This window comes from Nonomuraea insulae (genome assembly GCF_042656245.1).
Map to the genome: position 1 here is coordinate 1 of NZ_JBHSPA010000005.1, position 53,981 is coordinate 53,981.

The window sequence follows — 53,981 nt, forward strand, 5'->3', positions numbered from 1 at the left end:
GGCGGGCAGCCCCCGCGCGGCGGGCCGCGGCACCCCGAGCGCGGGCCAGGGCACCAGCCGCGCGGTGGCCGGGGCCGCGCCGGTGGGCGGCGGATCGCCCAGGTAGCCGGTCTGGAAGAGCTGAGGGGTACGCTGCTCCCCGCCCACCCGCATGATCATGCCCCGCCCGCGCAGCCGCGACGGGATCGTGGCCGCGTCGGGCACGCCGAGCACCTCGGTGCTGTCGGAGGGCTCGTTCTGCCGCAGCGTGATGCGCAGGGAGATGTTGTTCTTCAGCTCGGGGGAGAGCTTGCCCTGCAACGACTGGGTGGCCAGCACCAGGTGCATGCCCAGCGAGCGTCCCTTGGCCGCCACGTTGACCAGTTCGCGCAGGAAGTCGGGCGAGGTCTCCAGCACCCTGGCGAACTCGTCGAACACCATGACCAGCCGGGGCAGCCGGCCTCCGGCGTGCCAGTAGACGTCGATCTCGCCCCCGTACCTGGCCAGGATCGCCTCCCTGCGCCGCACCTCGGCCCGTACGGAGGCCAGGACCCGCCGCGCCGCGCTCTCGTCGAACACGTCCGCCGCCGTGTCACCGGTCGAGCGGATCAGTCCCACCACGTGTGGGCAGTGCTCGAACGGCAGGAACGCGCTGCCGCCCTTGAAGTCGACGAGCACCAGGTTCAGCTCGTCGGGCCGGTTGGCCAGTAACAACGAGGTCACCAGGGTCTGCAGCAGGATGCTCTTGCCCGCTCCCGTCGCCCCGCCGAGCATCGTGTGCGGCCCGTCCGCCGCGAGGTCCACGGCGACCGGGCCCGTGCCGTCGGCCCCGACGCACACCTTGGTGGTCGGCCCGGGATCGGCGGCCCAGCGCGTCAGCACGGCCTCCGCGGTGGGCGCGGTCAGGTCCAGGACGTCCAGCAGGCGTACGGCGGAGGGGATCACGCTCTCGGCCCTGGCCAGCGTGAGCCGATCGCGCATCGGCGCCAGCGCGCGGGCGATGCGCTCGGCGGCCTGCGCCCCGAGGCTCTCCGGCTGCACGGCCACCGGCAGTCCCTGGCGGCCCCGGGTGAGCTGCATGCCGGCGCCGTCGAGTTCGCAGACGCCGCGGCACTCGTTCAGGCTGCGCTGGTCGGCGCAGATGACGTACACGCCGACCGAGGGCCCCTCTCTGAGCACCTCCTTCATGCCCGGGATGTCGCGTAACGCCCGCGCCCCGTCCAGGATCACGACCACGTCCTCGCCGAAGCGGCGGTCCCTGACCTTGAGCCGCTCGGTGACCAGGTCCTTGAGCTCCTCGATCCGCTCCGTCCTGGTCTGCGGCGTGTTCCCGACCAGGCACGGTACGGGCGCCTCCACGTTCAGGTGCGGCAACCAGCGCGTCCAGGCCAGGTGCTCGCCCGTGGACGCGGTGATCACGATCAGCCGCAGCTCGTCGGGCGCCCGCAACGTGCCGAGCTGGACCAGCAGCCAGCGCAGCAGCCCGTCCACCGGGTCAGGCGGCCCGATCACGCCCAGCACGCCGATCTCGCGCAGGTCCACCGTGACCGGCACCCCGCGCAGCAGCGGCGGGACGAAGTCCGGCCACGGCTCACCGTCGAACGTGATCGTGGCGGGTTCGTCGGCCACCCCGACCCGCAACGTCAGCCCGTCGGGGGAGTCGGCGTTGCGCGGCCACAACCCGGGCCCCTCGTGGGTGGCGGCGAAGGTCAGGTCCACCTCGTCGGGGGCGACGACGTGCCGGAGCCACTGCTCGTGGACGACGTGCTGCCGTATTCGCTCGGACGTCTCCCCCTTACGCTGGTCGAACTCCCGTTCTTTCTTCTTGCGCTGCCGTCCTTCCACCCATTGAGTGCCGAAGAACGTGATCGGCGTCAAAATTCCGAAAAGCAGAAAATACGGACTTTTCAACAAGATCGCCATAGCGATGGAAATAGGCAGCGGCAGCAGCGACGAAAGCAGCGCCACCGCGATATTGCGCTGCGGCACCTCGTTCCTGGGCATGGTGATCCGCGCGGCCGGGGCGGCGGGCGCGGGGGAGAAGGCCCGGTCGAAGTCCACGCGCCCGTCCCTGCTGCGCGTGGTCCTCAGCCTGGCGGACGGCAGCGGCGCCCACCGCAGCCGGTCGTCGCCCACCTGCAGCACGCCGTCGGGCCGCAGCACGGCGGGACCGCGCACCGCCATCTCGTCCACGAGCGTGCCGTTGCGCGAGCCGAGATCGACGACGGTGGCCTCACCGGTCCACGACACGTCCACCCGGGCGTGCTGACGGGAGACCTTCTGGTCGCGCAGCAGGCTGATGTCGGTCCATTCGCGGCCGATCACGTGGCTGCCGGGGCTCAGCCAGACCACCCGGCCCGCGTCGGGGCCCGCGAACACGCGGATCGCTCCGGCCGCCGCCATCGGCCGCCAGGACTGCGTACGCTCGGGCTCGCCCACGTTGATCGTCGTCCCCGGCACCAGGGGGCTGTCGGCGACGGCGGCCTCGGGGTCGAGCTTGCCGCTCCCGACGTAACACGGCCGGCCCTTGACGGGGAAGGGCAGGGCTCGCAGCAGCGAGCCGATCGAGGTCTCCGGCTCCGCCGTCACCTCGACGTCGACGGCGTGGGAGGCTGCCGGGTCGCGGATCGTCAACCGAATGATCATCCAGTCTCCAGGGGACTGAAGCACGATTTAACGGATAAATCTAGTCATGCGGCTAGACGGGCAAACTACCTGCCTCCGGGCCGCGCCTCTGGCTAGAGTGATAAATCAATATCAGAGCATCGAGCGCGATATTTCATGATATCCGCAGCGCGAGGAGCCCGCCCGCTAGTGAATCACCGTGTAACGGACGAGGCCATGGTCCGAGCCCTCTACCGCGAATATGGCGGTCAACTCATGGCCTTCGCCGTCCGGCTGACGGGCGGCGATCGCCGCTGGGCCGAGGACGTCGTGCAGGAGACCCTCGTACGAGCCTGGCGCAACATCCACGATCTCCGTACGGAGTCCGGCTCCCTGATGCCCTGGCTGGCCACCGTCGCGCGCCGCGTCGTCATCGACAACCGGCGCGGCACGGGCTCGCGCCCCCTCGACACCGTCGAGAACATCCACGACCGTGTCCAGCCCGTGGCGGCCGAAGACGAGCGATTACTCAGGGAGATCGTCGTGACCGACGCGATGTTGTCGTTGTCTCCGGCACACCGCCAGGTCCTCACAGAGACGTTCCTGCTCGACCGGACGGTCCAGCAGGCGGCGGAGACGATCGGCGTGCCGGTGGGCACGGTGAAGTCCCGCGTGTACTACGCCATGCGCGCGCTGCGCATAGCGCTCGAAGAAAGGGGGGTGACGCTGCCGTGAGCATGGTGCGTCACGATGACAGGGGGGTGACGCCATGACCGAGATACAGCACGAGGACGTGGCCGCGTACGCGCTGGGCCTGCTCAACCAGGAGGAGCGGGCCGATTTCGAGCGCCATCTGGACGGCTGCGGCATCTGCGCGAGCGAGGTGGGGGCCTTCGCCGCGATGGGTGAGCTGATCAAGGGAGTGCACCCCGACGATCTCCTGCCCAGCCCGCCGGACCCGCAGGTCGAGTCCCTTCTGGTACGCCGGGCCGCCACCGAGCGCCGCCGCCGCACCTTCCACAGGGGGTTCATGTCCGCCGCCGCGTGCCTCGTGGTCGCGGCCGGGATCTTCCTCGGCGTCAGCTCCATGACCAGCACCCCCAACCCCGACAGCATCCACAGCCCGGCCCGCGACCTGCTCATGACCGGCCGCACCTACCCCGTCAGCGACGCCACCACCGGCGTGTCCGGAGTCGTCGGCCTGGAGGACAAGGGCTGGGGCACCCATGTCGCGCTGGAGCTCAAGGGCGTCAAGGGCCCGCTGCAGTGCCAGCTCATGGCCGTGGGGGACGACGGGCGTTCCGAGGTCGTGGCGAGCTGGGGCGTGCCCGAGAAGGGGTACGGCGTGCCCGGTTCACCCGACCCCCTGGTGCTGCACGGCGGTACCAGTCTTCCCCAGTCCGACCTCAACCACTTCACGATCCAGACCCTCGACGGCAAGACTTTGGCCACAGTGGCGGTGTAATAGGACTCGATGCGTATAGACCTGCACAGCCACAGCAGTGCCTCCGACGGCACGCAACCCCCGGCCGACGTGGTCCGCCGGGCCCGTGAGCGGGGGCTCGACGTGCTCGCGCTGACCGACCACGACACCGTCGCCGGACACCCCGCCGCCGTCGAGGCCCTCCCCGACGGACTGACCCTCGTGCCCGGCATGGAGCTGTCCTGCCGGCGCGGCGGCCAGAGCATTCACCTGCTGGCCTACCTCTTCGACCCGCACGAGCCCCGGCTGCTGGCCGAATGCGCCCGCATCAAACAGGCCCGCGAGGAACGCGCCCGGGTGACCGTCGAACGGCTGACGGAGCTGGGCGTGCCGGTCACCTGGGAACAGGTGTCGTCGCTGGCCGCCGGCGGCGCCGTCGGGCGGCCGCACATCGCCCGCGCCATGGTCGCCGCGGGCGCCATCGCCGAGCCGGCGCTGGCCTTCACCCCGCAGTGGATCGGCACGGGCGGCCGCGCGTACGTCACCCGCTACGCCCTGGCCCCCGACCGAGCCGTACGCCTGGTCCGCGCGGCCGGCGGCGTGCCCGTCCTGGCCCACCCGAAGGCGGCCAAGCGCGGCTACGTCGTCCCTGACGAGTGGATCGCCGAGCTCGCGGCGGTCGGGCTCTTCGGCGTGGAGGCCGACCACCTCGACCACGACGCCTACGCCCGCCAGCACATCCGCGCCCTGGCCCGCGACCTCGACCTGGCCGTGACGGGCTCCAGCGACGACCACGGCGAGCTGACGGGACACCGGCTCGGCTGCGAGACGACGGCACCCGAGGTCTACGACCGCATGACGGCCGAGGCCACAGGCGCCAAGCCCATAACCTCACAGCGCTAGCGACAACGCGCCAAGCCCGTCACCTCACAACGTGCGCCAAGCCCGTCATCTCACAGCGCCAGCAACAACGCGCGCAGCTCGCTGACCTGTTTGGGCTCGGCGATCCCGTCCCAGGGCGACAGCGCCGCCAGCCCCGCCTCCTGGTGTTCCGCGGCCAGCTCCCGCCGCAGCCTCCCCAGGTGCAGGTGGGCCAGCGCGGTGCTCACCCCGGCGGGCGGCAGCCGCGGCTCGGCCTCCTCCAGCAGCGCCACCACCTCCTCCTGCGGGTGCCCCGACCCCTCCAGCATGACCCCGGCCCGCTGCACCAGGCACCGCGCCCGCCCGATCTCGTCCGACGCCCCGGCGTACAGCCGCTCGGCCTGCGCCAGGTTGGCGCGAGCGTCGGCGTCCAGGCCCAGGAAATGGCAGGCCAGCGCCAGCAGCTCCCGGGCGTGCGCCTCCGCGCCCAGGTCATCGGCCCGGTCAGCCAGGTGGATGGCCTGGATGAGCACGGCGCGCGCGTTGGCGTACAGGCTGCGCGCCTCGGGACCGCGTCCGTCGTGATCGAGCGTCTGCCCCTTGCGCATGAGCAGCGCCGCCACGTTGGTCAGCCGCGACGCGTGCCCGGCGGCGTCGCCACCGGGCAACGCCTGCCCGTACCTGACGAGCGCGGACTCCACGGCGGTGAACTCATCGCCGCTGGCCAGCAGGATCGCCGCGTGCTCCAGGTGCAGCTCCGCGGGCCACGACTCCACCCTGACCCGCAGCTCGGCCGCCCGGTTGAAGTGCCGGCGCGCCGTGCGCGGATCTCCCGAGGTGAGCAGGATCGCGCACTGGCGCTGCTCGGCCGCGGCCTGCACGCGCTCGTCCCGGAGCGTCCTGGCGGCGCCGGCCAGCGCGGCGGCCGTACGCAGCCGGTCCTCGTGCCGCTGTTCGAGCCGGAACCAGGTCTCCAGCGCGTCCGCGATCAGCCCGAGCGCGCGCCCGGTCTTGGGCGCCGGCTCCTTGCTGGCCAGCACCTGCAGCAACACCCGGTCCTCCATCGCGAACCAGGTCCTGGCCTCCTCGGCGGGCAGCCGCTCCGCGTGGGCGCCGGCCTGCTCGGCGAAGTGCTCGACCAGCCGCCGCCAGGCCGCGACCTCCTGTGGCGTGCCGCTGTCACGGAAGGCGCTGGTGATCCGCACACGCGTCATCCGCACGTTCTCCACCAGGCCCAGCTCGGCCAGCTCCCCGATCGCGTCGGCGGCGGAGGGCACGCCGAGCAGCGCGGCGGCGGCCTGGTGGTCCACCTCGGCGATCGGCAGCCCGGCCAGCAGGATGAGCAGTTGTTTGGCGGTCGGCCGGAGCTGCTTGACGCTCAGGTTGAGCACGAAGTCGAGCGTCTGGTCGATGGGCAGGTTGCGCAGGTCGTCGACCAGGGACTGCAGACGCACGTTCGGGTTGCGGGCCAGCCAGCGGCCGACCCTGACGATCTCCAGGGGGCTGCCGAGGCAGACGTCCACCAGCAGCTCCAGCGCCTTCGGGTCGCGGGTGACGCGGTCGTCGCCGATGTGCCGGGCCAGCAGCGCCTGCCCGGCCTCCGGCCCGAGCGGGCCGAGCTGGATCGGGTCCGCGTGTTGCGGCAGCTCGTCCGAGAGTGTCCCGGCCACCACGATGTGCGCGCCGGGCACCCTGGGCGGCAGCCACTCGACCTGGCTCCACGTGCTGACGTTGTCCAGCAGGAGCACGCAGCCCGTGCCGGTGAGGGTCTCGATCACCTGCGCGGTCGCGTCCTGGGGCTCCTTGATGCCGCCGGGCGGGAGGTTGAGCGTGCGCAACACCCGCTGGGCCACGCTCAGCGGCGTCTCCGGGTGCTCGCGGTCGGGGCCGCGCAGGTCGGCGTACCGCTGCCTTCTGGCCTCGCCCGCCAGGTCCCACATGGCCCTGATCGCCACGGCGGAGGTGCCCATGCCCATCGCGCCCTGCACCACGACCACCCCGCGCTCCAGCGCACGGTCCTTGACCCGCTGGAGCTCGGCGTCCCGGCCGGCCAGCCCGTCGATCCTGTCGGGGAAGGGCACCGTGGCCAGCAGGGGCCTGGGAGCGGGGTCGCGGCGGCGGCGTACGCGGTGGGTGAGCCAGACGGCCGCGACCGGCACCGGGATGGCGAAGACGGCAAGCAGCCAGGTCGGGAGGCCGCCGGCGAGCTGCTTGATCAGCTCCTCCTGCACCAGCAGGACCGTTCCGCCCGCCGTGACCAGCCCGCCGAGCCCCAGCTCCGGCAGGTGCGCCGCGGCCCGGCGGTACCACCGCGACAACCCGAACCGCAGCCGGTCCCTGCGCGAGATGTCCGTCATCGCCGCACCCCCCGCGTCAGCCCCCGGTACAACCAGCGTCCCGTGACGGCCAGCACGAGCACGGGCACCGCGGTCGCGATCACCGCCTGCGCCGCCAGAGGGCTCGCGGCGCTCATGAAGTGCCGGGCCTGCTCCAGCAGGATCAGCGGCAGATGGTCGCCGGACGGCCAGTTGAGCAGCAGGCCGACGACCGCGTCGTTCCACACCAGGACGAACGCCAGCACCCCGGCCAGCACCACGGCGGGCCGCGCCTCGCGTACGACGTGGACCAGCTCCCAGCGGTCCCGCGCCAGCATGGGAGCCGGCACCCGCACGAACGCGTTGTGCAGCACCAGCACCGCCAGCGGGATCACCAGCGCCGCGTGCACGATGGCCAGCCCGGGGGCGGTGCCGATCGGGCTCAGCCAGCGTTGCAGCGGCACGGCGAACGCCTGCGGCGGCAGCGCGGCCAGGGCCACCGAGACCAGCAGGACCGGCCGCCAGGCGCGGCGCGGCAGCAGGTGCTCGTGGGCCAGCACGTACGCGGCGGGCACGGCGGCCAGCAACACCACGCAGACCACCGCGAACGCCCGCAGGAACGTGGTGCCCAGCGCGCCGGTGAAAGCGGGGTCGGCCAGCGCGTCCGCGTACGAGCCGAGCGTCCACGGCCCGCCGCTCCACCACCCCGACCTGGCCGCCTCGACCGGCTCCCGCAGAGAGGTGAGCACCAACGCCACGAACGGCAGCAACCACACCACCGACACCACCAGGCACAGCGGCCACAGACGCCGCACTTCACGGGGCCGCGGCACCGGCTCCGACCAGCCCATCCGGCCCCGCACCCCGAGCAGTGCCAGCGAGGCCAGCCCCGCCACCAGCAGCGACATCAGCACCGCGAGCGCGGCGGCCCCCGCGTCGCCCAGGTCGTCGTTGTGCCGCCACCAGTACAGCCCGCCGCCCTCGACCAGCGCCTGCGTCGACCCGGGCACGCCCATCAGCACCAGGTCGAACACGCGGGCCGCGGCCACCAGCGCGAACAGGTACGCCAGCGCCGCCGGCCCGGCCAGCGCGGGCAGCACCACGGACCAGAGCCGCCGCCACCGCCCCACGCCGAACGCCCTGGCCATCCGCAGCAGACCGCCCGGCAGCCGGGCCAGCGCCTCGTGGAAGACCAGGAACGCGATCCCGGCCCACTGCCAGACGAACGCCAGCCCGAGCACCATCCAGATCCAGCCGGGACCGAGGAAGGCCGTGTCCGCGCCCAGCAGGGCGGCGGCCAGGCCGCGATGGTGGCTGGTGTCGAACAGCAGCCGGAAGATCGCGCCCGTGGTGAGCGGGGAGACCACGGCCGGCAACACCAGGACGACGCGCAGGGCCCGGCCGACCAGCGGCCCGGCGTTCCTGGCCAGCCAGGCCAGGCCCAGCCCCACGGCGCACACGACCACGACCAGCACCCACCACAGGAGCGTGTTGCCGACCGCCTGCCAGGCCTGGGCGTCGCGCAGCACGTCGTACCAGGCGCCCGGCGTGGAGAAGCTGATCACCACGGTCACCAGGAGCGGGAACAGGATGACGCCCGCCGACAACAACACCGCGAGCAGCAGGTAGAGGGAGGCGCGCCAGCGGCTGAGCCCGTGGCCGGCGGCCGGCCCGCCGGCGTCGTGGTGCGGCGCGACCTCGAACAGGAAGGCGTTCTGCTCGCTCACCGGCCGCTCTCCCCGGCGTCGGCCACGATCTTGTCGCGGGCTGCCTGCGCCGCCGTGGCCGGGGCGGTCGTGCCCGCGGTGACGTCGGTGAACAACTCGGTCAGCACCCGCCAGAGCCCGCGCCCGTCGCCGCCCTCCAGCCGGCCGATGAGCCGGTCGGACAGGTCGTAGTGGCGGTTCGCGGCGCCGGTCAGGTCCGCCGAGGGGCCGCGCAGCAGCGGATGGGAGGGCACGCTGTACGGCGTCAGGAAGCCGCCCTCGCCGACCCATTCGGTCAGCGCGTCGTGCTCGCCCAGGGCGCGCGGCCTGGTCAGCCAGTTCACGAAGGTGAGGGCGTCCTGGCCGCCGCGCTTCATCGCCACGGCCACGTCGCCGCCGACCACCAGCGGGGCCGGATTGTCCCCGTGGGCGGGGAAGCGGAAGTGGGCGGCGATGCCCCTGCCGCCGTACAGCTCGATGACCGGCAGCGCGAAGTCCGGCGCGGCGAGCAGGTCGGCGGTGCGGTAGGTGAAGACGTCGAGCACGGAGTCGTGGAACTGCATGGTCAGCGCGCGCCTGCCCTGGTCGCGGGTGAACGCCTCACGCCAGAGGGTGGCCAGCAGGGTGAGCGCCTCGGTCACCTTGGCCACGCCCCACCAGGCCGGGTTGCCCTGCTCGGCGGGCGGGAAGAGCCCGCCGTAGACCTCGGGGGCGTAGGCGAGCAGCACGTTCTCGAACCAGTCGCTGAGCACCCACCCGTCGGCCGCGCCGATCGCGAGACCGCCGCGCGGGGGCTGCCAGGCGGCCAGGTCAGCGGGTGGTTCCTGCTCTCCCGCACGGTGCCACACGAGCGACTTGTGCGCGATCTTGAACCAGGCGCCGAGCTCCTCCCGGCTCCCGTACGGCGTCACGAGCCGCCGCCAGAACTCCGGCTGCGCGTGGCCGCCCGTCATGGGACGGACGCGGGGCCGTACCACCGGGTCGAAGAGCAGCCCCAGCCTGGGGATGACGGCCACGTCGGGGATGACGTCCTGGGCGGGGCCGCGCAGCAGGGCGCTGATGTTGTCGCCGGCCGAGTAGACGCTGACGGGCCGCTGGTAGCGCGCCATGTACGCGTCCACCACCCGCAGGAACCGCCGCAACTCCGCCCCGCTCCAGACCACCGCCACCCGCAGCGGCGACTGCGCGGCACAACCCGCCACCGCCACGGCCGGCACGGCGGCCAGCAACGCCCTACGACTCAGGGACATCGGCGATCTCCCAGAAGTGAGCGGGCGAGGCGAGACTGGCCACCCGGGTCCTGTCGTCGGTGACGACGAGCACGCCCAGGCCGGGATCGGCGCCCAGCGCCCCGCTCACGGCCGCGTGGCAGGGCCCGCAGCCCGTACGGTCCTCGATCACCATCACCTTCACCGGCTGCAACCGGCACAGGGCACGGGCCAGCGCGACGTTCAGCCGCTCGTCGTGGGCCAGTTCGTGCGGCCTTGAGCGAAGAAAGCCCTGGATGTTCATCCGCCTGGCCATGAACGTGATCCGGCCGCGCGCGAACGACGGCGCCAGGTCGTCACGCGTCGCGGCGAGCGCGAGGTTCCGCTCGACGGTCAGGTGCGGCAGCAGGCCCGCGTCGGCGGGGACCAGCCCGATCTCGCGCTCCGCGGGCCCCCACATGATGATCTGCCGGCCGTCGATGCTGATCCGGCCGTCGACAGGGGCCTCCAGGCCGAGCAGGAGGTCGGTGAACGCGTCGGCCTCCGCGGCGTCCCCCGCCACCACCACGGCGCTCTGCCCGGGGTCGAGGGTCAGCGGGTCGGGTGATAATCGGCGTGCGGTGCCATGTGTGTCCCAGGTGAGCCCGTTGATCTCCAGAAGAGGCACGTCCGCAACCGCCGTCATTTCGGAAGGTGATCCGCAGTTGACGTTCGCACAAACGGAGAATTACGGCAACGTGATTGAGCGATTCCGCTACGTGCTCACCCCGGGTCCGGCGAAGCAGGTCGTGAACCAGTCCCTGGCATGTCCGGCCACGGCCTCCAGCGCGCCGGGCTCCTCGAACAGGTGGGTGGCGCCGGGCACGACCGTGATCCGGCTCTCCGCGCGCAGGCGCCGCTGCGCCTCCTCGTTCAGCTCGATCACCAGGGGGTCGCGGCCGCCCACGATGAGCAGGGTCGGCGCCCTCACCGCCGCCAGCCGATCCCCCGCCAGGTCGGGCCGGCCGCCGCGCGAGACGATCGCGGCGATCGTGTTGTCCGGCTCGGCCGCCGCCCACAGGGCCGCCGCGGCGCCGGTGCTGGCGCCGAAGTAGCCGACCGGCAGTCCCGCCGCGTCCGGCTGCTCACGGACCCACGCGGTACGCTCCAGCAGCCGCTCGGCCAGCAGCCCGATGTCGAAGACGTTCGCCCTGTCGGCCTCCTCCTCCGGCGTGAGCAGGTCGAACAGCAGCGTGCCCAGCCCCGCCTCGTTGAGCGCGGCGGCCACGTAACGGTTGCGCGGGCTGTGCCGTCCGCTGCCGCTGCCGTGCACGAACACCACCAAGCCCCGCGCGGCATCAGGAACGATCAGATCGCCGGACATTCGCCACACTCCCCTCGCTGCAGCCTGCAGCTACCCGATTACGGACGGCTCTATCAGGGGCTCATCTGGGCAGATGGTGGGAAGTGGAGACCGAAAAGGGGCGCAGGCAGACGCTCACCGGCTCCCCGCTCGGACGCATCGTGTCGCGCGGGGCGTCGGCGCTCGCGCTGGTGCGGAGCATGGGGTTCGGGCGCTGGCTGCGCATGGAGCGGGAGGCGCTGGCCCAGACGGTCAAGGTGACGGCGGCGTGCGCGCTGGGGTGGTGGCTGGCCGCGTACGTGCTCAAGGTGGACCTGCCGGTGCTCGTGCCCGTCGGGGTGCTGCTGACGGTGTCGGCGACCGCGTACAGCACGCTGGTGCGGGGCGGGCAGCAGATCATGGCCGTGGTGGTGGGCGTGGGGGCGGCCACGGCGCTGGTCTGGCTGATCGGCGCCAACGCGGTGACGCTGGCCGTGCTGGTGGTGGCCGGCCTGGTCCTGACCCGGCTGCTCAACCTGCCCGCCCAGAACGTGCAGATCCCGATCACGGCGCTGCTGGTGTTCGCGCTCGGCAGCACGTACGGCTTCGCGCGCCTCGCGGACGTGCTCCTGGGCGCCGCCATCGGCATCGCCGCGAACCTCCTCGTCATGCCGCCCCGCTTCGTGGACAAGGCCCGCAAGGAGCTGAGCGGCCTGTCCGGCGAACTGGCCTCCCTGGCCGACGACATGTCCCGCGGCCTGCGTGAGGGCTGGGACGCCGACATGGCCCGCGACTGGCTCGACGAGGCCCGCAGCCTGTCGCAGCGCCTGGAGGACACGGAGGCGGCGGCGGACCAGGCGGCCGAGTCCGTACGCCTGTCGCCGCGCCGCCGCCGCTACGACCGCCGCCTGCGCCAGGTGGCCGAGGCCGCCACCTGCCTCGACCACGCCTGCCACCAGCTCAGGAGCGTCGCGAGGGGCCTGGCCGACCTCATCGAAGGCGTACGCGGCCTGCCCGGCGAGCGCGGCGCCGACCTGCCGGAGGCCCTGGCGGACGAGCTGGCCGCCCTGTCCCGCGTCTTCCGCGACTTCGGCATGCTCCAGGTCGGCCGGAGCCACCAGGAGGACATGGACGACCTGTGCGACGCCCTCGACGACGCCGAACGCCACCACCACCGCCTCGCCACGGAGTTCCACCAGACCCGCCACGCGGCGCTCCGGTCCCTCCAGGGGGCGCTGCTCGACGACTGCGCCAGGATCCGCCACGAGTTCGACCCCGACACCGGCCCTCACCGGGCCGCCTTCCCGAGGCACGATTGACCCCGTGCGAGAAACCCCTTTGGAAGCCCTGGAGCCGGACTGCTGGTTGCACCCACGTCTGGAGGTGCGCCCTTCGCCGGTCTCCGGCGTGGGCCTGTTCGCCACGGCCGCCATCCCGGCGGGCACCGTCGTCTCCCGCCTGGGCGGACGCCTGGTGACCTGGGACCAGCTGCGACCGCTGCTCACCGGCCCCTACGTCGACACCATCACCGTCTCAGAAGACCTGAACCTGGTCCTGCCCTCGGACACCCCCAACGGCAAGGGCAACCACAGTTGCGATCCGAACCTGTGGTGGACCGGCCCGTACACCCTGGCCACCCGACGGGACCTGACCCCCGGCGAGGAGGCCACGAACGACTACGCCACCAGCACTGCCGCACCCGACTTCACCATGGACTGCCGGTGCGGCGCCGCGCTCTGCCGGGGCCGGGTCACGGGCGCGGACTGGCGCCGCCCCGACCTTCAGGAGCATTACGGCGAGCACTGGGTGCCGGCGCTGCTCGCCCTCATCCGAGGTCAGGCGGTAGGGGCCTGACCACTCGTCCCCATGGCATACTTCGGCGGATGTCCGATTTCGCCGAGTTCCGCGCCGATGGCCGCGCGGCCCTGCTGTCCGGCCGGGCCACCCATGACGTTCCCATGGTGGAGGGCGCCAGCCGGTGGGGAGCCGCGGCCGTGCTGCGTCCTGAGGGCGAGGTGGTGGCCCGCATGACGGCGCTGGCCACCACCGCCCCCGCCCCCGGCCACTGGGTGCACGGCGGTCCGAACCTGCACCTCACCCTCAGGTCCCTGGAGCCGTACCGGGAGAGGATCCCCGAGGACGACCCGCTCCGCCGCGCGTACGGCGACGCGCTGGCCGAGGCCGCCGAGGGACTGCCGCCCGCCAGGGTGTACCTGGCGGGCGTGAGCCCGCACCCGGGCGGCGTCCTCGTGGGCGCGCATCCGCTGGACGAGAACCTCGACATCCTGCGGAAGCGCTTCGCCCACGCCCTGGAGTCGCGCGGCGTACGGGACCTGGAGCACGGCCGCGTCCGCGACCGCTGGTACGTCAGCCTCGTCCACTTCGTCGCCCCGCTCCAGAACCCGGAGGAGATCGTGCAGTGGTGCGACACCCACGCGGACACCGACTTCGGCACGGCCGAACTGCCCACGGCGGAGATCGTCCAGTTCACGCTCACCGGCACGGGCATCCGCGTCGACTGCCTGGAACGAGCGGCGATCAGCCCAGCAGCAGGGCTGTGACGAACTGCAGCAGGTGCCAGGCCACATAGGCGCTCAGCGAGCAGAACGCCCACTCCTTCCCCCGCCCGATCCGCGAGATCCACCGCAGTTCCTCGACCGGCTCCCGCCGCACCCGCAGACTCCTGGTCACGAAGTACGCCGACAGCACCCAGGCGGCCCCCGACCCCATGACCAGGGCGATCGAGATGGCCACCAGAACGGGGGACATGACAGGCCCGTCGCCGGGCAGGAGCTGCCGCCCCCAAGCCCCCACCACGGCGGCGAGCAGCGCGACGGCGATCCGCCTGTCCCTGCGCGCCTGTCGCTTGAGCCATTGAAGGTCTCGACGCAGATGGTTTCTGAGCATCCGGATCACCTCCGATTGGAGTGGCTGGTGAGACCAGCTAACGAAAAGATCCGGAAAAGATCTGCGACCTCAAAACCGAGATTTCACGACTTTTGTCGGTGTTTCACGCAAAATTCCGCAATTCCTCCGACACAAGGTGCGCCTCGAATACGTCACCCACTTCTTCGAGCGTCCGCGCCGCCTCCCGGAGATACGAAACCGCCGCGCTCCGCCGCCCCAGCCGCACCGAGATCAGCCCGAGCGCCCGCAACGCGCACCCGAGGTCGCGCCGTGTCCCGCACTCCAGGTGCACCTGCCTGGCCTGCCGCGCGTACACCAGCGCCTCCTCCGCCCGATCCAGCTCCAGCAGCACCATGGCCAGCGTGGTCAGCGCGGCGGCCCACCGGTCGCGCGTGCCGGTCTCGTTCTGCAGCTCGACCGTCTCCCTGGCCGGGTCCAGCGCCTGACCCGGCCGCCCCGCCGTGTGCAGCGCCTGCGCCACCGACAACAACGCGCTGGCCCGGTTGTCGCGCAGCTCCTCCCTGAGCGCCAGCGACGCCTTGGCCGCCCGCAGCGCGTGCCCGTGCCGCCCCAGCGACAGGTACGTGTACGCCAGCGTCTCCTGCACGTCGGCCTCCGCCCGCCGGTTCCCCATGCCCTGCACGATGTCGAGGGCTTCGAGCGCGTACACGAAGGCCACCTGCGGCTGGCCCTGCCGCCGCCGCACCCGCGCCAGCCGGTTGAGCATGCGGGCCTCCACCGGCTCGTCGCGGATCACCCGGCTGATCGCCAGCGCCTGGTTGAGGTAGTCGTCGGCCCGCAGGTAGTCCGACAGCCGCCAGTGCACCAGCCCGATGTCCCCGAGCGTCTCGGCCTTGCCCTGCTCGTGGTGGAGCTCGACCTGTACGGCGAGGGCCTGCTCGTAGTGGGCCAGCGCCTCGTCGTACCGGGAGCCGTTGCGCGCGATGCGGCCGAGCGCGCACAGGGCCCGCCCGCAGCCGTACTGGTCGCCGGTCGCCGTGTACCCGGCCAGCGCCCGCTCCGCGTCCCGCCGCGCGTCGTGGTGTAGCCGCAGCAGATCGTAGATCTCGGCCAGGCACAGCAGCGTCTCGGCCTCGGCGTGCTCGTCGCCCAGCTCGTGGCAGATCGACAGCGCCTCCAGGCCCTCCGACAGGGCGGCGTTCGGCTCGCCCAGGTTGCGTTGCACGGTGGCCAGGATGATCAGGCTCTGGGCGGTGCCGCGCCGGTCGCCGAGCTCCTCGCGTACGTCGAGGGCCTGGCCGGCGTGCCGTAGCGCCGGCTCGTACCGCTCCTGGGAGAGGTGCAGCCGCGACAGCGTGTGCAGGCAGTTCGCCACCCCGGCCAGGTCGCCGATCTCCTGGTAGAGGTCGAGGGCCTCGCCGGCGTGGCGCAGCGCGTCCTCGCTGTTGCCCGCGATGCCGTGCACCTCGGCGAGGTCGTTGAGCGCCCGCGCCCGCCCGACGTTGTCGCCGAGCGAGGCGAAGTCGGCCAGCGCCTCCCCGATGAACCTGGCCGCCAGCGTCGAGGGCCCGATGTCGCGGTGGATCGAGCCGAGGTTGCTGCGCATGAGGGCGATGGCCCGCCGGTTGCTCACCTGCATCGCCGAGGTCAGCCCGCCCTGCTGGATCTCCAGGTTGTTCTCGTAGTACCGCAGCCGCCTGAACGGCTCGAACACCGCCTCCGCCAGCCGCCACGCCATCCCCTGCGCGCCGCTCTCCTCCGCCAGCCGCGCGATCGAGACCAGCGAACGCCGCTCCGCCTCGAACCACTCGCGCGGCGTGCCGGGATCGGTGGCCATCGCCAGGTAGTGGTCGAGCAGCCGTGTCCTGGCCTCCCGCACCCCCGCCTCGGCATGCCTGCCCAGCTCCCTGGCCAGCCGTTTGACCAGGTCGTGCACCCGGTAGCGAGGCCCGGGCAGCGGCTCCACCAGGTACGCCCGGTGCAGCCCCTCCACCGCGACCACCGCCTCGCCGACCGGCACGCCGAGCGCCGCCGCCAGTACCTGCGGCGTGAAGTCCCGCCCGGGCAGCAGCCCGACGTGCCGGAACGCCCGCCGCTGCGCCGGACTCAGCGACTCGTACGCCAGATCCAGCGCCGACCTGAACGCCTCCTCCGGATCGCCCACCAGCAGCCGATCGGGCCGCCGCAACTCCTGCACCCGCGACCGCACGCTCAGCCCCGGGTTCTCGGCCAGCTTGGCCGCCGAGATCCGCAGGGCGAACGGATGGTAGGAGCACACCCGCGCCAGCTCGGCCAGCGTGTCCCGGTCGGCGGCCCGCGCCGATCCCGCGCCGAGCACCGCGACCAGCAGCGCCACCGCGTTGCCCGGGTCGAGCACCGGCACGTCCATGAGGTCGGCGTGCCCGGTGGCGCGCAGCGGCGCCATCCGCGTCCTGCTGGTCACCAGCACCACGCAGTCCTTGCTGCCCGGCAGCAGCGCCCGCACCTGCGCGGGGTCGGCGGCGTTGTCGAGGATGAGCAGCAGCCGGCGCCCGGCGATCCTGCTGCGGTAGAGCAACATCAGCTCGGCCTCGTCGGCGGCCGGCATGTGCTCGCCGACGCCGAGTGAGCGCAGGATCTGCCCGAGCGCCTCGGCGGGGTTCATCGGCGGCTGGGTGGGCGACTGGCCGCGCAGGTCGATCACGATCTGACCGTCGGGGAACCGGTCGGCGTGCTGGTGCGCCCAGCGCGTCACCAGCGCGGTCTTGCCCACGCCCGGCAGGCCCTGCACGACCATGGTGTTCGTCCGCTGAGGGCGTTCCAGCCAGGCGGTGAGCAGGTCCAGGCTGTGCTGCCGCCCGGTGAAGTCGGGCACGTCGGCGGGGAGCTGGCGCGGCTTGGGCACCTCGCCCACGGGCAGCGGCTCGGCGGGCCCGCCCGGCCGGGTCAGGAACGGCGTCACCCGCCCCGCCCACGGCGCCGACAGGTGCTCCCAGCTTCCGGCCGCGCCACGCAGGGCGGACGGGTCGGCGATCCGCAGCCGCCGGTACCCGGGCCTGACCAGCCAGCCCCGCTGCGTCCACTGCGTGAGCTGGCGCTGCACCACGTCGGGCGAGCTGCCCACCAGGTCGGCCAGCGTCTCCATGGACAGCGGCGGCGCCGACTCCGAGGCCAGCCCGTAGCGCTCGTCCAGGTGCAGCAGCCACACGGCCAGCCGGGTGGCGACGGGGGCGCGGGCCAGCACCTCGTGCCTGCGCGCGGCCACGTTCCTGGCGAACAGCTCCTGGATCAGCGCGGTCGCCACGGCGGGGCTGGTCGAAGCGTGCTCGCGCAGCCGCCGCAGCCCGATGGGCCAGGCCTGCACCTCGGTCAGCGCGTCCACCTTGACGCGGTCGGCGGGGCTCCAGAAGGCCAGCTCGCCGACGAGGTCGCCGTCACTCCGAAGATCGTGTACGGCTTCGCGCTCCCCGGCCGGGCCGTACTCCCGCGCGTAGCCGTAATCGATCAGGTAAACGTTGCCGGCCGGCCGTAATGGCGAGCAGATCGTCTCGTTACGTCGGAAGACGCGCGGGCGGGCGCCCTCCTCCACCAGCGGTCTGAAGAGCCCCACCCCGACATCACCCCGCCAGGCTCGATTCCGCACGTGCGGCCAGCGGTGACGTGCGCGATTTGGGTCCAGGACGGCGGTGTCCTCGACATGACAGTCGCGAAACAGCCTGTGCGACGACCTGTCACATCAGTGGACTCCAGCGGGAACCCGCTGTCAATCAGACGTTGGCCGTGTCGGTCCGGTCGGGGACGAAGCGGTAGCCGACGTTGCGGACCGTTCCGATCAGCGATTCGTACTCGGTGCCCAGTTTGGCCCGCAGCCGTCGCACGTGGACGTCGACCGTCCTGGTGCCCCCGAAGTAGTCGTAACCCCAGACCTCCTGCAGCAACTGGGCGCGGGTGAAGACCCGGCCGGGGTGCTGGGCGAGGTACTTGAGCAGCTCGAACTCCTTGAAGGTCAGGTCGAGCACCCGCCCGCGCAGCCGGGCGGTGTAGGTGGCCTCGTCGATCGACAGGTCACCGCTGCGGATCTCGTCGGGCACGTCCTCGGACGCGGCCTGCGTGATGCGGCCCGTGGCCATGCGCAGCCGCGCCTCCACCTCGGCCGGCCCCGCGCTGTCGAGCAGTACGTCGTCCACGCCCCACTCGGCGGTCATCGCGGCCAGCCCGCCCTCGGTCACGATCACGAGCAGCGGGCAGTCGATGCCGGTGGTGCGGATCAGCCGGCACAGGCTCTTGGCCTGCACGAGCTCCTTTCGCGCGTCGACGACGACCGCGTCGGCGGGTGGGGCGTCGATGAGCGCGGACGCCTCCGCTGGAGCGACGCGGACCGAGTGGAGCAGCAAGCCCAGCGCCGGGAGCACCTCGGCGGACGGCTCGAGGGCGTTGGTCAGCAGGAGCAGGTTGCTCATTACGGCCTCCTCAAACACGCAAGGACCCGGGGGCTTCATCGCCCAGGTCCTGTAGGTGAGGATAGCCCACGTGTTAGTCGCGTCCATTGCGCGTCCAGCAGGTGAACAGCGCGTCTCCTGAAACAACCTTGTTAAGGGCGCCGCACAATAGAGCGGAAACAGATTGTGAGGCACGCATGGCCACGGGAAAGGTACGTTATTGGGCGGCTGCCAAGGAAGCCGCCGGTGTCGCCGAAGAGTCGTTCGACGCGGTCACTCTTGGTGAACTCATGACCAAAATCACACAAAATCGTGCAGATCTGGCACAAGTTGTACGTCGTTGCTCGTTCCTCGTGGACGGTTCGCCGGTCGGCAAACGGCCCCATGACGAGGTGCTTCTCGGTGACGGCGCGACCGTGGAGGTGCTGCCCCCCTTCGCAGGCGGGTGATGAGGCGGTTTGTCGGGGAATGAGGGAGGCCAGTCGGTAGGCTTGACCCCCGCCCCAGACAGGGAGCCTCATGCGGAAGCTGATCCTTTTCCTGATCGTGCTCGTCATTCTCCTCGTCGCCGTCGATCGCGTCGCCGTGGCGGGAGTCGAGCGCGACCTCGCCAACAGGATCGCCGCCGCCTCCGACCTCTCGGCACCACCCACAGTGACAATTGAGGGCATCCCATTTCTCACTCAGGCCATCTCGGGACGCTATCCAGAGGTACGGTTCAATCTCGGCACGTTCTCCTACGGTGGCGTGCCGATCAAGAACCTTCGGGGAGCCGCGTACAACGTGACGGCGCCCCTCGCCGACGTCCTCCAGAACAGAGCCAACATCCAGGCCGAACGCGTGGCCATCAGCGGCACCCTCACCAGGGCGACGATCGACAAGTACGCCCCCCAGGGCGTCAAGATCGGCGGCAACGGATCGCGGTTCACGGCGTCGGGCGAGGTGACGGTAGGGGTGAACAAGGTGAAGTTCAACGCCGAGATGCGGGTCGTCGTCGCCGACGGGGGCATCAGGCTGCAGGCCGAGAAGATCCAGGGCGTGCCCGACCAGTTCGCCCGGCTGGTCTCCTACCCCATCCCGTTCAAGGGGAAGCTGCCCTTCGACGTGCGGGTGACCCGGGTCAGGAATGTGGCAGAAGGGCTGGAGATCTCCGCCGAAGCGTCTGACGTGCCGATCCGTGGATGAGGCTGAACCGCTTCGCCCCTCCCTACGTGATGAGGGTGTGACAGCAGCGGACACCGCCGACGAGGAACTCGTGAGGACCCTCTTCGACGAGCACGCTGGCCCCCTTTACGGCTACGTACTGCGACTTACCGGTGACACCGGGCGAGCCGAGGACGTCGTCCAGGAGACCCTGTTGCGGGCCTGGCGACATCCCGAGGCATTGTCCGACCGGCCCATTCGCGCGTGGTTGTTCACGGTGGCCCGTAATCTCGTCGTGGACCAGCATCGCGCCAAGAAGGCCAGGCCGCCGGAGATCGGCGACGAGGCACTGGCGGTGTTGCCGGCCGACGACCAGCTGGAGCGGGCGGTCGAGTCGTGGGCGGTGGCCGAGGCGCTGGCCGCGCTGCGGCCCGAGCACCGCGACGTGCTGCTGGAGGTCTACTACCGGGGGCGATCGGTGAAGGAGGCGTCGGCGACGCTGGGCATTCCGCCGGGCACGGTCAAGTCCCGTACGTACTACGCGTTGCGCGCGCTGAAACTGGCGCTCGAAGAACGGGGGCTGGCACCGTGATGACGTGTGAGGAGGTTCGCATCTCGCTGGGAGTGCACGCCCTGGGCGCGCTCGAACCCGATGAGGCGCTGGAGATCGACCACCACCTGGCGACCTGTGACGACTGCGGCGCGGAGCTGGCCGAGCTCGCGGGCGTGACCTCGTTCCTGGGCAAGGTGTCGGAGCGTGACGTCGAGCTGGTGGCCAGCCCCCCGCGCCAGGTGCTCGACCGGCTGCTGAACGACCGCGTCAAGCGGGCCAGGCGGGGCCGCGTCCTGATGGCGGTGGCCGCGTCGGCGGCGGTGGTGGCGGTGGGCGGCACGGTGTGGACGTCCGTCCAGAGCAGACCGGCCTCCGAGTCGGCCGCCGCCGGGGCTCCCGCCTCGGCCCAGTCGCAGGAGCCCGCGCCCCGCGCGTTGAGTGAGGACAGCTTCGCGCAGCGGGACGAACCCCAGACCAAGGCACGCTCAGAGAGCGCCGCGCCCCGAGCCACGCTGAAGCCGAGCGAGGCGCGCTCCGGAAGTGCCTCACCCCTGGCCACGCCGAGGCCGAGCAAGGCGGCCCAGGGGCGCGAGTTCACCGGCGAGAACGAGGCCGCCGAGTACTACGCCACGGTGGTCGCCCTCCCCGCCGACAGCGGCACGGACCTGGGCGTACGGGTCAACGGCGTGCCCGTCGACACGGCCTGCGGCCTGATCGTCGTGGGCAGGGGCGGCAACCGCGAGATCGCGCAGAGCTGGGTCGTGACCCGCGAGGACTACCAGGCCGAGGCGCTCTTCCGCAGTGAGACGACGATGAGCATGCGGGAGATCGACCACTTCGAGGTCGTCGACCAGAAGACGGGGAAGCTGCTCGTCAAGGTGCCGATTCGGAAGTAATCGCGGCCTCGGGTGGTTACAACGGCGATGACGGGTTTGTGGGTGGCGCTGGCGACGCTGGCGCTCGGGACACTGATCGGGGTGGTTCGCCTGCGCCGCGACGGACGCGTACGCGACGACGCCGGCGGCGAGCGGCTGTCGGCGGCCGACCTCGGCTCGGGGCTGGGCGAGCGGGCCACGCTGGTGCAGTTCTCGACCGCCTTCTGCCAGCCGTGCCGGGCCACCCGGCGCGTCCTGGCCGACGTGAGCGCGCTCGTGCCGGGGGTGAGCCACGTGGAGATCGACGCCGAGTCGCGGCTCGACCTCGTGCGGCGGCTGGACATCACCCGCACGCCCACCGTGCTCGTGCTCGACCGGGCGGGTTCGGTGGTCAAGAAGGCCGCAGGACAGCCGCGCAAAGCCGACGTCCTGGCGGCGCTGGCGTCGGCCGTACAGGAGACTTGACTGTGAGGCGTCTCACAAGTTGTCTCAGCAACCGGACGAGATGTGACAGATGACGAGACGCCGAGTAGTGTCGTGCGCATGAACCCGACGACAGAGCTGCTCACGAAGCGGCGCGCGGTTGATTTCTGCCGCGTCGCCACTGCACTCTGTCGCGCTGCCTGAGGACGATCTCGCGCGGACTTCTGAGCCGCCCCAAATCGACCCTGCAGGAGCATCCCATCGATGCGTGCCGATCCTAGAGCGCTGCGCTTCGGCGCGGCCATCACCACCCTGGTCCTCGCCTCCGTCCTGGTGACGGAGAGTATGTGGCTGCTCGCCGTCCAGGCGGTGGTCTTCGCGCTCGGAGCGGCATGGCGCTCACCGTACGCGATGCTCTTCAAGGCGTTCGTCCGCAGCGCCCCGAAGGAGACCGAGGACGCTCGCCCGCCCCGCTTCGCCCAGGGGGTCGGTCTGGTGTTCGCGGTCGTGGGCCTGGCCGGATACCTCGCCGGGATCACGCCGCTGGCCCTCGTGGCCACGGCGGCGGCTCTCCTTGCCGCCTTCCTCAACGCAGCCTTCGGATTCTGCCTTGGCTGCGAAACGTACCTGCTCATTCGCCGTCTACAGCCCGCCGCCAAAATGGAGGTATCCAAATGAGCCGCTCCGCCGCCCTGGTGGACGCCGACTGGGTCGAGGCCAACCTCGACACGCCCGGAGTCGTTCTCGTCGAGGTCGACGAGGACGTCAGCGCCTACGACAAGGGCCACATCCGTGGCGCCGTGAAGGTGGACTGGCGCCAGGACCTGCAGGACCCGGTGCGCCGCGACTTCGTGGACAAGACCGGTTTCGAGGCCCTGCTGTCCGACCGCGGCATTTCCAACGATGACACCGTCGTGCTCTACGGCGGCAACAACAACTGGTTCGCGGCCTATGCCTACTGGTACTTCAAGCTTTACGGCCACCAGAACGTGAAGCTGCTCGACGGCGGGCGCAAGAAGTGGGAGCTCGACTCGCGCGAGCTGGTCCGTGACGTGCCGCAGCGCGCCAAGACGCAGTACTCCGCCCAGGACCAGGACTCCGCGATCCGCGCCTTCCGCGACGACGTGGTCACCGCGATCGGCAAGCTCAACCTGGTCGACGTGCGCTCGCCCGACGAGTTCACCGGCAAGCTGCTGGCCCCCGCGCACCTCCCGCAGGAGCAGGCGCAGCGCGGCGGCCACGTGCCCACCGCCCGCAACATCCCGTGGTCCAAGGCGGCCAACGACGACGGCACGTTCAAGACCGACGACGACCTGCGCACCCTCTACCAGGACGCCGGCGTCAACTTCGGCAAGGACACCATCGCCTACTGCCGCATCGGCGAGCGTTCCGCGCACACCTGGTTCGTGCTGCACGAGCTGCTCGAGCAGTCCAACGTGAAGAACTACGACGGTTCATGGACCGAGTACGGCTCGCTCGTGGGCGTGCCGATCGAGCTTGGGGAGGCCCGCTGATGTCGAACACAGCACCCGGGTGCGGAGCACCCGAACAGACCATCGCCCTGCCCCCGGGGATCGACCTGGCCAACCAGGCCGTGATCCAGGGCGTGGTGACCGGAGCCGGCACCGCGTACGCGCGGCTGCTCGACGGCTCCGGTGAGTTCACCGGCGAGGTCGTGGTGTCCGACGAGGGCGTCTTCCGCTTCTTCGCCGCTCCCGGCGACTGGACGGTGCGCATCATCGCGGGCGGCGGCGTCACCAGGGACATCCAGGTCGAGGCCAAGCTGGGCGAGGTCGCTTCGCTCGCGGTCGCCGTCTGACCCGATCCGCCACGGCAGCGGCTCTCCTTGCCGCCTTCCTCAACGCACGTGACATCCGGCCCGCGTCCATCGGACGCGGGCCGGCTTTTTCATCATCCTTTACGCGCTGCCGTGGCCTGCCACCCGCCGCACTCCGGCCGACGGCCCTCCAGGAAACGGCCTCTGACCCATCAGCGGTCGCCCGCCGTTACGCGAGCCCACGTTGCCCGAGTTCGTGGTTCATCGTCCACTCCCGTGTTCGGCCCGGAGTAAAGGAACGCGACAGGCGCCTCCCGGGTGCAACGGGTTCGGGCCCGACGGTGTTGTAGTGAGCGTGAGTGGATTCGACTGTCTCGACCCGGTGCGCAAGGCGCTGCTCGACGACCTCGACGAGGGGTTCGCCGAGCTGTACGGCACCTACCGCGGCCTGGTCTTCTCGACCGCGCTGCGGCTGAGCGGGCGCTGGGCCGACGCCGAGGATCTCACCGCGGAGGCGTTCCTGCGGGCGTACAGGGCCCTGGCCGGTTACGACCGCGACCGGATCGCCGCGCTCCAGCCGCGCGCCTGGCTGATGACGATCCTCATGAACATCTGGCGCAACTGCGCCCGTACCAAGTCCCGCAAACCGCCGCCCGACCTGAGCGACGAACCGGTGGACGTCGTCGATCCCCATGAGGACGTCGAGGAGGCGGCCGTGCGCAGGGAGACCGGCGACGAACTGGCTGAGATGCTGGGCCTGCTGCCCGACGAGCAGCGGGCCGCGGTCGTGCTCCGGCACGTCGTGGACCTGCCGGTCAGCGAGATCGCCACCGTGCTGAAGATCCCCCAGGGCACGGTGAAATCACACGTGTCACGGGGGCTGAGGCGGCTACGAGCACTAGGAGGTGCCCGATGACCAAGGACCCCCTGCTCACCGGACTCGCGGCACTGGCCGCCGAGCCGCCCGAGGGGCTGCTCGACCGGATCGCGGCCCGCTGGGTACGCGTGCCGGGGCCGATCGGGGAGCTCGCGGTGGCGTTCACCGATCATGGTGTCGCCTACGTACACGCCGGGGAGGGTTTCACCGAGACGTTCAGGAAACGTTTCGGCCGCCCGCTCCTGCCCGCCGCCCGCCCGCCCGCGGGGCTGCTGCCCGCGCTCCGCACGGGCCGCGCTCCCGGCCTCCGGCTGGATCTGCGCGGGATGAGCGACTTCCAGCGCGAGGTGCTGGAGGCGGCGCGCGGCATCCCCAGGGGTGAGGTGCGGCCCTACTCGTGGATCGCGGCCCGCATCGGGCGTCCCAAGGCCGTACGCGCGGTGGGAACGGCTCTCGGTCACAACCCGGTCCCGCTTCTCATCCCCTGCCACCGGGTCACCCGGTCGGACGGCGTCCCCGGCGACTACGTCTTCGGCTCCGCGGCCAAGGAACGGCTGCTGCTGGCCGAAGGGGTGGATCTGGAGCGGCTGCGGGCACTGGCAGGGGACCGGGTGTACTACCTGGCCAGCGACACGACCGGCGTGGTCTGCTTCCCGACGTGCCACAACGCCCGGCGCATCACCCCGGCCCACCGGCACGGCTTCCGCGATCTCGCCCAGGCCCGTGCAGCGGGTTACCGCCCCTGCCGGACCTGCCGCCCCGCCCACGACGCGACCGTCTAGCCTCCGCCTCGCGCAGGGGCGGAGATCAGATGGGTTTGGTGGGGTAGCGCATCAGGAGGGTCGCGCGGACGACGTCGGGGCCGTGGGCGCGGTAGCCGTGGGGGACGTCGGAGACCCAGGAGATGTGGTCGCCGGGCCCGGCCGTGAGAGGTTCGTGGATGGGGCCCGCGCTGAGGGTGCCGGTGAAGACCGTGAGGTGCTCGCTGACGCCCTCGTGGTGGGCCGGGGAGGTCTGGGTGAGGCCGGGCGGGACACGGAGGCGGTAGAGCTCGTAGGTGACGCGATCGTCCTCGAACACCTCCAGCAGTTCGGCCTCGATCGCGGTCCCGCGCATGATCTGCGGCTCGGGCGGCGAGTCGAGTATCGCCCCGATCGGCACCCCGAGTTGCGCCGTGATCGCCCAGAGCGTCTCCAGCGTCGGGTTGCGGGTGCCGGTCTCGACACCCGACAGGGTGGCCTTGCCGATCCCGGCGCGCTTGGCGAGCTCGGAGAGCGAGACGCCGCGCGCCTGCCGCAGCCGCCGCAGTCGATCTCCCACCACGCGAGGGTCGATGTCGGTTGCGGGCTGCGGCTCCATACAGTCATATTGCCGCAGATTCAACGTGACTGGGGCTCAACGGGCCCATGACACGTCGCCGCGCGTTCATGATCGATAGGCGGAGAGTAGCGCTTCTTCAGGGTTGCGGCTGCGGCATAAGGGGCAGACCGCTACGATTCCACAGATGTCCGGTTCGACTGGTGCAACGGCACCCCCGCGATCTGGGCCTACGCCGGCTCAGGAAATGCCGTCGCCGTATTCGCTGCCTCTGCACGCACTACGACTGGCGGGTAAGTGCGCCCTGCCGCTGATCCTGTGGTTCTCGGTCGGCGAGCTGGCGCGCTTCGTGCTGCTGTACGCCGCCACCGAGGTGGCCTACGGCGACTTCAGGCAGGTCCGCCTCGTGGCCGTCATGACGCTGCTCACGATCATCATCCTGACGGCGATGACCATCACGACCGGCATGTTGCACACCCTGCGCGGCGCCCTGTGGGAGATGCGGGCCAGGGCCGAGGACGGCGTGGCGGGCGAGCGCTTCTTCAGGACGCTCGACCGGGTCGCCCCGGCCTTCGCCGTGCTCTACCTGTCGTGGGGGTTCCAGACGGAGGACGCCAGGGACATCTACCAGATGGACATCTTCCACCACTTCTACGACCAGACGGAGGCTGGCTGGTTCGGTGAGGACTCCGACGTCGGCCGCGGGCTCGTCGACCTCGACTGGCGGGTGTCGCTCGGCGCGATGGTGGTCACGTTCGGGCTGAAGACGCTGTTCGGGAAGTTCGTGGAGAAGGGCAAGGGCGGGTTCTTCGGCTTCGGCGCCGCCTTCTCCGAGTTCGCGTTCGTCTTCTACGGTCTGAACGCCACCGTCGCCTTCGCCGACGCCCGCTCCGAATGGGTGCAGCACCGCAACGTGGTCGCCGGCACCGAGGAGATCTGGGCGGAGACGCAGCAGAGCCTGCCGGTCTGGGAGAGCGTCACCGGCTGGTTCGGCGACGTCTGGCCGGTGTTCCTCGACGCCGTCGCGGTCCCGCTGGCCTGGCTCACCGTGGCGATGCTCGTCTTCGGCGCCTACTCCGACGAGACGCGCAGCCTGTTCAAGGGCACCAAGCTGGAGCAGGGCGTGGATCGCCTCGAAGGCGCCCACGACCTCACGCAGAAGTCGTTCGACCAGGTCACCGGCGGGTTCCGGGACCGCTGGCTGCCGCTGGCCAACTCGTTCCGTATGGTGTTCAACGCGGGCGCGCCGCTGTTCGGCATGATGTGCCTGTGCTACGTGGGCATCACGGTGGCCGCCGAGTACGGCGACCGCGCCCTGCGCCTGCTCATCGGCACGCAGTCGGAATGGGTCTGGTCCTTCCAGGGGCCGCCGGTGGCGTTCGTCCGCGAGATGATCGTCAGCGTGCTCACCATGGCGCTGCTGGCGGCCACGTACGACATCGCCGCCACCCGCGCCCGCCTCAGGGGAGAGCCCCTCAGCGACGTCTGAACCGCAGCACGTCGTCGTCCTTCTCCAGCTTCTCCACCGCATCCCGCTTGAACAGGTCCTCGGTCTTCGTGTCCGAGCGGTACGTGCTCGGCCTGACCGTCAGCTCCACCTCGTTCGCGACCGGCGTCGGGACGATGGCCATCCCCTCCATCCGGTACGTGGTGCCGACCTTGAGCCGGTCGAATGGCCGGTCGTCGACCGGCTTGGCCTCCACGGTCCACTCACGTCCCGAGCGGTCGTGCAACCGGAGCTCGCGAGGCTCGGCGATCATGGTGGCGCTGCTCTCGTCGAGCACCTTCCTGCCGATGTCCACCTTCAGCCAGGTCACCTCGGGGCCGTGCTTGGTGCCCGCGGGGGCCTTGACAGGGGTGACCGTGGCCGTGAACTCGATGTTGTTCACCTTGCCCGCCTGGCCCGCCGGGACGACGGTCTCCGTGATCTCCTCCACGGTGGTCTTCTCGTAGAACAGGTAACCGTCGTAGCTCTGGGCGGCGGTGGTGAGCAGGCACACCAGAACAGCGCCGGCCGCGACCAGCACGGTGCGGCGGCGCTTACGGCGCGGGTCGGGCGGCGTCGCACCTGCCGCGGCCGCCTCCTCCGGACCGGAGGGCGGCTGCCCCGGGGGCTGCTGCCCCTGGCCCGGAGGTTGCTGGCCCTGGCCCGGAGGTTGCTGGCCCTGGCCCGGAGGTTGCTGGCCCGGAGGCTGTTGGCGACCCGGAGGCTGCTCGCCGGGCGCCTGTTGGGCGAAGGCTGACTGCTGACCAGGAGGCTGAGAGCCAGAGCCCTGGGGGCCGCCGGACTGTGGGCCGGACTGTGGGCCGGAGGGCAGCGAGCCGATAGGCAGCGGGCTGGATGCCAGCGGGCCGACAGGCGGCGAGCCGACAGGCGAGGGGCCAGCGGGCGGCAAGCCAGCGGGCGGCGAGCCGACAAGCGGCGGGCCGATTGGCTGGGAGCCGGAAGGCGGCGGGCCGGCGGGCTGAGGACCTGAAGATGACGGGCCAGCGGGCGGCGAGCCCACCGGCGGGCCGGCGGGCTGAGGGCCGGAAGGTGGCTGGCCGACGGGCTGGGAGCCGGGGGGCTGCCGGCGGCCGAACTTGGGGGGCGGCCCTTCCACGGCAGCGGGTACCGCCGGGAGCGGCTGAGTGGCGCCGCCGATGGGGTCACGCTGCGAGGGGGGCGGCCAAACCTGATGATCGGGGTGAGAGTGCCGACCGCGCCCAGAACCCGCGCCGTACCCGGGCAGCGGCTCCTGAGGCATCCCCTGTCCACGCCGGCCACCCGCCGGCGGAACCCCTTGAGACGGCCTGCTGGGCCGCTGCGGCCTGCCCTGCCGCCGCGGAAGCCCCGGCCCCTGAGCCGGATCCGCCCCGGACGGCGCCCCCTGCCCCTGCGAAAGCCCTTGCCCTTGAGGGAGCCCCTGCCCCTGCGTGAGGCCCTGTCCGGGCGGAAGCCCCTGCCCTTGAGAGAGCCCTTGCCCCTGCGTGGGCCCCTGGCCGGGCGGGAGCCCCTGGCTAGGCGGGAGCCCGTGGCCCTGCGTGAGGTCCTGGCCGGGCGGGAGGCCCTGGCCCTGTGTGAGGCCCTGGGCCGGGTCATAACCGGGAGGCTGCTCCCCACGAGCGCGCCGCCCACGCCGGGGCAACGGCTCTCCAGGAGCCGCCCCCTGCTCGGGCGAGCCCCCCGAAGGCGTTCCCGTACCGGGAGGTGCTCCCAGGCCGGGCGGAGGCACGGGGCTGGGCGGCGGGGGCGGGTCCTCGTCTTGCTGTCGCCGGTCGTTCTTGGGCGCGAACCAGTCACGCTCGTCGTTCGTGCTCATCCTGCGCTCACTTCTTCACGGAGTAGACGGCCTGCGGCGAGTCGGCGAGCTTGCGCGCCGCCGCCTCGTCCAGCCCGAGATCGATCTCGACCTCCGGCTGGTACGACTCGACGAGGAACGAAGGCGGCAGCCTGAACACGACGCGCGCACCAGGCAGCGCCGACGCGGGCACCTCGAAGACGAATCGCCCGCTGACCCAGATGTCCGGCTGCACCCAGACGTTGGACATGACGACGGCGTTGTCCACCCTGTCCGTGGCGTCGAACCTCTTGCCGTCTTCCGTCAGCAACACGGGCGGCCCGAGGTGGTACGGCTTGAGGCTGGACTTGGCGGTGGCGTTGACGATGAGGAAGAGGTTGTCGGTCCCGATGGTCGTGGTGTAGTTCTGGATCGACCTGGCCGTCGAGAACGAGTCCAGCTTCAGGGTGAAGCGCCGGGCGTCCACCTCTTCGCCCTTCACGCCCGTGTAGGTGAGCGGGCTGTTGAGCCCGCCCTCCCCGAGGCGCAGCGTCTGCAGCCAGACCGCACCGCCGAGCAGCACCAGCCCGACGACCACGCTGAGCAACCGCGACCCGGTGCTCCGCCGGCGCCCCGCCCGCCTGCTGCGTCTCGGCGGCGAGGTGACCGCTGATGCTTGCTGTGTGGCGGTCACGCTGAGTCACCTTTCTTGACCGGCAAGGTCACCCGGGCCTTGATCTCGGGAAAGAACTTGTCGCCCGATTCGGTGGCGACCATCGACCAGATGGGGTCGGTGCTGTTGAAGTCGGTCCTGTACTCGAAGGAGGCCACGTCGAAGGTGATCTTCTCCGGCGGCTGCTCGTTCTCCTTCAGCTGGTAGCGCACGATCACCTGGCTGGTCACCCCGGGGAAGAGCTGCCGCGTCTCGCCCCCCTTGCTCACGGCGAACGAGAACGGGCCTGCCTCCTTGTCGAAGGCCGGGGTGATCTTGACGAGCGATCCCGCGAAGGAGTTGGCGAGGTAGGCCTGCTCCAGCTTCTCGGGGGGCGACCCGACCGAGTAGGTCTCGTCCCCCTGGTTGGTCACGTCGAAGACCAGTTCCACGAACCGCTTGTCTTCGCTGTAGTCGTTCTCCGCCCGTTCCACCTTCACCCGCGACTCGACGAACTTGGTGGAGTAGAGGCCCTGGTCGAGCACCGCGCCCTGGCTCAGGGGGTCCGGCGCCTCCGTGGCCTCGTTCAGGCCGCCCAGGAGAGCGGTGATGCCGACGGCCGTAATGGTCACCAGCGCCACTGCGGGTACCACTACCGGACGTCTGGGCCTGTCAGTGCTGCCGCCGGTGGGTTCCGTCATGACAAAGGATGGTAATAGGTATCGCTTGTCCCATCTGCCGCAATGCTCCCATCGGGCTGGTCGAATTGCCGAGAAACCCTGCCACTACGGGGGTTCAAACTCATACGCTGTCACGGAGCGGAAAGGGCTGACCCCTACACCTAATGACATATCGGCGGCCGGAGGGTCACGTGGGAGACGTGCATCCCGAGCATGCCCAGCTCCAGGCGGACCGCATCTACCTGGGCTGGCAGTACATCCTGCTGCACCCCGATCCCGGTCCACCGCCGAAACGCCCCTCTCCCGTCGAGGAGCCCGCTCCCGAGGCCGGGCCCGACCCCGCCCGCCTCGAACTGATCCGCCGCGAGCGGCTCCAGGAGGACATGCTCAACCGGCCCGTCCGGATCTTCCGCCTCTTCATGCTGGTCCTGACCGTCCTGATCCTGGCCGCCGCCCTGGCCGGCTACCTCGCCTGGCCGTTCGCGCTGGTCGGCCTCCTGGCCGCCGGCGGCGTGGCGACCATCTGCAGCTTCGCGCTGGTGCAGGGGGACCGGGCGGTCAAGTACCGGGTGCTGGAGCAGCAGGCCAGGGACGAGCGCCGGCAGCAGGAACGTGACAAGGAGCTGTTCCGCGCCCAGGAGGAGCACGCCCAGCGCTACCGTGAGTGGCAGGAGTCGAAGGAGCGGCACGACAGGCAGCTCACCTGGTACGCCGTCGCGGTGCCCGACGAGATCGACCGCATCGACGTGGCGGGCGGCACCCTGCCCGGCTGGTCCGCGCTGGTCACGCTGCTCGGGGCGACCCGGCTCTACAGCGGCGGCCACCTGACCGTGCTCGACCTGTCGGAGGGCGCGATCGCCAAGGACCTCATCGAGCTGGCCGGCAAGGGCGGCGACGACCCGCTGGTCTGGGTGCTTCCGGTCGATCTGCCCCGGCTCGACCTGGGCGCCACGCTGAAGCCCGAGGCGTTCGCCGACGTGCTGGCGCACGTGGTGAGCGTGAGCGAGGAGCACCGCACCACCCGCGACCTCAGCTTCGACAACGCGATCCTGGAGCGGGTGCTGGAGGTGCTCGGGGAGAACGCCACGATCAGCCAGGTCACCGCCGCGCTGCGGGCTCTGGCCCAGGTGGGCGACCCGCGCGACGACCTGCGCTTCGGGCTGATCACCGCGACCCAGCTCGAACGCATCGGCACGTTGTTCGGGCGCGGGGTGAGCGACCGGGTGGTGATCGAGCGGGCCTGGGCGCTGGAGTCGCAACTGCGCAAGCTGGAGACGCTCGGCACCCAGGCCGTGCGCCTGCCGCCCGCCCGGCTCCGGGTGGTGAGCATGGACCGGCAGGCGGGCGTGTTCGGCAACCGGGTGCTCGGCACGTACGTGGCGACCGCCCTGACGCACATCCTGCGCCAGTCGCCCGCCTCCGACCGGCCCTGGTACCACACGATCATCGTGGCGGGCGCGGACAAGCTCAGGGGCGACGTGCTCGACCGGCTCATGGACGCCTGCGAGACGTCCCGTACGGGCCTCGTACTGACATATCGGTCCCTGACCCCGACCGTGCGCGAGCGGCTCGGCAGAGGACACGCGGCGGTCGCGTTCATGCGGCTCGGCAACGCCGAGGACGCCCGGGTCGCCAGCGAGCACGTCGGCACCGAGCACCGGCTGGAGCTGGCCCAGCTCACCGAGACGATCAGCGACTCGCTGCCGGGCCTCGACGGCGGCTACACCTCCACGATCGTGCAGTTCGACGACGAGCGCGAGTACGGCGGCGCGAACCACGTGGACCTGGTGGGCGACATCACCGAGTCCACCGAGTGGGGCAGGACCGCCGACAAGATCTCCGAGAAGGAGCGGGTGATGCAGCGCTCGCGCGAGTTCCTCGTCGAGCCGCACCAGCTCCAGCAACTTCCCACCACCTCCGTGATCGTCACGGACGCGACCGCGGAAGGGAGGCGCGTGCGCCTGGCCGACGCGAACCCGGCCATCCTCACCTTCCCCAAGACCACGCTCGGCGAGCTGGAGGACGTGCGCGAGGCCGTACTGGCGCTCGACCCCAGGGACGGGACCGGAGACGGAGACGGCAACGGAGAGCCGCCACCGAACCTCGGGCCACCACCGCCACGCCTGGACTGGCGCAAGGGCAGGCAATGACATGGTCAATGTCAAGGTGACGAGCTGACGGTTGGCGGAATTTAACAAAGAACCGTCTGTGGGGGAATGAAATGCAGCCGAGTGTCTCGCTGAGCGGGCCCTGGTATCGAATCCAGTCGATCGCAGCACCCTCGCGAAGCTCGTCGGCGGAATGGGATTTCGTCACCGTGCTTCCCGCGGTGTTGTCGGCGGCGCAGCGCGACAGGCCATTCGTGATCGGCTGGTTGTCGCGGGGCTCCGGAGCGCCGCTCGAACTCATCACCAATGCCGGCCCGCTGTCGCCGCCGCGCCAGCCGCGCAGGTCCACCGACACGCCCGGCCGGCCGAGCGGGCCGCAGCCGCTGCTGTTCCCTGGGGGTGCGCGCGGGATGCAGCTCGACGAGGAGTACCTGGCCGACCTGGCCGACCTGGTGTGGACGCCGTGCACGGGGCGGCAGGCGCCGCCGCTGGGCAGCAGGGGACGCGAGTTCGACCCCGACGAGCTCAAGCGGCCGACGTTGTTCGAGTCGACTCTGGTGACGCTCATGTCGCGGCCGTTCGCGTGGCTCGTGGTGGCCGAGCCGACCGACCTGCTGGACGCCGAGGTGGCGCACCTGCGTACGCAGCTCAACGTGTTGCGCCAGTACGGCGACGCCTCCGAGCGCTCCCGCTTCGACGCCGAGCGCGCCGAGCGCCGCATGCAGGAGCTGGACGCCTTCCGCGAGGCGGGACTGTGGAACGTTCGCGTGCTGGCCGGCGGCGCCACGGCCGAGGAGCTGCGGCAGATCGCGCCCGTGCTCGTGGGGTCCGTCGAGATGAGCCAGCACCCGTACCGGCTGCGTAGTTCGCACGGCGCCGCGTACGCGCTCGGGGAGGCCCTGGCCATCACCATGCAGGACCCGGCCGACGGCGCCGCCGCCCCGTTCGCCGCCACCGCGGGTGCGCTGGCCGCGCTGGCCGGGCTGCCCAGGCGGGAGGTACCCGGTGTGCGCGTGCTCGAATCGGGCTTCTTCGACGTCACCTCGGAAACCGAAGGGGGCGAGCTGGAGCTGGGGGAGATCCTCGACGGGCAGGACCGGGGGGTCGGCACGTTCCGGGTGCCGCTGGCCACGCTCAACCGGCACGCGTTCGTCACGGGGGCGACCGGCTCGGGCAAGTCGCAGACCGTACGGCACCTGCTGGAGCAGCTCAGCAGGGCCCGCATCCCGTGGCTGGCCATCGAGCCGGCCAAGTCCGAGTACGCCGCCATGGCCGGCCGCATCGAGGACCCCGTCACGGTGATCAACCCGTCGGCCCCCGACGGCGTGCCGTTCAGCGTCAACCCGCTCGAACCCGAGCCCGGCTACCCGGTCCAGGCCCACATCGACATGGTCAGGGCGCTGTTCATGGCCGCGTTCGACGCCGAGGAGCCGTTCCCGCAGATCATGTCGCTGGCCCTGCAACGCGTCTACGAGGCCACCGGCTGGGACGTGGTCACCGGCGGCGCCATGCCAGGCTCGAACGTCCCGCCCACCGTCCCCACCCTCGAACAGCTCCAGCAGCACGCCATGGACGTCATCAAGGAGATCGGCTACGGCCGCGAGGTCCAGGCCGACGTCGAGGGCTTCATCTCGCTGCGCCTGCGCTCGCTCCGCGTGGGCTCGGCCGGGCGCTTCTTCGAGGGCGGCCACCCCGCCGACATCGGCGGCCTGCTGGAACGGGACGTCGTGCTGGCCATCGAGGACGTGGCCAACGACGAGGACAAGGCGTTCCTGATGGGCACGCTGATCATCCGGATCGTCGAGCACCTGCGCATGCGCGCCAGGAAGGAGCGCTCCACCGGGCTGCGGCACGTCATCGTGATCGAGGAGGCGCACCGGCTGCTGCGCGACCGCGGCCACGGCCGGGCCTCCACACACGCCGTGGAGCTGCTGGCCGGGCTGCTCGCGGAGATCAGGGCGTACGGGGAGGGCATCGTGGTGGCCGAGCAGATCCCCACCAAGCTCGTCTCCGACGTGGTCAAGAACACGGCGCTGAAGGTCGTGCACCGGCTGCCCGCCGAGGACGACAGGCAACTCGTCGGCGCGGCCATGAACCTGAGCGACGAGCAGTCCCGCCACGTGGTCTCACTCCAGCCGGGCTCGGCCGCCGTGTTCGCCGACGGCATGGACCGGCCGCTGCGGGTGCGCGTACCGCTGGGGGAGTCGAGGGAGAAGGCGCTGCCGGGGCCGCCGCCGCCCATTCGCGGGCGCCGGTCGGCGGCCTGCGGGAAGCAGTGCCGTACCGGGCAGGCGTGCACGCTGGTGGAGCTGCGCGAGGCCGACGTGCTGGCCGACGCGCCCGACTGGGCCTGGCTGCGCATCTGGTGCGACACGGTCGTGCTGGCCTTCGTCGGCAACCGGCCGTTGCCCGGGGTGCCGCGCGCCCTGCTGGCCGCCTGGGCCGACCTGCCGGCGCGGCGCAGGGAGTGCCTGCTCGCCACCCTGATCGAGCGCTCGGTGCAGCGGCGCGCCTGGTCGTTGCGGAGCTGGTTCGACCCGGCGCTGCTGACGGAGAAGGCCGCGGAGAGCGCCAACCGCCTGCTCTCCGGGGCCGACAGCGGCGGTGAGCGGCCGGGGGCGTCGTGGGTCATCCCGCAGGTGCGCTGGCTGCACGAGGTGGACAGGCTCTTCCCGTACGGGCAGCCGGCCCCGAACCTGCACAGCCCCGCCCCGCCCATGGAGTACGCCCTGTTCCGCCAGCCGAACGGCAACGGCGCAGGCGACCTCGTCCACACCGAGTTGCTCGGCCACCGGGCCAAGGCGCTGCGTCACCATCCGCTGTCGATGGAGGTGGACCACAACAGGGCGCTGGCCTGGCGGGTGATCCTCGGCGACGACGAGGCCGAGGCCGTGCAGCGGGACATCGTGACCGTCGCGATCGGCGTCGAGTCGTCGGCCAGGATCAAGCACGTGGGGCAGACGATGGGGGCCGGCTGGCTGGAAGGCGTGCTGTCGTGGCCGCGCCGCTTCGTCCTGCCGTTCGAGCAGGGCGGCGCGCCGGAGATCACCTTCGCCGAAACGTGATCAGCGATCGCGGCGCCGGCGATCATCGGTCCCGGCGCCGCATCGTCGGCGATCACGAGTGCGGCGCCGCGTCGTCGGCGATCAGCGGTCGCGGTGGCGCTCGATGCGTTTGCGCCTGGCGACCTCCCGCTTGTGCTCGGCCAGCTCCCTGCGCCGGTCCCGCCGCCCGGCCGTCGCCTCCTGCTTGCGGCCCTCCAGCTCCAGCCGCGTGGCCTCCTGGGAGGCGGTGCTCCTGCTGGACACCAGGGCGGCCGCCCGGGCCGCGAGCTTGGCGGCGCGCTTGGGATTGACCCGCCCGGCCGCACGGGCGCCGACGGGGAGGGCCGGCGCGGCGGCGGCCTGGTCGAGCAGCGCGCCGCCGTACCGCATCAAGTAGTCGTAGAGTTCCGGGTCGGTCGGCTCGGACCCGAGCGTGAAGCGGGTCGCGCGAAGAGTTCCGTCCTCGACGATCTCGAGGACGCCGACCCAGAAAGCGCCGTCCAGATAGACGGACAAGGTCACCATGTCACCCTCCCGATGGCATGCCGAATGACGGCCTGACGAGGCCGCTTCCGGCACACCGGACATCCCTCGGAAGGGCGGATACGAAAGCTTCGTCCGGGCTACCAACCGGACCGCGTTTTCGTGTGCATCTCCAGACTAAGGGCCAACGACGACTAGGATCCATGCACATGACCCAGCTTCCTCTGCGGGCCCTGCTCGCCAGTGCCCTGGGCCGCAGTGCCGCCACGTTGTCCAGGATGACCGGGCGTGGCGACGGCTCGGTGATCGGCGGACGGGTCGGTCTGCTGCTCGAGCCCGACCTTCTGCGCCAGCTGGCCCGTGATCGCAAGCTGGCTCTGGTCAGTGCGACCAACGGCAAGACCACCACGACCAGACTGATCACCTCGGCCCTGCTGGAGATGGGCGAGGTGGCCACCAACGCCTTCGGCGCCAACATGCCCGCGGGTCACGTCTCCGCCCTCTCCCAGCAGAAGGGCGCGCCTTACGGCGTGCTGGAGGTGGATGAGAAATACCTGCCGGAGGTGCTCAACACGACCGGCGCGAGCGTCGTCTGCCTGATGAACCTCAGCCGCGACCAGATGGACCGCGCGGCCGAGATCTGGCTGCTGGCGCAGAAGTGGCGCAAGGCCCTGTCCGGTAAGCCCACCCACGTCATCGCCAACTGCGACGACCCGCTCGTCACCTGGGGCGCCTCCACGGCCGCCAAGGTCACCTGGGTCTCCGGCGGTCAGCGGTGGAAGGAAGACTCCTGGTGCTGCCCCGAGTGCGGCGGCCCGCTCGACCGCAAGGACGCCGACTGGGCGTGCAGGGAGTGCACGTTCCACCGGCCGGAGCCGCAGTGGGTGCTCGACGACGACGCGGCGATCGACCCCCAGGGGCAGCGGTGGTTGCTCGACATCCAGCTTCCCGGCCAGGCCAACCGCTCCAACGCGGTGATGGCGCTGGCGGTGGCCGACGCGTTCGGGCTGCCGGTGGAGCGGGCGCTGCCCCGGCTGCGCGAGGTCACTTCGGTGGCCGGCCGCTACACCACCGTCGAGCGCGAGGGGCGGCACGCGCGGCTGCTGCTGGCCAAGAACCCGGCGGGCTGGCTGGAGGCGTTCGACGTCACCGACCCGCAGTGCCCGATCATCCTGTCGGTCAACGCGCAGGGCCCCGACGGCCGCGACACCTCGTGGTTGTGGGACGTCGACTACCGCATCCTGCGCGGGCGTCCCGTCTTCGTCACCGGCCAGCGCCGGCTCGACCTGGCGCTCAGGCTCGACGTGGCCGAGGTGCCGTTCACGCTCTGCGGCACGTTCTCCGAGGCCCTGGCGATGCAGCCGCCCGGCAAGGTCGACGTGATCGCCAACTACACCGCCTTCCAGCAGATTCGATCGGAGTTCGGTCGTGCCGTCTGACAGCGCCCTTCGCATCGTCTGGATCTATCCCGACCTGTTGAGCACCTATGGCGACCAGGGCAACGTCCTGGTCCTGGAGCAGCGTGCGCAGCGCCGGGGGATCGAGACGGAGACGATCCACGTACGCTCGGCTGATCCCGTGCCCGAGACCGGCGACATCTACCTGATCGGCGGCGGCGAGGACCGGCCGCAGATCCTCGCCGCGGAGCGCCTGCGCAGGGACGGCGGCCTCCACCGCGCCATCGCGCGCGGAGCGGCCATGCTGGCGGTGTGCGCCGGCTACCAGATCATGGGCAGCACGTTCGGCGGCGAGGAGGGCCAGCCGGTGGACGGCATCGGGCTGCTCGACCTCTCCAGCGCGCGCGGCCCCGCGCGGGCCGTGGGCGAGCTGGTGGCCGAGGTGGACGCCGCGCTCAACCTGCCCACGCTGACCGGCTTCGAGAACCACATGGGCGTCACCCGCCTCGGTCCCGGCGTCAAGCCGCTGTCCAGGACGCTCGCGGGCATCGGCAACGGCGACGGGTTCGAGGGCTGCTACGCGGGGCACGTCGTGGGGACATACCTGCACGGGCCCGCGCTGGCGCGCAACCCGGCGCTGGCGGACCTGCTGCTGTCGTGGTCGGCGGGGGAGCTGGCGCCGCTCGACGACTCCCGCTACGAGGCCCTGCGCCAGGAGCGCCTGGCGGCCGTCCTACAGTCCTGATCTCTCCCTCCACTCACCGAAGACCTCCTGGACGTCCTTCGGTGAGTGGAAGAGCGCGTCGTCGTCGGGCTCGCCCGCTGTGACGTGCGGCAGGTGCCCGATGACGTCGTACGCCTCGGCGCCGGGCATGGTGTGCTCCTTCGAATGTGCGTCTGGATCGCTCAGGCCGGGTCGCCCGAGGGGATCTGAGCGGCGTCGAGGGCCTCGGTGATCTTGCGGGCCATCTCGGTCAGGGTGGGGCTGGGCTCGCCCTTCTGGGTCCGGGTGGCGGCCTCGATGGCGACGACGACGGTGCGGCGGAAGTTGCCGGCCTCCGCCGGATCCTGCTGCCTGAGCAGGCTCATGGCCTCCGTCAGGGCCGGCAGCACCTGGTCGGCGAGTGCGGCAACGGACTTGCCGTACTTCACGCCCCTGGGCGCCTTGGTGAGCACGTGCCCGACCAGGCCGGTCGCGGAGGTCAGGGCGATGGAGCCTTCGGTGGCGACCTTGTGGGGCGAGCCGGCGGCGCCGGCGGCGGACAGCAGTGAGACGGCGCCCCACGCGGCGGTCCGCAGGGTGAGCTTGTCCTGGTCGGTAAGGGTGACGGACATGATGTGCGCTCCTTCGAAGCGGTGAACCGTTGATGACATTCATCATCGTGAGCCGCTCTGATACCGGGCCGTTGTCCCGCTGACACGGCAACTGACACGCTCCCTGGCACGGTCCCCCTGGCACGGCGCCTGGCACGGGGGCCTGGCACGGCGCCGCGTGGTCGTCGGCGAGCACGGGTTTGACAGGCAGCCGTTCGGCTGCCTATCGTTCAAATACGCAGCCGAACGGCTGCATGTTGTTGGGATGGCGACAGATGGACGAGGTGTTCAAGGCGCTGGCCGACCCCAGCCGCCGCAGGCTGCTCGACAGCCTCAACGCCCGCAACGGGCAGACCCTGCGCGAGTTGTGCGCCGGGCTCGACATGGCCAGGCAGTCGGTCAGCAAACACCTGGCCGTGCTGGAGGAGGCCAACCTGGTCACCACCGTGCGGCGCGGGCGGGAAAAGCTGCACTACCTCAACGCCGTTCCGATCAACGCCATCGCCGAGCGCTGGATCAACCAGTACGACCGCCGGCGCGCAGGCGCCCTGGCCGACCTCAAGACGGCACTGGAGGAACAACTCATGGACTTCGTCTACACCACCTACATCCGCACCACCCCGGAACGCCTCTGGCAGGCGCTCACCGACCCCGCCTGGACCGAGCGCTACTGGGGCGTCAAGCTTGAGTCCGACTGGAAGCCGGGCTCGACGGTCGCCTGGCAGCAGGAGGGCGTCACGGTGGCCGATCCCGAGCAGGTCGTGCTCGAATCCGAGCCCGGCCGGCGCCTGGCGTACTCATGGCACACGCTGACGCCGGAGTTCGCCGCCGCCGCCGGGGTGAACGACGAGCTGGCGGCCGCGATGCGCGAGGAGCCGCGCTCCAACGTGACCTTCGAGATCGAGCAGGTCGGGCAGATGGTCAAGCTGACCGTCGTGCACGGCGGGTTCGTGCCGGACAGCGTTGTGCGCGAAGGCATCAGCCAGGGCTGGCCCGCGATCCTGTCCAACCTCAAGACCCTGCTGGAGACCGGCGAGACCCTGCCGTCGTAGTGACCCCGCGCAGTGGGGTCAGTAGACCAGGGCCTGGACGCCCTCGGTGGTCACTTCCTCGACGAACGCCGGCGCTCCCGCGATGCGAACCCCGTCGATGAGGTCGTCCACGGTGATGTTCCTGCGGGCCGCGCACTGGGTGCAGAGCGTCACCCGGCCGGCCGCCAGCACGGCGTCGAGCAGGTCGGGCAGCGGCGCGGCCTGGGGCAGGCTGAACTCCTTGGCCCGGCCGGGCAGCGCGAACCACGAGGACTCGCCGGTCAGCCAGAGGGAGACCGACACACCGCTCGCGAGCGCGGCGGCCGCGACCGTGAACGCCTGGTTGCAGCGCTCGGGGGCGTCGGCTCCGGCGGTAACCTTGATCACCAGTGATCGTGCCATGCCGCCACCCTAACCGTTCCTGAAGACTGAGCGAGAGTGGGTCCTGTTGCCAGGACTCGTGCTCAGCCGAACGCCCTCGGCGTAGTTGATCTTTTGGTACGTTCCTCGATCCGTTTGGGTCGGCCTCGCCACCGCAGACGTCCGTCTCGCTTGACCTCTTGCGCGTCAGTCCGGCAGCCAGTGCAGCTCGTGCGCCAGGGTTTTGGCGACGGCACGGATGCGGCGGTGTAGCGGCGACTGCTCGCGTGGGAGGACCAGGTGGATCGTCAGGCTGGGCGCGCCCCGCAGCGGTCGCCAGGTGAGACCGGCCGGTTGTGCCGTGACCGCGGCTTCTCCGGCCGGGGCGAGGGTGACCCCGTCGCGCAGGTCGTGCTGAGACATGTCGAAAGAGACTGCGGGCGTGTGGAATCGGGGGTGTGGTCGGGTGTCTCGGAACAGTGCGGACAGCTGATCGTGGATCACGGGGTTGGCCGCACGGTCCGGGAGTCGCAGCGGATACGCGGCCGCGTCGGCGATCTCGATCTCCGGGTGTTCGGCCAGCGGATGGTGCTGCGCCAGCTGGACCCCGACGCGCAAACGCCGCAGCAGGAACCGGCGCACGCCACGGCCCGGCTGTTCACCGCGGGTGATCCCGGCATCGATGCGGCCGTCGGCGACCGCGGGGGAGATCTCCGGTGTCGCCATCGGGACCGCGCCGACCTCGAGTCCGCTGTTGCCGCGAATCAGCCTGTCCACCAGGGCCGGTGCCGTCTCGGCCCCGGCGCTGAGGCTGTATCCGATGCGCAGCGTGCCCAGTTCACCGGCCGCCGCGCTCCGGGCGGTGTCCCATGCCCGGTCCAGCGCCGCCAGCGCGGGCGGCGCGGACTCCGCCAAAGCCGCGCCGGCCGTGGTCAATACGACGCTACGCGTGTTGCGGACCAGCAGGGCCGTACCGAGTTCCGCCTCCAGTCGGCGCATCCGGGCGCTGAGTGCGGGCTGTGCGATACCGATCCGTGCGGCCGCGCGGGTGAAGTTCAACTCCTGCGCCAGCACCAGGAAGTACCGCAGGCTCACCGTATCCGGCGCCACGTGCCCTCCCTGCCGATTGATAACGATCCGTTCTGAGTCTATCCCGTACCGGTCTTTCCCTCGATCGCACATCAAGCCCTAACCTGCGCATATGACGATTCCACTGACCGCAGTACCCGTCGCCGGGATCGATCGATCTGAGTGTCAATTCGAAGTCGGGCGTGTCCGGCCCAACACAGGAGGTTTCCATGGCCAAGGGCTACTGGGTCAGTGTCTACCCCGCCATTTCCGACCCTGAGAGGCTGACTGCCTACTTCAAGCTGGCCGGTCCGGCTGTCCGGGCTGGGGGCGGGCGCACCCTGTCCCGTGGCGGTCGCGTCGTCGCCCACGAGGCCGGAATCACGCAACGCGTCGTTCTGATCGAGTTCGACAGCTTTGAACAGGCCGTCGCGGCATACGAGAGCGAGGCATACCAGAAGGCGCTGGTGGCCCTCCCCGACGGCTTCGAGCGCGACTTCCGCATCATCGAAGGCATCGACTGACCGGCGGGCCCAGCCATCCATCCGTCACCTGATACGCACGCCACCGGCGGTGCGGTCATCGTCCACTATCCGGTGCGGGACGGCACCGGCTGAGGCGGGCCGGCGGGCATCACGACCCGGGTCGGCGGGTTAGCGGTGGTCCGCGACGGACACCGAGGCGACGACTAGACCGTCACTCTTCCGCGATCCGCGCATGGGGCTGGGGCTGTCCGCTGAGGACAAGCGTTCATCCGGCCAAGCCGGTCCTTGTGCTCAACCACGACCGTGCTCACCGCCGGGCATACAGGCCGAGCGTTTCCGGCACGGCATCGGCCTCGACGTTCACCAGGATCGTGCGCGGCCCGACCCGCTGAGCAGGCACGGGCAGCGTCCCCCCACGAAACCACTTGTATGCGGTCTGAGGGTGAATGCCCTGCGCTCACTCACTCAATCGACCTTGGAGACGAGCAGTTGAATACCCTTAGGCTTGGGACCATGGACGAACCTGAGGTGCACCCCAACCTGGAGCCGATCGCGTTCCTGCTGGGGCGCTGGGAAGGCGCCGGCGTAGGCGGTTACCCGACGATCGAGAGCTTCAACTTCGGGCAGGAGATCGAATTCGGGCACAACGGGAAGCCGTTCCTGACCTATGTGAGCCGCACCTGGCTGCTCGACGAGGACGGCAACCGGGTCAGGCCGCTGGCCACGGAGTCGGGCTACTGGCGGCCCCAGCCGGAGCGGCAGGTCGAGGTCGTGCTCTCGCATCCCACCGGGATCGTCGAGATCTACATCGGCGAGGTCGTCTTCAACAAGATCGAGTTGCGTACGGACGTGGTTGCACGCACCGCCTCGGCCAAGGAATACACCGCGGGCCACCGCCTCTACGGCCTCGTCAACGGCAACCTCATGTGGGCCTACGAGATGGCGGCCGTCGGACACCCGCTCACGGACCATATGTCGGCCGAACTGAAGAAGGTAGCTTGAGCCGGTATGAGCACGCCTTTCACCGCTGAGGCCATCGAGGCCATCAAGCGCCACATGAACGACGACCACGCGGAAGACTCGCTGATCATCGTCAGGGGGCTCGGCGGCCGCCCTGAGGCGGAGAGCGCCGAGGTGAGCGACGTCGACGCCGAGGCGATCACGTTCGCGGTCGACGGCGGGGAGCCGGTGCGGGTGCCCTGGGGGCAGACGCTCACCGAGCGGGCCCAGGTGCGCAAGGCCGTCGTGATGCTCTATCGCGAGGCGTGCGGCAAGCTGGGGCTGCCGATCCGCGGCGAACATTGAGATGAGAAGAAGGGCCCCGGGCATCACTCCGCCTGCGGTGCAAGCGGGCCGGATGGACCATGGCCGGGATCTCGATCCCGCCCTCCGGCTGCCAGGGGCCCCGGTGGTTGCCTCGTTTTCGCCTCAACGCCACGAGACAACAGTCCGCGTGGTCAGCGGACAACCACCTCGCTAGCCCGACTATGACTAACCATTATTCGGACCACCTCCTTTCCGCGTACCCAAGAAGCTATGCGCTCCTGCGCGAAACGGGCAAGTGAATATCACCACACCGTAGACTCGGGTCATGACGGAGACGCAGTGGCATGAGGAACTCCGCGCGAAGGGATACCGGGTCACCCCGCAGCGCCAGCTCGTCCTGGAGGCGGTCAAGGAGCTGGAGCACGCCACCCCGGAGGAGATCTGCGTCAAGGTCCGCGAGACGGCTCGCGGGGTGAACATCTCGACGGTCTACCGCACGCTGGAGCTGCTCGAAGAGCTCGGCATGGTCACCCACACCCACCTCGGGCACGGCGCCCCGACCTACCACCTGGCCTCTGAGGCCGACCACGTGCACCTGGTGTGCCGGGGTTGCGGTGAGGTGTCGGAAGTGCGTCCTGAGATGGCGGAGGGTCTGGTCAAGGGGCTGGACGAGGAGCTGGGGTTCGCCGCGGACGTCCATCACCTGACCGTCTTCGGCCGCTGCCGCGACTGCCGCTGACCCCCGCCCGCCATCGCTCGCGACTGCGGATAGCCTGGAGGGCATGCGTAGCCCTCTGCTCGACCTCCCCGGCGCCGTCCAGGCGGACGCTCCGGACTCCGACGTAGCCGCGCACTACGGTGATCTGTTCGCCGAGCAGCGCGCGCTGGTCAAGGGAGAGGCGGTCGTCGACCGCAGCAACCGCGAGGTGGTCCGCGTCTCCGGCGCGGACCGGCTGAAATGGCTCAACGACCTGACCTCGCAGAAGCTCGACACCCTGAAACAGGGTGAGTGGACGCAGACGCTCGACCTCGACCTGCAGGGCCGTGTCGAGCACCACCTGACGCTGGTGGACGACGGTGAGAGCGTGCTGGCCCACGTCGAGCCGGGCACCGCGCAGAGCCTGATCGACTACCTCGACCGGATGCGGTTCATGATGCGGGTGGAGGTGTCGCGGGTCGACGACCTGGCGGTGTTGTCCACGGCCACGGAGGACTTCCTGGTGCCGCGGGCCGAGCTGGCCGAGCATCTGGGCAAGCCGATGGCGGGGCTGTGGGCCTATGAGGCGCTGCGGATCGAGGCGCACCGGCCGCGGCTCGGCTTCGAGACCGACCACAAGACGATTCCCCACGAGGTGGGCTGGATCGGCTCGGCGGTCCACCTCAGCAAGGGCTGCTATCGCGGGCAGGAGACGGTGGCCCGCGTGCACAACCTGGGGCACCCGCCGCGGCGCCTGGTCTTCCTCCACCTCGACGGCAGCGTGGACACGTTGCCCCCGCACGGCGCTCCGGTGATCTTCGAGAGCCAGGAGGTCGGCGTGGTCGGCTCGGCCGCCCGGCACCACGAGCTCGGGCCGATCGCGCTGGCCGTCGTCAAGCGCACGGTGCCGGTGGACGCGCACCTGCTGGCCGGCGGGGTGGCCGCCGCCCAGGAGGTCGTCGTGCCCCCGGACGCGGGCCGCAACGTCAGCATCGACCCGTCACTGCGCCGCCGCATCCGCTAGCGGGCGCTCCTGGGCCAGAAGGGGCCAGAGGGGGGCTAGAGGTCCAGGACGAGCGTGATCGGTCCGTCGTTGAGCAGCGACACCTTCATGTCGGCGCCGAAGACGCCCGTCTCCACGTGCGCGCCCAGGGCCCGCAGCTCCGCCACCACGGCCTCCACCAGCGGCTCGGCCACCGGGCCAGGGGCGGCCGCCTGCCAGGTGGGGCGGCGGCCCTTGCGCGCGTCGCCGTACAGGGTGAACTGGCTGATCACCAGGAGCGGGGCCGAGACGTCCGAGCAGGACTTCTCGCCGTGCAGGATGCGCAGGCCCCACAGCTTGGCGGCGAGCTTGGCGGCCTGCGCGCGCGTGTCCGTGTGTGTGACGCCCACCAGGACCAGCAGGCCGGGCTCGGCGATCTCCCCGACCGTGCGTCCCTCGACCTCGACGGAGGCCGAACTGACTCTCTGTACGACTGCTCGCATGGCATCCCATTCTGGACCAGGAAAAACGGTCCCTACACTCGTGTCGAAAGGGGATGTGAAATGTCGATGATCGTAGAAGTTGTCCGGTCCGGGTTCGTGGAGTCCACGCATCAGGCCCGCATGCTGACCGTGGACGCGGAGGGGCGCCCGGTCGAGACCAGGGGAGCGGTGCACGTGCCGGCCTCGCCGCGGTCGTCGATGAAGCCGCTGCAGGCGCTCGGCATGTTGCGCAGCGGCCTGGGGCTGGAGGAGGAACTGCTCGCGCTGGCCTGCGCCTCGCACTCGGGCGAGCCGTTCCACGTGGACGGCGTCAGGAAGATCCTGGCGGGCGCGGGGCTGGAGGAGTCGGCGCTGCGGTGCCCCGAGGATCACCCGTTCGACCGTACGGTGTCCGAGCACGGCCGCGTGTACATGAACTGCTCGGGCAAGCACGCCGCCATGGTGGCCACCTGCGCGGTGAACGACTGGCCGCTGGAGACGTACCTGGAGCCCATGCACCCGCTCCAGAAGGCGATCCGGGCGACCGTCGAGGAGCTGACCGGGGAGCGGGTCGCGGCCTCCGGGGTGGACGGGTGCGGGGCGCCGCTGTTCTTCGTGTCGATGCTGGGGGTGACCAAGGGGTTCAGGGCGTTCCCGCTGTCGTCGGAGGACTCGTACGAGCGCAAGATCTTCGACGCCATGCGCACCTACCCCGAGTGGACCTCGGGCACCGACCGGCCCGAGGCCAAGCTCATGCGCGCGCTGCCCGGCCTGATGCTGAAGGCGGGTGCGGAGGCGTTCGACGCGTTCGCGTTCGAGGACGGGCGCGCGGGCACCATCAAGATCGAGGACGGTTCGCAGCGCGCCCGCGTGCCGGTCACCGTGGCGGCGCTGCGCTCGCTGGGCCTGGACGCGCCTGAGCTGGCCGAACTGGGCCTCCCGCCGGTGCTGGGTGGCGGGCGGCCCGTCGGGGAGCTGAGGATCCGCTAGAGGGTCCTGAACTGGCGGCTGGCGGAGATGGCGCCGGAGGTCGTCGTGGTGAACGTGCGCATCGATCCGGCGAACTTGGACAGGTCCCACTCCGCCGGCCCGTGGTACCAGTACAGGTTGTCGGACTGGTGGCCGTTGCCCGTGACCGAGGCCACCACCCGCGACCAGTGCTCCACCCCGTCGAAGATCACCGCGTAGGGCAGGTAGCGGGAGAACAGCTCCACCCGGAGCTGCTCGGGCACGTTGCCCAGTTCGCCGGAGAACAGGTACTGGCGGAAGCCCATCGTGTGGGCCAGCGCCGCCGAGCCCTTGGCGGTCTTGGCCGGCATGTACTGGCCGCCCATGGCCAGCGCGCCGCCCGCGATGACCACGGCCAGGCCCAGCAGTCCGTACGTGGTGAACCAGGCCAGCGCCACCGTGGCCAGCAGTCCCGCCACGATGAGCACCACCCCGATCGTGGTCCACCTGGTGCGCTCGGTGTCGGGGCGGCGGGCGAACCAGCCCTGCTTGACCACGTCGGCGTAGAGCGCGTCGCGCACCTTGCCGAGGTGGCTGGTGAACGAGCCGGACAACTGCGACAGCAGCACCGCGTCCCGGCCGTCGAAGATGGCGTCGTAGAGTGCCCGCTCGTACGGCAGGAGCGTGTTGGTCTGCGCGGCGGGCAGCTTGACGAGCATCCAGTCGGGAGCGTCGTACGTCTGGCGGGACTGCTCGTCGATGCGCAGGAAGCCGCGGACCGCGAGGTCCACGATGGTGGCGGTCACGTCGACCACGTCGGCCTGTTCGTCCACCAGCGTGCCGATCTGGCCGGGCCGCACCCCGTCGGGCGGGGAGAAATGGCCGTTCTGCATCGGATCGACCGGGCCTCCGTCGTGGCCCGCGACCCGCGCGTCACGGCCGCGCGTCCAGTAGAGCAGGGCGACGCCGCCGAGCAGCAGCACCAGCAGGCCGGCCAGGGCGCCGCCGGTGACGGTGTCGAGGGTGAACGCCGCCGCCAGCGAGAAACGCCTCTCCAGGATCGGCTTGCCGGTGCTGGAGCCCTTCGGGTATCCGACGATCACCGTCAGGGCCTGGCCCTGGGGGAGGTTCTGCTGCTCGAAGTCCGCCTGGGTGGCCGAGTGGTCCATGGAGGCCGAGGTGCAGCCGATGGCCGAGGTGAGCTCGCCGGCGAAGCAGGACAGGTTCTGCACCTGCCCGGGGCCGCTCACCTTGACCGTGGCCTTGGCGACCTGCTGGTTCCAGCCGTTCACGGCGAACCAGCGCAGCTCCTCGACACCGCCCGAGGTCGTCACCGCTCCCTTGACGTCGTACTCGACGGTCTGGCCCGTCACGCTGAGCACGTCGCCCGTGAGGGTGCCGCCCTTGACGTTCGAGATCTGGTAGAGGCGGTCGTTGCCGTCGTCGTACCGCGTCCTGGTGGTGAACGTCCGCTTGAGCCCCCCCGACGCCCCGCTGATCTTCTCGGCCACGTGCAGGGTGCCGTCCTTGCCGAGGGTCATCGACACCTCGTCCGTGATCCCGGCCTCCGCTGCCAGGGCGGCGGGGGCGGCGGTCAACGTCAGAGCGGTGGCCCCCAGGGCGGCCATCGTGAGTCTGAAACCCGTCATGGCGGCACATCGTATCGGTTCGTCACCATCAATCCAGAGAGATGCCGTTCGCCGCCCGCCGCACGCTCTCCGGGGCGGGGCCCTGGCCGGGGTTCTCGTGGGCGAGCGCCTGGTTGACCTCGACGAACGGGCGCATGCGCTGCTCGTACCGGTCGAAGGCCTTCTCGGGGTCCCTGCCGAGCTCCTCCGCCAGCACGTACGCCCCCACGATCGCCAGGCTCGTGCCCTGCCCCGACAGCGGCGAGGCGCAGTAGCCCGCGTCGCCCACCAGCGCGACGCGGCCCTTCGTCCAGTGCTCCATCTTCACCTGGGCCATGGAGTCGAAGTAGAAGTCGTCGGCCTTCCACATGGCCTCCATCAGCCTGGGCCCCTCGTAGACCGCGGAGCAGTGCTCCTGGATGAGCCGCTTCTGCTGGTCGATGTCGCGGTAGTCGTAGTCGATCGCGTCGGACCTGAAGCCGATGTTGACCCGCATCTCGCTCGTGTCGCGGTCGCTGAACACCGCGCCGCCCGCGTCGCCCTCGTTGAACCAGGTCTGCCAGTGGTCCAGGCCGAGGAAGTTGCCGGCGGTGTAGATGGAGACGTACGTGCCGAGGTGGTGCAGGAACCGCTCCTCAGGGCCGAAGGCCAGCCTGCGCACGTTGGAGTGCAGGCCGTCGGCGCCGATGACGTAGTCGTAGCGGTACCGCCGCCCGCTCTCGAAGCTCACCTCGCCGTCCTGCGTGAGGGTGGCGATCGAGTCGTCGTAGAGGTATTCGGCGTCGGTGGCCGCGATGAGGATGGCGTTGAGGTCGTCGCGCATGATCTCGACGTCGGGGCTGTCGAACCGGCCGCCGCTGATCGTCGCCTCCTCGTCGCGCATCACCTCGTTGCCCGCGGTGTCCACCATGGACATGCCGCGCATGGTCGTGCGCAGCTCTCTGATCCGCTCCAGCACGCCCATCCGGTCCGCGACGGTCAGCGCCGCGCCCCTGAGGTCGAGCGCCTGCCCGCCCTTGCGCGGGGCCGGGGCCCGCTCGACGACCGTCACGTCGTGCCCGTGCCGCCGCAGCCAGTGGGCGAGGACGGGACCGCCGACGCTCGCGCCGGAGACGAGGATCTTCATGAGGTGCTCCCTGTGATGTTGACGTTGTACGCAGATCTGAATGTACGTAGTACATACAGCAGGTGGCAAGGGTATAGTGGAAAGATCTGTACTAGTACAGGAGGCTCGATGACCACCCCGCCCCACGCCCGCATCGCCGCCGACATCAAGCAGCGCGTCGCCGCCGGCAAGCTCCGTCCAGGAGAACGGGTGCCCTCGACCAGGCAACTCGCCAGAGACTGGGGCGTCGCCCTGGCCACCGCCGCCAAGGCGCTCACGCTGCTGGCGCGGGAGGGCGTCGTGGTCGCCGAGCCGCGCGTCGGCACGGTCGTGGCCGAGCCCCGTCTGGGGACGGTCGTGACCGAGCGGCGCGGCACGAAGGCCGTGACCTCCGAGCACGACCTGACGCGTGATCGCATCGTGCGGGCGGCCATCGAGATCGCCGACGCCGAAGGGTTGTCCGAGGTGACCATGCGCGGGGTCGCGGGGCGGCTCGGCGTGGCCACCATGTCGCTCTACCGGCACGTGGGGAGCAAGGACGACCTGGTCCTGCTGATGGTGGACGCGGTGATCGCGGAGTTCGCGCTGCCCGAGGAGGAGCCCTGCGACGGGTGGCGGGCCCGGCTGGAGACGGTCGCGCGGCTGCAGTGGGCCGGCTACCGCGCCCATCCGTGGATGGCCGGGGTCACCTCACTGACCAGGCCGCTGCCCTCGCCCAGCCTGCTGCGGCACACGGAGTGGGTCATGCGGGCGTTCGAGGAGACCGCGCTCGACGCCACCACCAAGATGTACGTCCACGTCCTGATCTACAGCTTCGTGCAGGGGATCGCGGCCAACATCGAGCTGGAGCAGCGGGCCCAGGCCGCCACCGGGGTCACGGCCGACGAGTGGATGGACTCGCAGGAAGAGCAGCTGCGGTGGATCGCGGTGTCGCGGCAGTACCCCGCCTTCACCCGGCTTCTGGCGGAGCTGGGGGATTTCGATCTGAATCTTGATCGGTTGCTGGAATTCGGGCTGAAGCCGCTCCTCGACGGGCTCAGTACGCTGATCGAGCCCCACTGACCTCGCGATCGGTCAATCGTGGGCTCGCGTAACGGCGGGCCACCGGTGAAGGGTCAGAGGCCGTTTCCTGGAGAGCCGTCAGCCGGAGTGCGGCGGGTGGGAGGCCACGGCAGCGCGTGACAGATGGGTGTAGGTATGGGATCAGTCGGAGATCTGGATGCGGAGGCGGCGGAAACCGCGGCCCTTGCTCTCGATCTTGGCCACCTTGATGTGCCCGATCTGCTTGGTGGAGGCCACGTGCGTCCCGCCGTCCGCCTGGGTGTCGAGGCCGACGATGTCGACGATGCGCACGTCCTGGACGGTCTCCGGCACCAGGTTCGTGGCGGTGCGGATGATGTCGGGGATGGCGAACGCCTCCGTCCGGGGCAGCACCCGCACGTCGATGCGCCGGTCGGCCACGATCTCGCCGTTGCAGGCGGCCTCGACGGCGTCCTTGAACCCCGCGGGCACCTCGGGCAGGTTGAAGTCCATGCGGGCACTGAGCTCGTCCATGTTCCCGCCGGTGACCAGGCAGCCGTAGTCCCTGAACACCACGCCGCACAACACGTGCAGCCCCGAGTGCGTACGCATGAGGGCAGAGCGCCGGGCGTCGGCCACCGCCCCCTCGACCACGGTCCCCACCGGCGGGATCGGGTCGCCCTCGGCGGGGATCAGGTAGAGATCGTCACCCTTGCGCACCCCCGCGATGCGCGTCTCCACGCCCTGCCAGATCAGAACTCCGTGATCCGCCGGCTGACCGCCCCCGCCTGGATAGAATGCCGACCTGCTCAGCACGATCCCCTCAGGCGAAGCGTCGAGCACGACGGCTTCGAAGTCGCGCAGGTTCTGGTCGGACAATTCCAGGCGCTGCGTGCGCCCGTGGAGGTCTTCGGTCATATCGGCAGCCTAGTGCTCGAGGTGGTCATGCGTGGCCTGACGCCAATCGCCCTGCTCGTCGCGCTCCTGGCCGTGCCGGCCTGCGGCGGAGGTGCCCTGCCGCGCACGGTCGCCGCCAAGGTGCCGGCGCCGGCGCGGGTGATGATGTTCGTGGGTGACAGCTTCACCGTGGGGTCGGGCCCGGTGCCGACCTGGCGGACCTACGCCTCGGAGACCGCTCGCATGCTGGGCTGGCAGCCGATCATCGCGGGCGCGGGCGGCACCGGCTTCTGCAACCAGGGACGGGCGGGGCGTACGTTCCAGCGTTCGTTCGAGGAGGAGCTCGCGTGGCGTCCGGCCCCTGACCTGCTGGTCATCTCGGGCGGCCACAACGACCGCCGCTGGAGCCCCGACCACGTGCGCCGGGCCGCGGCGAGCCTGCTGGCCGAGGTGCGCACCCGCTGGCCGCGCACGAAGACCGTCATGGTCGGCCCCATCTGGCTGGAGGACCCGCCACGCAGGGCGTACGCGGTGCGCGACGCCCTGCGGGAGGCGGCCAGGGCCGCAGGTGTGCGCTTCCTCGATCCCATGCTCAGGCGCTGGCCCGCGGAGGCGATCCTGCCCGACGGCGTGCATCCCACGCTCATCGGCCACGAGAGCATCGCCGCGTGGCTCTCGGCCGAGCTGGCGTGATCTACCAGGGACCGTAGGGGCCGCTGCCGCCCCGGCCGCCCATGCCCTTGACGGCGGGCTTGACGTCGACGATGTAGATCGTGGCCGCGATGACCGCCGCGATCGAGAACAGGCCGAGCCCGATGCCGAGGAAGGCGGCGCCGCCGATGCGCATGAAGGCGTCGAAGTAGGACAGGGCGCCCGCGGCCGAGAACAGCGTGGCCAGGCCGAGGATCAGCAGCCACAGGTTCTTCTTCAGCTTGCCCGCTGAGATGAAGGCGTTCGGCTGCACCCGCAGCGCGTGCACGAACGCGTAGACCGACATGCCCAGGATGGCCACGGCGAGCACCAGGAAAAGGAGGTTGAAGACCCCGTAGATCATAGTCATGTGTTCGTCTCCGCCCAACGCCGCGATGAAATCGGCTTCAGCCTAATAGGCGCCCCCGACGCGCGGGCACCCCTGAACGGAAAGGCCCGCCTCCCTGACGGGAGACGGGGCCCTGGAATGGGTCAGGCCTTGGTGGTGCGGGTCTTCTTGACCGGCTCGGCGACGGGCGGCTCGGCGGCCTCCGACACCTCTTCGAGCTCCAGGGCGGCCTCGCCGGTCGTCTTGCTGACGACCTTGCGGCCGCGCGTGGCGAAGTCCTCGTAGACCTCGGTGGCCTTGTGGCCGAGCAGGTCGGCGTACTCCCGGGCCTTCTCGGGGAACTCCCTGGCGAAGCCCTCGGCCTTGTCGGCGTATTCGCGGGCCTTCTCCGGCAGGTCCTTGCCCAGCTCGCCGCGGCGCGACTGCAGGCGCTGGAGCTGCTCGGGCAGCTCACGCAGCTTCTCGACCGCGTAGTCGCCGACACCGGCGACGGCGTAGAACGGCTTGGACTCGGTGAGCTTCTTGACCTCGGTGGAGAGCGTCATGGGTTAACCTTCCTTGGTTTCCTGGGTGACATTGCCGTTGGGCGGGGTCGCCGCGAAGGGCTCAAGCGCGGCGAGAAACTCCTCGGGCAGCGGCTCGTCGTCCGATTCGGAGTCGTGCCGGGGACTGGCATTCTGGGAGGTCTGCTCGTCCTCGGCCTGCTTCTCCTTGCGGAACGACTCATAGATGTCGATCAGCACCTGGCGCTGACGTTCGCTGAGAAGCGTGTCGGCCCTGATCGCGGAGATCACGTCGCTGGGCGGCTCGCGGTCCTCGATGAGGCCCGCCTGCACGTAGAGCGCCTGCGAGGAGATGCGCAGACCCTTGGCGATCTGGTTGAGAATCTCCGCGCTCGGCTTGCGCAACCCGCGCTCGATCTGGCTCAGGTAGGGGTTGGAGACCCCCGCCTGCTCGGCGAGCTGGCGCAGCGAGATCTTCGCCTGCTGCCGCTGCTCGCGGATGTATTCACCGATCGAGCCGACCTTGGGTAGTGCCATGCCCACAGTCTGCCTCGCCGTGCTTGCAATTGCAAACGCGGCGATTAACTCCAGCAAGCGTTAGAGCTGGAAAACCCACAGGAGCGGGGCACTGGTGAGCAATGTCACAGAGAGCGCGATGAAGCCGTAGCGGACCGACGTGGTCAGCTCGGGACCCGGCTTGATCAGGCGATCCACCCTGGCCATGACGTTGTGGACGTGCACGCCCAGCATGCCGTTGGGCGTCGGCATGGCCCCGGCCGTGCCGAACCTGAGCAGCGCCGTGGCCAGCCTGCGCGGCGAGCAGTAGCGGCGGGCCCGGTCGTCGGCGGCCATCTCGATCAGCAGCTCCACCTGGGCCTGCGCGTCGGCCACCACCTTGGACCAGGGCAGCGCCCTGCGCAGCGCGGCGAACGGCAGCAGCACCAGGTCGTGCCGCTCGCGCACGTGCGCGGCCTCGTGCGCGAGCACGGCGGCCAGCTCGCCCTCCGACAGCAGCTTGAGCGCGCCCTCGCTGACCACGACCTGCGAGCGCAGGCCGGGGATGCAGTAGGCGGCGGCGCCGGGATGGTCGAGCACCCGCACGCCCGGCACGCCCGGGTCGTCGCGGGAGATCAGCGCGAGCAACATGCGGTGCCTGCGGCGGGCCCGCAACGCCTGCACACCCGCGGTGAGCAGCACCACGACCAGCACGGCCAGCGCGGTCAGCCCGGAGATCAGGGCGAGCACGTGCAGCGGGTCCCACGCCTGCGCCGGAGTCTCGCCGTGCGCGAACGCGATCAACCCGGGCAGCGGCCCCACGCCGTAGGGCTGGACGGCGTAGGCGAGCATGGCGCCCGTGGTGGCCAGCCCCCAGGACACGCCGAGGGACTGCCAGAGAATGATGGCCAGCCGCGGAGCGCGCGAGGTCCACCGGGCCGTGGTGAAACGCCAGGAGCCGACGGCGCACGCCATGGCGAGCGCTGCCAGCACCGCTGCCGTGATCACTCGTCCTCCAGCTCCGTCAAAGCTCTGCGCAGGATCTCCGCCTCCGTGCCCGACACAGCTTGGGCGAAGCGGGTCAGGGCGGCCGAGCGGTCGCCCGTCAGGTCCAAGGCCTCCAGCATAATCTCCGCGATGTACGCGTCGCGGCTTTCCGCCGGTTGGTACCTCCAGGCACGGCCGTCGCGGGTGCGCTCGAGGAAGCCCTTGCGGGTGAGACGGTCGAGAACGGTCATGACCGTGGTGGGGGCGAGGTCGCGGTCGGCTATCAGCCGCCCGACCTCGCGGGCGGTCAGCGCGTTGCTCTCCGCCCAGAGGATGTCCATGATGCTGCGCTCAAGCTCGCCAAGACCCTTCACGCCCTTCA

Annotated in this window: 58 protein-coding genes; 31 read left to right on the forward strand and 27 right to left on the reverse strand. The window is 70.8% G+C overall.

Translation table 11 applies throughout. From position 1 onward, the window contains the following. Window positions 1-2,625, reverse strand: a 2,625-nt coding sequence (locus ACFPZ3_RS01855; RefSeq protein WP_379512143.1) for an FtsK/SpoIIIE domain-containing protein, incomplete at its 3' end; no start/stop codon positions are given. A 168-nt stretch (window positions 2,626-2,793) separates the two neighbouring features. Between ACFPZ3_RS01855 and ACFPZ3_RS01860 the strand changes: the two genes are divergently transcribed. From ACFPZ3_RS01860 to ACFPZ3_RS01870, 3 genes are read left to right on the forward strand one after another with little or no spacing between them, the layout of a single operon-like run. Beyond that, the gene (locus tag ACFPZ3_RS01860) at window positions 2,794-3,318 is read left to right on the forward strand and encodes a sigma-70 family RNA polymerase sigma factor (protein WP_465263535.1); all 525 of its coding nucleotides are present in this window, start codon (window positions 2,794-2,796) and stop codon (window positions 3,316-3,318) included. 34 nt (window positions 3,319-3,352) lie between these two features. Then, window positions 3,353-4,048 (forward strand): anti-sigma factor family protein, encoded by a 696-nt coding sequence (locus ACFPZ3_RS01865; protein ID WP_379512144.1) that lies wholly within the window; start codon window positions 3,353-3,355, stop codon window positions 4,046-4,048. Window positions 4,049-4,057: 9 nt separating this feature from the next. Beyond that, a complete protein-coding gene (locus ACFPZ3_RS01870; protein ID WP_379512145.1) occupies window positions 4,058-4,909 on the forward strand; it encodes a PHP domain-containing protein in 852 nt (283 codons plus the stop codon). 50 nt (window positions 4,910-4,959) lie between these two features. On the opposite strand, the gene ACFPZ3_RS01875 is transcribed toward ACFPZ3_RS01870, so the two are convergent. From ACFPZ3_RS01875 to ACFPZ3_RS01895, 5 genes are all read right to left on the reverse strand, one after another. Next, window positions 4,960-7,224 (reverse strand): hypothetical protein, encoded by a 2,265-nt coding sequence (locus ACFPZ3_RS01875; RefSeq protein WP_379512146.1) that lies wholly within the window; start codon window positions 7,222-7,224, stop codon window positions 4,960-4,962. Further along, the gene (locus tag ACFPZ3_RS01880) at window positions 7,221-8,909 is read right to left on the reverse strand and encodes an ABC transporter permease subunit (RefSeq protein WP_379512147.1); all 1,689 of its coding nucleotides are present in this window, start codon (window positions 8,907-8,909) and stop codon (window positions 7,221-7,223) included. Before ACFPZ3_RS01880 ends, ACFPZ3_RS01875 begins: the two co-directional genes overlap by 4 nt. After that, complete coding sequence (locus ACFPZ3_RS01885) at window positions 8,906-10,138, reverse strand: hypothetical protein (RefSeq protein ID WP_379512148.1); 1,233 nt, start codon at window positions 10,136-10,138, stop codon at window positions 8,906-8,908. Before ACFPZ3_RS01885 ends, ACFPZ3_RS01880 begins: the two co-directional genes overlap by 4 nt. Then, window positions 10,122-10,781, reverse strand: coding sequence for an ATP-binding cassette domain-containing protein (locus ACFPZ3_RS01890; RefSeq protein WP_379512149.1), 660 nt, complete (start codon window positions 10,779-10,781; stop codon window positions 10,122-10,124). The genes ACFPZ3_RS01885 and ACFPZ3_RS01890 overlap by 17 nt, the downstream gene beginning before the upstream one ends. Window positions 10,782-10,850: 69 nt before the next feature. Continuing rightward, window positions 10,851-11,459, reverse strand: coding sequence for a dienelactone hydrolase family protein (locus tag ACFPZ3_RS01895; protein ID WP_379512150.1), 609 nt, complete (start codon window positions 11,457-11,459; stop codon window positions 10,851-10,853). Window positions 11,460-11,542: 83 nt separating this feature from the next. Here ACFPZ3_RS01895 and ACFPZ3_RS01900 point away from each other — a divergent pair, with 83 nt between their 5' ends. Genes ACFPZ3_RS01900 through ACFPZ3_RS01910 form a run of 3 tightly spaced genes read left to right on the forward strand, consistent with a single transcriptional unit; the run spans window position 11,543 to window position 13,978 of the window. Next, the gene (locus ACFPZ3_RS01900; RefSeq protein ID WP_379512151.1) at window positions 11,543-12,736 is read left to right on the forward strand and encodes an FUSC family protein; all 1,194 of its coding nucleotides are present in this window, start codon (window positions 11,543-11,545) and stop codon (window positions 12,734-12,736) included. Between the two features lie 4 nt (window positions 12,737-12,740). Further along, window positions 12,741-13,271: an SET domain-containing protein gene (locus tag ACFPZ3_RS01905; RefSeq protein ID WP_379512152.1), complete on the forward strand. Its 531-nt coding sequence runs from the start codon at window positions 12,741-12,743 to the stop codon at window positions 13,269-13,271. Window positions 13,272-13,300: 29 nt separating this feature from the next. Next, window positions 13,301-13,978 carry a hypothetical protein gene (locus tag ACFPZ3_RS01910; RefSeq protein WP_379512153.1) on the forward strand — a complete coding sequence of 226 codons (678 nt, stop codon included), beginning with the start codon at window positions 13,301-13,303 and terminating at the stop codon, window positions 13,976-13,978. On the opposite strand, the gene ACFPZ3_RS01915 is transcribed toward ACFPZ3_RS01910, so the two are convergent. The 3 genes from ACFPZ3_RS01915 to ACFPZ3_RS01925 form a co-directional block, all read right to left on the reverse strand. Next, entirely contained in the window at window positions 13,956-14,324 is a 369-nt protein-coding gene (locus ACFPZ3_RS01915) for a hypothetical protein (RefSeq protein WP_379512154.1), read from the reverse strand. The genes ACFPZ3_RS01910 and ACFPZ3_RS01915 overlap by 23 nt on opposite strands. Before the next feature lie 103 nt (window positions 14,325-14,427). Then, complete coding sequence (locus ACFPZ3_RS01920; RefSeq protein WP_379512155.1) at window positions 14,428-17,874, reverse strand: tetratricopeptide repeat protein; 3,447 nt, start codon at window positions 17,872-17,874, stop codon at window positions 14,428-14,430. Between the two features lie 157 nt (window positions 17,875-18,031). Then, on the reverse strand, window positions 18,032-18,724 hold the full coding sequence (locus ACFPZ3_RS01925; protein ID WP_379512156.1) for a response regulator transcription factor: 693 nt from the start codon (window positions 18,722-18,724) through the stop codon (window positions 18,032-18,034). A gap of 176 nt (window positions 18,725-18,900) precedes the next feature. Between ACFPZ3_RS01925 and ACFPZ3_RS01930 the strand changes: the two genes are divergently transcribed. From ACFPZ3_RS01930 to ACFPZ3_RS01980, 11 genes are all read left to right on the forward strand, one after another. Further along, window positions 18,901-19,152, forward strand: coding sequence for a MoaD/ThiS family protein (locus ACFPZ3_RS01930; protein WP_379512157.1), 252 nt, complete (start codon window positions 18,901-18,903; stop codon window positions 19,150-19,152). A 70-nt stretch (window positions 19,153-19,222) separates the two neighbouring features. Further along, window positions 19,223-19,888, forward strand: a complete 666-nt coding sequence (locus ACFPZ3_RS01935; protein WP_379512158.1) for an LmeA family phospholipid-binding protein — start codon at window positions 19,223-19,225, stop codon at window positions 19,886-19,888. A gap of 37 nt (window positions 19,889-19,925) precedes the next feature. After that, complete coding sequence (locus ACFPZ3_RS01940) at window positions 19,926-20,438, forward strand: sigma-70 family RNA polymerase sigma factor (protein ID WP_379512159.1); 513 nt, start codon at window positions 19,926-19,928, stop codon at window positions 20,436-20,438. Further along, window positions 20,438-21,295, forward strand: coding sequence for an anti-sigma factor family protein (locus ACFPZ3_RS01945; protein WP_379512307.1), 858 nt, complete (start codon window positions 20,438-20,440; stop codon window positions 21,293-21,295). The genes ACFPZ3_RS01940 and ACFPZ3_RS01945 overlap by 1 nt, the downstream gene beginning before the upstream one ends. Window positions 21,296-21,322: 27 nt before the next feature. Further along, window positions 21,323-21,739 (forward strand): TlpA family protein disulfide reductase, encoded by a 417-nt coding sequence (locus ACFPZ3_RS01950; RefSeq protein ID WP_379512160.1) that lies wholly within the window; start codon window positions 21,323-21,325, stop codon window positions 21,737-21,739. A gap of 78 nt (window positions 21,740-21,817) precedes the next feature. Next, the gene (locus ACFPZ3_RS01955; protein ID WP_357918323.1) at window positions 21,818-21,901 is read left to right on the forward strand and encodes a putative leader peptide; all 84 of its coding nucleotides are present in this window, start codon (window positions 21,818-21,820) and stop codon (window positions 21,899-21,901) included. A 60-nt stretch (window positions 21,902-21,961) separates the two neighbouring features. Beyond that, window positions 21,962-22,375 (forward strand): DUF4395 domain-containing protein, encoded by a 414-nt coding sequence (locus ACFPZ3_RS01960; RefSeq protein ID WP_379512161.1) that lies wholly within the window; start codon window positions 21,962-21,964, stop codon window positions 22,373-22,375. After that, complete coding sequence (locus tag ACFPZ3_RS01965; protein ID WP_379512162.1) at window positions 22,372-23,211, forward strand: sulfurtransferase; 840 nt, start codon at window positions 22,372-22,374, stop codon at window positions 23,209-23,211. Before ACFPZ3_RS01960 ends, ACFPZ3_RS01965 begins: the two co-directional genes overlap by 4 nt. After that, complete coding sequence (locus ACFPZ3_RS01970) at window positions 23,211-23,516, forward strand: DUF1416 domain-containing protein (RefSeq protein ID WP_379512163.1); 306 nt, start codon at window positions 23,211-23,213, stop codon at window positions 23,514-23,516. Before ACFPZ3_RS01965 ends, ACFPZ3_RS01970 begins: the two co-directional genes overlap by 1 nt. Before the next feature lie 313 nt (window positions 23,517-23,829). Beyond that, window positions 23,830-24,390, forward strand: a complete 561-nt coding sequence (locus tag ACFPZ3_RS01975; protein WP_379512164.1) for an RNA polymerase sigma factor — start codon at window positions 23,830-23,832, stop codon at window positions 24,388-24,390. Then, window positions 24,387-25,133 carry a methylated-DNA--[protein]-cysteine S-methyltransferase gene (locus ACFPZ3_RS01980; protein ID WP_379512165.1) on the forward strand — a complete coding sequence of 249 codons (747 nt, stop codon included), beginning with the start codon at window positions 24,387-24,389 and terminating at the stop codon, window positions 25,131-25,133. Before ACFPZ3_RS01975 ends, ACFPZ3_RS01980 begins: the two co-directional genes overlap by 4 nt. A gap of 25 nt (window positions 25,134-25,158) precedes the next feature. Here the strand turns inward: ACFPZ3_RS01980 and ACFPZ3_RS01985 are convergent, their stop codons facing one another. Next, the gene (locus ACFPZ3_RS01985) at window positions 25,159-25,671 is read right to left on the reverse strand and encodes a helix-turn-helix domain-containing protein (protein WP_379512166.1); all 513 of its coding nucleotides are present in this window, start codon (window positions 25,669-25,671) and stop codon (window positions 25,159-25,161) included. Window positions 25,672-25,915: 244 nt separating this feature from the next. Here ACFPZ3_RS01985 and ACFPZ3_RS01990 point away from each other — a divergent pair, with 244 nt between their 5' ends. Then, a complete protein-coding gene (locus tag ACFPZ3_RS01990) occupies window positions 25,916-27,157 on the forward strand; it encodes a hypothetical protein (protein ID WP_379512167.1) in 1,242 nt (413 codons plus the stop codon). On the opposite strand, the gene ACFPZ3_RS01995 is transcribed toward ACFPZ3_RS01990, so the two are convergent. The 3 genes from ACFPZ3_RS01995 to ACFPZ3_RS02005 all read right to left on the reverse strand — a co-directional run bounded on the left by ACFPZ3_RS01995 (window position 27,144) and on the right by ACFPZ3_RS02005 (window position 30,281). Next, complete coding sequence (locus tag ACFPZ3_RS01995) at window positions 27,144-27,695, reverse strand: hypothetical protein (protein WP_379512168.1); 552 nt, start codon at window positions 27,693-27,695, stop codon at window positions 27,144-27,146. The two genes, ACFPZ3_RS01990 and ACFPZ3_RS01995, sit on opposite strands and share 14 nt — an antisense overlap. Window positions 27,696-28,977: 1,282 nt before the next feature. Continuing rightward, window positions 28,978-29,622, reverse strand: a complete 645-nt coding sequence (locus tag ACFPZ3_RS02000) for a hypothetical protein (protein WP_379512169.1) — start codon at window positions 29,620-29,622, stop codon at window positions 28,978-28,980. Further along, window positions 29,619-30,281: a hypothetical protein gene (locus tag ACFPZ3_RS02005; RefSeq protein ID WP_379512170.1), complete on the reverse strand. Its 663-nt coding sequence runs from the start codon at window positions 30,279-30,281 to the stop codon at window positions 29,619-29,621. The genes ACFPZ3_RS02000 and ACFPZ3_RS02005 overlap by 4 nt, the downstream gene beginning before the upstream one ends. 170 nt (window positions 30,282-30,451) lie before the next feature. On the opposite strand from ACFPZ3_RS02005, the gene ACFPZ3_RS02010 reads away from it, so the two are divergent. Both ACFPZ3_RS02010 and ACFPZ3_RS02015 read left to right on the forward strand, forming a co-directional pair. Next, window positions 30,452-32,410 (forward strand): hypothetical protein, encoded by a 1,959-nt coding sequence (locus ACFPZ3_RS02010; RefSeq protein ID WP_379512171.1) that lies wholly within the window; start codon window positions 30,452-30,454, stop codon window positions 32,408-32,410. A gap of 71 nt (window positions 32,411-32,481) precedes the next feature. Further along, the gene (locus tag ACFPZ3_RS02015; RefSeq protein WP_379512172.1) at window positions 32,482-35,433 is read left to right on the forward strand and encodes an ATP-binding protein; all 2,952 of its coding nucleotides are present in this window, start codon (window positions 32,482-32,484) and stop codon (window positions 35,431-35,433) included. 81 nt (window positions 35,434-35,514) lie between these two features. Here the strand turns inward: ACFPZ3_RS02015 and ACFPZ3_RS02020 are convergent, their stop codons facing one another. Next, the gene (locus ACFPZ3_RS02020) at window positions 35,515-35,937 is read right to left on the reverse strand and encodes a YjdF family protein (protein ID WP_379512173.1); all 423 of its coding nucleotides are present in this window, start codon (window positions 35,935-35,937) and stop codon (window positions 35,515-35,517) included. A 167-nt stretch (window positions 35,938-36,104) separates the two neighbouring features. On the opposite strand from ACFPZ3_RS02020, the gene ACFPZ3_RS02025 reads away from it, so the two are divergent. Both ACFPZ3_RS02025 and ACFPZ3_RS02030 read left to right on the forward strand, forming a co-directional pair. Beyond that, the gene (locus tag ACFPZ3_RS02025; RefSeq protein ID WP_379512174.1) at window positions 36,105-37,334 is read left to right on the forward strand and encodes a Mur ligase family protein; all 1,230 of its coding nucleotides are present in this window, start codon (window positions 36,105-36,107) and stop codon (window positions 37,332-37,334) included. Continuing rightward, window positions 37,324-38,037: a type 1 glutamine amidotransferase gene (locus ACFPZ3_RS02030; RefSeq protein WP_379512175.1), complete on the forward strand. Its 714-nt coding sequence runs from the start codon at window positions 37,324-37,326 to the stop codon at window positions 38,035-38,037. Before ACFPZ3_RS02025 ends, ACFPZ3_RS02030 begins: the two co-directional genes overlap by 11 nt. Here ACFPZ3_RS02030 and ACFPZ3_RS02035 read toward each other — a convergent pair. Together ACFPZ3_RS02035 and ACFPZ3_RS02040 are read right to left on the reverse strand one after the other, a co-directional pair. Beyond that, a complete protein-coding gene (locus ACFPZ3_RS02035; RefSeq protein ID WP_379512176.1) occupies window positions 38,026-38,166 on the reverse strand; it encodes a hypothetical protein in 141 nt (46 codons plus the stop codon). The genes ACFPZ3_RS02030 and ACFPZ3_RS02035 overlap by 12 nt on opposite strands. A gap of 32 nt (window positions 38,167-38,198) precedes the next feature. Then, entirely contained in the window at window positions 38,199-38,627 is a 429-nt protein-coding gene (locus ACFPZ3_RS02040; RefSeq protein ID WP_379512177.1) for a hypothetical protein, read from the reverse strand. Window positions 38,628-38,881: 254 nt separating this feature from the next. Between ACFPZ3_RS02040 and ACFPZ3_RS02045 the strand changes: the two genes are divergently transcribed. Beyond that, window positions 38,882-39,658: an ArsR/SmtB family transcription factor gene (locus ACFPZ3_RS02045; RefSeq protein ID WP_379512178.1), complete on the forward strand. Its 777-nt coding sequence runs from the start codon at window positions 38,882-38,884 to the stop codon at window positions 39,656-39,658. An 18-nt stretch (window positions 39,659-39,676) separates the two neighbouring features. Here the strand turns inward: ACFPZ3_RS02045 and ACFPZ3_RS02050 are convergent, their stop codons facing one another. Together ACFPZ3_RS02050 and ACFPZ3_RS02055 are read right to left on the reverse strand one after the other, a co-directional pair. Beyond that, on the reverse strand, window positions 39,677-40,039 hold the full coding sequence (locus tag ACFPZ3_RS02050; RefSeq protein WP_379512179.1) for a DsrE family protein: 363 nt from the start codon (window positions 40,037-40,039) through the stop codon (window positions 39,677-39,679). Between the two features lie 165 nt (window positions 40,040-40,204). Further along, a complete protein-coding gene (locus ACFPZ3_RS02055) occupies window positions 40,205-41,107 on the reverse strand; it encodes a LysR family transcriptional regulator (protein ID WP_379512180.1) in 903 nt (300 codons plus the stop codon). A gap of 188 nt (window positions 41,108-41,295) precedes the next feature. Here ACFPZ3_RS02055 and ACFPZ3_RS02060 point away from each other — a divergent pair, with 188 nt between their 5' ends. The 5 genes from ACFPZ3_RS02060 (at window position 41,296) to ygfZ (ending at window position 44,537) form a co-directional block, all read left to right on the forward strand. Further along, a complete protein-coding gene (locus tag ACFPZ3_RS02060) occupies window positions 41,296-41,589 on the forward strand; it encodes a DUF1330 domain-containing protein (RefSeq protein WP_379512181.1) in 294 nt (97 codons plus the stop codon). Window positions 41,590-42,063: 474 nt separating this feature from the next. After that, on the forward strand, window positions 42,064-42,552 hold the full coding sequence (locus ACFPZ3_RS02065) for a heme-binding beta-barrel domain-containing protein (protein ID WP_379512182.1): 489 nt from the start codon (window positions 42,064-42,066) through the stop codon (window positions 42,550-42,552). Between the two features lie 6 nt (window positions 42,553-42,558). Continuing rightward, window positions 42,559-42,855, forward strand: a complete 297-nt coding sequence (locus tag ACFPZ3_RS02070; RefSeq protein ID WP_379512183.1) for a DUF2470 domain-containing protein — start codon at window positions 42,559-42,561, stop codon at window positions 42,853-42,855. A 286-nt stretch (window positions 42,856-43,141) separates the two neighbouring features. Next, window positions 43,142-43,555 carry a Fur family transcriptional regulator gene (locus ACFPZ3_RS02075; protein WP_379512184.1) on the forward strand — a complete coding sequence of 138 codons (414 nt, stop codon included), beginning with the start codon at window positions 43,142-43,144 and terminating at the stop codon, window positions 43,553-43,555. Between the two features lie 43 nt (window positions 43,556-43,598). Next, a complete protein-coding gene (gene ygfZ, locus ACFPZ3_RS02080; protein ID WP_379512185.1) occupies window positions 43,599-44,537 on the forward strand; it encodes a CAF17-like 4Fe-4S cluster assembly/insertion protein YgfZ in 939 nt (312 codons plus the stop codon). 35 nt (window positions 44,538-44,572) lie between these two features. Here ygfZ and dtd read toward each other — a convergent pair whose 3' ends face one another. Next, window positions 44,573-44,998, reverse strand: a complete 426-nt coding sequence (gene dtd, locus ACFPZ3_RS02085) for a D-aminoacyl-tRNA deacylase (protein ID WP_379512186.1) — start codon at window positions 44,996-44,998, stop codon at window positions 44,573-44,575. Window positions 44,999-45,058: 60 nt separating this feature from the next. Here dtd and ACFPZ3_RS02090 point away from each other — a divergent pair, with 60 nt between their 5' ends. After that, window positions 45,059-45,967 carry an asparaginase gene (locus tag ACFPZ3_RS02090; RefSeq protein ID WP_379512187.1) on the forward strand — a complete coding sequence of 303 codons (909 nt, stop codon included), beginning with the start codon at window positions 45,059-45,061 and terminating at the stop codon, window positions 45,965-45,967. Here the strand turns inward: ACFPZ3_RS02090 and ACFPZ3_RS02095 are convergent. Continuing rightward, on the reverse strand, window positions 45,964-47,574 hold the full coding sequence (locus ACFPZ3_RS02095) for a DUF2207 domain-containing protein (protein WP_379512188.1): 1,611 nt from the start codon (window positions 47,572-47,574) through the stop codon (window positions 45,964-45,966). The two genes, ACFPZ3_RS02090 and ACFPZ3_RS02095, sit on opposite strands and share 4 nt — an antisense overlap. A 28-nt stretch (window positions 47,575-47,602) precedes the next feature. Further along, window positions 47,603-48,679, reverse strand: coding sequence for an FAD-dependent monooxygenase (locus tag ACFPZ3_RS02100; RefSeq protein ID WP_379512189.1), 1,077 nt, complete (start codon window positions 48,677-48,679; stop codon window positions 47,603-47,605). 108 nt (window positions 48,680-48,787) lie between these two features. On the opposite strand from ACFPZ3_RS02100, the gene ACFPZ3_RS02105 reads away from it, so the two are divergent. Next, a complete protein-coding gene (locus ACFPZ3_RS02105) occupies window positions 48,788-49,720 on the forward strand; it encodes a TetR/AcrR family transcriptional regulator (protein WP_379512190.1) in 933 nt (310 codons plus the stop codon). Between the two features lie 141 nt (window positions 49,721-49,861). Here ACFPZ3_RS02105 and ACFPZ3_RS02110 read toward each other — a convergent pair whose 3' ends face one another. Further along, window positions 49,862-50,596 carry an alanyl-tRNA editing protein gene (locus tag ACFPZ3_RS02110; RefSeq protein WP_379512191.1) on the reverse strand — a complete coding sequence of 245 codons (735 nt, stop codon included), beginning with the start codon at window positions 50,594-50,596 and terminating at the stop codon, window positions 49,862-49,864. 27 nt (window positions 50,597-50,623) lie between these two features. Between ACFPZ3_RS02110 and ACFPZ3_RS02115 the strand changes: the two genes are divergently transcribed. Beyond that, the gene (locus tag ACFPZ3_RS02115) at window positions 50,624-51,268 is read left to right on the forward strand and encodes an SGNH/GDSL hydrolase family protein (RefSeq protein ID WP_379512192.1); all 645 of its coding nucleotides are present in this window, start codon (window positions 50,624-50,626) and stop codon (window positions 51,266-51,268) included. A gap of 1 nt (window position 51,269) precedes the next feature. Here ACFPZ3_RS02115 and ACFPZ3_RS02120 read toward each other — a convergent pair whose 3' ends face one another. From ACFPZ3_RS02120 to ACFPZ3_RS02140, 5 genes are all read right to left on the reverse strand, one after another. Next, on the reverse strand, window positions 51,270-51,635 hold the full coding sequence (locus ACFPZ3_RS02120) for a DUF2516 family protein (RefSeq protein ID WP_379512193.1): 366 nt from the start codon (window positions 51,633-51,635) through the stop codon (window positions 51,270-51,272). A gap of 122 nt (window positions 51,636-51,757) precedes the next feature. Continuing rightward, entirely contained in the window at window positions 51,758-52,159 is a 402-nt protein-coding gene (locus tag ACFPZ3_RS02125) for a Tim44 domain-containing protein (protein WP_379512194.1), read from the reverse strand. A 3-nt stretch (window positions 52,160-52,162) separates the two neighbouring features. Then, window positions 52,163-52,654 carry a helix-turn-helix domain-containing protein gene (locus ACFPZ3_RS02130; RefSeq protein ID WP_379512195.1) on the reverse strand — a complete coding sequence of 164 codons (492 nt, stop codon included), beginning with the start codon at window positions 52,652-52,654 and terminating at the stop codon, window positions 52,163-52,165. A gap of 60 nt (window positions 52,655-52,714) precedes the next feature. Further along, window positions 52,715-53,620 (reverse strand): M56 family metallopeptidase, encoded by a 906-nt coding sequence (locus ACFPZ3_RS02135; RefSeq protein ID WP_379512196.1) that lies wholly within the window; start codon window positions 53,618-53,620, stop codon window positions 52,715-52,717. Then, window positions 53,617-53,973, reverse strand: a complete 357-nt coding sequence (locus ACFPZ3_RS02140; protein ID WP_379512197.1) for a BlaI/MecI/CopY family transcriptional regulator — start codon at window positions 53,971-53,973, stop codon at window positions 53,617-53,619. The genes ACFPZ3_RS02135 and ACFPZ3_RS02140 overlap by 4 nt, the downstream gene beginning before the upstream one ends. Window positions 53,974-53,981 lie beyond the last annotated feature (8 nt).

Bases quoted from the DNA above. Each gene is read 5' to 3' on its own strand.
- ACFPZ3_RS01955 (WP_357918323.1), top strand. From the start codon at position 21,818: ATGAACCCGACGACAGAGCTGCTCACGAAGCGGCGCGCGGTTGATTTC.
- ACFPZ3_RS02065 (WP_379512182.1), top strand. From the start codon at position 42,064: ATGGACGAACCTGAGGTGCACCCCAACCTGGAGCCGATCGCGTTCCTG.
- ACFPZ3_RS02075 (WP_379512184.1), top strand. From the start codon at position 43,142: ATGACGGAGACGCAGTGGCATGAGGAACTCCGCGCGAAGGGATACCGG.
- ACFPZ3_RS02035 (WP_379512176.1), bottom strand. From the start codon at position 38,166: ATGCCCGGCGCCGAGGCGTACGACGTCATCGGGCACCTGCCGCACGTC.
- ACFPZ3_RS02120 (WP_379512193.1), bottom strand. From the start codon at position 51,635: ATGACTATGATCTACGGGGTCTTCAACCTCCTTTTCCTGGTGCTCGCC.
- ACFPZ3_RS01910 (WP_379512153.1), top strand. From the start codon at position 13,301: ATGTCCGATTTCGCCGAGTTCCGCGCCGATGGCCGCGCGGCCCTGCTG.
- ACFPZ3_RS01890 (WP_379512149.1), bottom strand. From the start codon at position 10,781: ATGACGGCGGTTGCGGACGTGCCTCTTCTGGAGATCAACGGGCTCACC.
- ACFPZ3_RS01875 (WP_379512146.1), bottom strand. From the start codon at position 7,224: ATGACGGACATCTCGCGCAGGGACCGGCTGCGGTTCGGGTTGTCGCGG.
- ACFPZ3_RS01960 (WP_379512161.1), top strand. From the start codon at position 21,962: ATGCGTGCCGATCCTAGAGCGCTGCGCTTCGGCGCGGCCATCACCACC.
- ACFPZ3_RS02125 (WP_379512194.1), bottom strand. From the start codon at position 52,159: ATGACGCTCTCCACCGAGGTCAAGAAGCTCACCGAGTCCAAGCCGTTC.
- ACFPZ3_RS02040 (WP_379512177.1), bottom strand. From the start codon at position 38,627: ATGTCCGTCACCCTTACCGACCAGGACAAGCTCACCCTGCGGACCGCC.
- ACFPZ3_RS02020 (WP_379512173.1), bottom strand. From the start codon at position 35,937: ATGGTGACCTTGTCCGTCTATCTGGACGGCGCTTTCTGGGTCGGCGTC.
- ACFPZ3_RS02070 (WP_379512183.1), top strand. From the start codon at position 42,559: ATGAGCACGCCTTTCACCGCTGAGGCCATCGAGGCCATCAAGCGCCAC.
- ACFPZ3_RS02060 (WP_379512181.1), top strand. From the start codon at position 41,296: ATGGCCAAGGGCTACTGGGTCAGTGTCTACCCCGCCATTTCCGACCCT.
- ACFPZ3_RS01930 (WP_379512157.1), top strand. From the start codon at position 18,901: ATGGCCACGGGAAAGGTACGTTATTGGGCGGCTGCCAAGGAAGCCGCC.
- ACFPZ3_RS01970 (WP_379512163.1), top strand. From the start codon at position 23,211: ATGTCGAACACAGCACCCGGGTGCGGAGCACCCGAACAGACCATCGCC.
- ACFPZ3_RS01895 (WP_379512150.1), bottom strand. From the start codon at position 11,459: ATGTCCGGCGATCTGATCGTTCCTGATGCCGCGCGGGGCTTGGTGGTG.
- ACFPZ3_RS02090 (WP_379512187.1), top strand. From the start codon at position 45,059: ATGTCGATGATCGTAGAAGTTGTCCGGTCCGGGTTCGTGGAGTCCACG.
- ACFPZ3_RS01990 (WP_379512167.1), top strand. From the start codon at position 25,916: ATGCCGTCGCCGTATTCGCTGCCTCTGCACGCACTACGACTGGCGGGT.
- ACFPZ3_RS02095 (WP_379512188.1), bottom strand. From the start codon at position 47,574: ATGACGGGTTTCAGACTCACGATGGCCGCCCTGGGGGCCACCGCTCTG.
- ACFPZ3_RS01865 (WP_379512144.1), top strand. From the start codon at position 3,353: ATGACCGAGATACAGCACGAGGACGTGGCCGCGTACGCGCTGGGCCTG.
- ACFPZ3_RS01950 (WP_379512160.1), top strand. From the start codon at position 21,323: ATGACGGGTTTGTGGGTGGCGCTGGCGACGCTGGCGCTCGGGACACTG.
- ACFPZ3_RS02050 (WP_379512179.1), bottom strand. From the start codon at position 40,039: ATGGCACGATCACTGGTGATCAAGGTTACCGCCGGAGCCGACGCCCCC.
- ygfZ (WP_379512185.1), top strand. From the start codon at position 43,599: ATGCGTAGCCCTCTGCTCGACCTCCCCGGCGCCGTCCAGGCGGACGCT.
- ACFPZ3_RS02100 (WP_379512189.1), bottom strand. From the start codon at position 48,679: ATGAAGATCCTCGTCTCCGGCGCGAGCGTCGGCGGTCCCGTCCTCGCC.
- ACFPZ3_RS01925 (WP_379512156.1), bottom strand. From the start codon at position 18,724: ATGAGCAACCTGCTCCTGCTGACCAACGCCCTCGAGCCGTCCGCCGAG.
- ACFPZ3_RS02115 (WP_379512192.1), top strand. From the start codon at position 50,624: ATGCGTGGCCTGACGCCAATCGCCCTGCTCGTCGCGCTCCTGGCCGTG.
- ACFPZ3_RS01945 (WP_379512307.1), top strand. From the start codon at position 20,438: ATGACGTGTGAGGAGGTTCGCATCTCGCTGGGAGTGCACGCCCTGGGC.
- ACFPZ3_RS02025 (WP_379512174.1), top strand. From the start codon at position 36,105: ATGACCCAGCTTCCTCTGCGGGCCCTGCTCGCCAGTGCCCTGGGCCGC.
- ACFPZ3_RS02005 (WP_379512170.1), bottom strand. From the start codon at position 30,281: ATGACGGAACCCACCGGCGGCAGCACTGACAGGCCCAGACGTCCGGTA.
- ACFPZ3_RS02110 (WP_379512191.1), bottom strand. From the start codon at position 50,596: ATGACCGAAGACCTCCACGGGCGCACGCAGCGCCTGGAATTGTCCGAC.
- ACFPZ3_RS02130 (WP_379512195.1), bottom strand. From the start codon at position 52,654: ATGGCACTACCCAAGGTCGGCTCGATCGGTGAATACATCCGCGAGCAG.
- ACFPZ3_RS01870 (WP_379512145.1), top strand. From the start codon at position 4,058: ATGCGTATAGACCTGCACAGCCACAGCAGTGCCTCCGACGGCACGCAA.
- ACFPZ3_RS01885 (WP_379512148.1), bottom strand. From the start codon at position 10,138: ATGTCCCTGAGTCGTAGGGCGTTGCTGGCCGCCGTGCCGGCCGTGGCG.
- ACFPZ3_RS01965 (WP_379512162.1), top strand. From the start codon at position 22,372: ATGAGCCGCTCCGCCGCCCTGGTGGACGCCGACTGGGTCGAGGCCAAC.
- ACFPZ3_RS01980 (WP_379512165.1), top strand. From the start codon at position 24,387: ATGACCAAGGACCCCCTGCTCACCGGACTCGCGGCACTGGCCGCCGAG.
- dtd (WP_379512186.1), bottom strand. From the start codon at position 44,998: ATGCGAGCAGTCGTACAGAGAGTCAGTTCGGCCTCCGTCGAGGTCGAG.
- ACFPZ3_RS01915 (WP_379512154.1), bottom strand. From the start codon at position 14,324: ATGCTCAGAAACCATCTGCGTCGAGACCTTCAATGGCTCAAGCGACAG.
- ACFPZ3_RS02045 (WP_379512178.1), top strand. From the start codon at position 38,882: ATGGACGAGGTGTTCAAGGCGCTGGCCGACCCCAGCCGCCGCAGGCTG.
- ACFPZ3_RS02105 (WP_379512190.1), top strand. From the start codon at position 48,788: ATGACCACCCCGCCCCACGCCCGCATCGCCGCCGACATCAAGCAGCGC.
- ACFPZ3_RS01935 (WP_379512158.1), top strand. From the start codon at position 19,223: ATGCGGAAGCTGATCCTTTTCCTGATCGTGCTCGTCATTCTCCTCGTC.
- ACFPZ3_RS02015 (WP_379512172.1), top strand. From the start codon at position 32,482: ATGCAGCCGAGTGTCTCGCTGAGCGGGCCCTGGTATCGAATCCAGTCG.